Raw genomic sequence first — 57,671 nt, forward strand, 5'->3', positions numbered from 1 at the left:
TGAATTATCTAAATGTCACCTGATACTAAACCCTGATATAGAATATAAAAAAGGTAACCTAGAGAAATTATTCAATCATATCGTCGAAAATAAAGATATTGGCCTTATAGCTCCTAAAGTTTACTACCAAGATGGCTCTATTCAGTATTTGTGTAGAAAACTGCCTACTCCATTTGACTTTTTCGCTAAAAGATTGATTCCTAAATTATTATTACCTTTATTTCAGCAACAATTGGATGAATATGAGTTTAAGCATTTTAACTATGACAAAACTATCGAAATACCATTTATTTCTGGTTGCTTCATGCTAATTAGAACGGATGTATTCTCAAAAGTGGGACTCTTTGATGAAAATATTTTTATGTATACTGAAGACATAGATATTTCAAGAAGAATTGGAAAAGATTATAAAACCATTTTCTTCCCTGAGGCAGAAGTGTTTCATGGGTATGCCAGAGAATCAGCTAAAAATTGGAAGCTATTTATTATTTCTATAAAAAGTGCTATCTATTATTTTAACAAATGGGGGTGGTTTTGGGATAAAAATAGAGCAATCATTAATAATAAGGCTTTAAATCAGTTAAAATGAAATCACTCCATATTACAGGAACAACAGGGTTTGTAGGCTCTAATCTTATTGAATTCCTAAAAGATTATCCTATTAATCGTATCAATCTTCGTGAAGCACTGATTACTGATTTGACGGTTGATGATGGCGATGTCTATATCCATTTGGCAGGAAAAGCCCATGATTTGAAGAATGTTGATAATGCCGATGAATATTATGAAGTTAATTTTCAGAAAACAGTGTCTTTGTATAATGCTTTTTTGAAGTCTAAAGCTAGTAAATTTATTTTTATTAGCTCGGTTAAGGCTGTGGCAGACCAAGTCGAAGGTTTTTTGACTGAACAAATGAAGGCTAATCCAGCTACTCATTATGGCAAATCAAAGCTTATGGCCGAAGAATATATACAAAAACAGCCTCTACCTACTGATAAGGCCTATTATATTCTGAGGCCTTGTATGATTCATGGCCCTGGCAATAAAGGAAATCTTAATTTGCTATATCAGGTTGTAAAAAATAATATCCCTTATCCTTTGGCTAAATTTACCAATCAGAGGTCTTTCCTTAGCATTGATAACCTATGCTTTGTTATAGGTGAGCTTATTGTACGAAACGATATTCCATCGGGTATATATAACCTTGCCGATGATGAGCCTATTTCGACTAATCGACTCATCGAATTAATTAGTGAATCACTCGGTAAAAAGCCTAAACTGTGGAATATCAATCGCTCTGTAATTATCAAAATGGCTCAAATTGGCTCAATCTTGAAGTTGCCACTAACCACCGAACGGCTACAGAAACTTACAGAAAATTATTTGGTGAGTAATCAGAAAATCAAGAATGCTATTAACAAACCTCTGCCGATTACATCGCAAGAGGGAATTATAATGACTGTCCAATCTTTTCAAAAAACTAAATAACCTAAACAGTTCCAAGTTTTATCTCAATACTAATGCCCAATTTTACATTCCTTGTCCTTAGTTTTCTGTTTTTATTTTTAATTGAACTTCTTTATTTAAAAATAGCAGACCATTACAATATTATTGACAAACCCAACCAAAGAAGCTCGCACTCTCAAATAACGATTCGTGGTGGTGGTATCATTTTTTTTGTGGCAGCCTTAGTATATTGGGGGTATGCTATGCAGTACACCTATTTCTTTATAGGTTTGACCCTTGTGGCGTTGGTAAGCTTTATTGATGATATTATGACACTCCCCAATCGTTATAGGCTTCCATTTCAGTTTTTAGTCATCGTTTTAGCACTCATTCAGCTAGAAGTACCTCTAAATAATATCTTTGTTTGGGTAGGGCTTACTATTATAGGAGTTGGTTTTATTAATGCCTATAACTTTATGGATGGCATTAATGGTATTACAGGAGGTTACAGTCTTATAACCTTATTAACGCTTTGGTATATCAATATTTCGCAGACCCAATTCATTGAAAATGAGTTTCTTCTTTGTATTATTGCTAGCTTATTGGTATTCAACATTTTCAACTTCAGAAAAAAGGCATTATGCTTTGCTGGCGATATTGGAAGTATTTCGATAGCCTGTATTATTTTTTTCTTACTAATTAAATTAATTTTGATTCATCAAAACCCTTTATATATCCTACTTTTGTCTGTCTATGGTATCGACAGTGTTTTCACTATTATTCATAGACTTATATTACGGCAAAATATATTTGAAGCGCATCGCTTACATTTGTATCAAATTTTAGTCAATAACCTAAAAATACCTCATTTAGTCACTAGTATTATCTATATTGCTATTCAGGCGATTATCAATATTTTTGTTATTGCAACACAATCTGTAATAACCATATCGCCTTGGGTGTCTATTGGGGGTGTACTTACCATATTGGGAACAATTTATGTTATGATAAAAACCAAACTACTGAAAATCAGACCGTAAAATAAATATGATTTTATATTATTAGAAGAATTATTAACTTCGTGCATGGTAAATTAATTCATCACCTGAAAAAAAACAATCCATAGCCTATACTCTTTAATATATGTCAAAACCTTTACTCAGCAAATATTCCAATAAGTTTGTATCAAGATGGCTTATACTAGGAATAGACATTTGTATAACGCTTATATCCTTTGTTCTTGCCTATTTATTAAGGCATAACTTTAATGTATTAGCTATCAATTGGACATTAGCACAATATCATTTTTTATTTTTATTATATATCCGTCTAGGCAGTTTTTTCTTTTTCCGCTCATACACAGGCATTATTCGATACACTAGTATTGAGGATGCCATGACCATATTTAAAGTCATAACCTTGAGCACTGGTATTGCAGGGGGTATGTCTTTATTGGTTAGATATTGGGGCGATATAGATACTCCTTTTTATGTTCCCCTGTCTATTTTGGTGATTGAGTATTTCATTTGTATTTTCTTATTAATAACCTCACGATTTCTTGTTAAATCAGTGTATGACACACTAGTTGCAGATATAAACCCTCATATTGATGTTATCATTTATGGAGCAGGAACAACGGGGTTAATTACTAAAAATGTTTTGATGAACGATAAAACCAAAAATTATAACATTCTTGGTTTTATTGATGATAATGAGGCAAAATCCAATAAAACAATCGAGGGAGTAAGAGTATACACTCCTAACCATGCTCTCAACAAGCTTATTGATAATCAATCAAACACTGATGTAATTGTGGCTATCAATAACCTTTCTAACACTAAAAAAAGACAAATTAGTGACCTATTTTTAGAAAAAGGGATTATTGTAAAAACCTTACCTCCTGTCGATAAATGGGTTGGAGGTGAATTTGCGGTTAATCAATTACATAATATCAACATTGAGGATTTACTAAGTAGAGACCCCATTCAGATAGATAATCTTCAAATCAGCAAAGAAATTAATAGTAAGGTAATTCTCGTAACGGGAGCAGCAGGTTCTATTGGAAGTGAGATTATCCGACAATTACTGTCTTTTTTCCCTGCAAAAATCATTTTAGTAGATCAAGCAGAATCAGCATTATATGATCTAGAATTTGAAATTCGTAAGAAAATTCCTAACAATACACAAGTACAAGTTGTCATTGCTGATGTATCGGATAGCAACCGAATGAGACGAATATTCCATAGTGCCAAGCCTCATATTGTGTTTCATGCAGCAGCCTATAAGCATGTTCCTTTGATGGAAAACAACCCATACGAGGCCATACGCGTGAATGTACTAGGAACAAGAGTTATTGCAGACCTCTCTGCCGAATACCATGTTGATAAATTTATTATGGTATCGACAGACAAAGCTGTTAATCCAACAAATGTAATGGGGGCATCAAAGCGTTTAGCAGAAATGTATACCCAAAGTATGAATCATGTGTCGGGTATTCAAACCAAATTTATTGCCACAAGGTTTGGTAATGTACTAGGTTCAAATGGTTCAGTAATTCCACTTTTTAAAAAACAAATAGAAAGTGGTGGTCCTATAACGGTAACACACCCCGAAATTACTCGCTACTTTATGACAATCCCAGAGGCTTGTCAACTAGTTTTAGAAGCCGCTGCGATGGGTAATGGAGGAGAAGTTTTTGTATTTGATATGGGCGATTCAGTTAAGATTGTAGATTTAGCCAAGAAGATGATAGTACTTTCTGGTCTCAGGATTGACTACGATATTAAAATTGAATATTCAGGATTAAGACCTGGCGAAAAGCTATACGAAGAACTCCTTAATAATAATGAGAATACCCTACCAACTCATCATTCTAAAATAATGATAGCAAAGGTAGTAACACCGAGCTATACTCAGATGGAAATAGCCCTCGATGATTTAGCGTCTTCATTATACGAATGTTCTAGTAAAACGCTAGTTACCAAAATAAAGCATATTGTACCCGAATACATTAGTAATAACTCCATTTATGAAGAGTTAGACCGCAAAAAAATATAATAAAAACTCTAATAAAATTCTAAAATCAACACGAACATGAAAATACGTCTATTATTATCTGCAAGTTTATTAATAGGCTGTGCTATGAATCTTTCGGCACAGACCATTACAGCACCGACAGGTCAAAGCCTTATTATCGCCAACCCTGTAAATATTACAGGAGGTAGTGTCAATATCAAAGCCGATAGTGCTTATAAAATTGGAGGGAAAACAATATTAAGTATTAAAGGTTTTCAAAATATCTTTTTAGGTGATAGCTCAGGAGTTATCAATTCTGGTACTAATAATACATTTGTAGGCAAAAATGCTGGTGCAAAGAATACATCAGGAGCAAGCAATATGTTTCTAGGCTCATTTGCAGGATACAGAAATATATCAGGAGCAGCTAATACTTTTATCGGTGTAAGTGCTGGAGAGGGTAATACAACAGGAGGAAATAACCTATTCATGGGTACTGCTGCTGGAGCTGCAAATGGAGGAGGGAATCTTAATACATTCATTGGTGTTAATGCAGGACGATTTAATCAAAATGCCGATGGTAATGCATTTATTGGATTGTCTGCTGGATACAATAATACATCAGGGTACTACAATACAAGTATTGGAACCTATGCCGGTCAAGGTAACACATCTGGCTTCTTTAATACTTTTATTGGAGCAGGCTCAGGGAATAATATTACAACAGGAAGTTCTAATATATTTATAGGTTTTCAAGCAGGCACAACAGCTGGAACTGGAAATATTACCAACGCTGTTGCCATTGGTTCTAATGCTGTTGTAGGTGTTTCTAACGCCATCGTTTTAGGCAACAACGCAAGTGTTGGTATTGGTACAAGCGACCCTATTACCAACGGTGCTAAATTAGTGGTGGTAGGTGCTGGTAGTGGTGCAAATGTACTACAGTTAAGAAACCTTCCTAATAAAACTGTTACTACAGGGTTAAAACAATTATTTGCTGATGCAAGTGGCAATATCGTAACATTTAGCTCAACTACGTCACAATCAACTAATGCTGTGTCTGAAGGAACTAGTGTAATATCGTCTGATAACTGGCTACTAACTAAAAATGGTTTTTTGAAAAACAATAACCCTAAAGGAATTATCATTGGTGAAGGTATCGAAAGCCTTCCTAGTGGCTATAACTTATATGTTACAGAAGGTGTCTTAACAGAAAAAGTTAAAGTAGCTCTTAAAAACTCCGATGAATGGGCAGATTATGTCTTTGACAAAAAATATAACCGTATGACGTTGAGTCAAGTTGAGAAGTATATTCAACAAAACAAACACTTACCTAATGTTCCATCTGCTGCTGAAATGGTTGAAAACGGTAATGATTTGCATAAAACCGATATTAAATTATTGGAGAAAATAGAAGAATTAACACTTTATATGATTGAATTGAAAAAAGAAAACCAACAAATGAAAAAAGCTATCAAAGCTCTTACTAAACGTAAACGTTAGTCCTTTGTGATGCTTGGCCCATTTATTTTTCAATCTAAATCATCAAGAAAATGAAAAAAATCATTCGTTTACTTATCCTGTCGATTGTCACTATTCCTAGTGGGTACGTGATGGGACAAGAACAGAGTGTTGAACTAAAAGATGCTATATCTTACGGTAGCACCCAGCACATTCAAGCTGTCGAAAAAATACGAGCTAGTAATTTAGTCGAATCTAAGTCGAAAGTGCACTATGAGGCAGGGCAATCGGTAACAATGTTACCAGGTTTTTCAACTGAAAAAGGAACGGCATTTAAAGCTAGTATAGGAAAAGTAACACCCTCCGCTAATGCAGAATCTTTAGCTGTTAGTCTTAATGCTAGTCCAAATCCTTTTGCTGAAAGTACTGAAATCCAATTTTATCTTCCTCAAGCAGGTAAGGTTTCCTTATCGGTGAGTAATATCACGGGGATTGAGGTAACTCGCCTTATCGACGATGAATATAAAGAGGCAGGAATGCATAAAGTCAAATTTGAAGGAAATAATAAGGTATCGGGGGTTTATCTTTATACCTTGAAAACAGAACGATCTGTAATATCTAATAAAATGTCGAAATTTTAGATAAAATAAAAGCCCTTCATTTAGAAGGGCTTTTATTTTATCTAGTAGAATCTTTTTTTACTGGCTTAGGCTTTTTGAAAAGCCCATCCAACACTCCTTTCTTTTGCTCTTCTAACAGTTTTCTAGCTCGTTCCATAGCCTGTTTTTTTAGGCTATCGGCCGTTGTTTTAGCTCGTGCTTGAATATTATCTTGCTCGGTTTTTAACTTATCTTGTGCATTTTGTAATAATTTATCTTTCTCGGCCTTTAGTTTATCTTCTGCTTCTTGTTTTAGTTTATCAAGTTGTTCGGTTGCCTGAGCTCTTACGGCATCTATTTGAGTCTTGGCTTCTGTAGCCACGGCATCTTTCAAACTCTGTGCAGTACTACTTCCATTAAACTTTACAACAGGTATTTTGAGTGTTCCTCCTAATCCCAAATCAAACTTGATTCGGGGCGTATTTTGTAGAATTTTTCCTGTCCACTGGGTAAACACGTTGCTGAATGTTTCTCCAGCTTTTCCACTAGGTATATCAAATCCCAGCTTATAGTTCATCGACCCAGTAATACCATGTTGACCTTCTACCTTCAGGTTATAATCATTCCATTTTATCGTAAATGGTTTTATACTAAGTGTACCTTGATTAATCTGAATTTGCATCAATAGATTACTCAATTGTAAATCTTTTAACTGAGTTAGTTTTGTATTTTCAACTAGTTTTTCAATCAATGGATTATTGTTGATAGTAGCTTTTAATAGTTTTATTAATCCTGCCCCATTGATTGTTTGCATATTAGGCATCATATCTTGTCCAAGCTCACCATCCAACTTAAACTGGGTTGATACTTCGCCTAGCATATACTGAGCCACAGGCATTAGTGCCTTTACTACATTAAGGTTTTGATAGGCTTCGGTTAAATTGATTTTTTCTAAATTTAGACCAAAATCAAATTTGGGATGAGCAATATCTACAGGATTGTATGTCCCTGTGGTTACAAAATGTCCTCCTAAGGCATCAAATGACGTATTTTGTAATTTAACCATACCATTTTCTATTTTCAGGATACCTTTTGCTGACTTCATATTCATTTTGTCATACACAATCTGAGAAGCTTGAGCATTCACTGTAATATCCAGGTTTTGAGGAACTTCAACAACACTAAGGTTGGCTGGTTTTGCTTCCGAAGGTTGTTTGGCTTTTGGTTGGTCGCTCATCCATTCGTTGACTAAAAAGTTTTGAGAACTAATCTGTATATTCCCTTTGAGCTTATCGTTGCCTAAAGCATAACCAAGATAATTAGAGAAGCTACCTGTTGCTTGAAAATCGCTACTTCCTAAATAGCCGTTAGATTCTACCACCTGAATCGTACTTGGCGTAAAATTCATTTTAGCATGATTCACCTTGATTCCTTGTGGGTATTCTTTGGAAACATATTCAAACTGACTTAACTGAGCCCTACCCGATGTGGGTAAATTGCCATATCGCTTTGCTGTAACATCCGACATCTTACCTTTGGTATGAATATCTGCATCAACAATACCTTTTATAGTCATGCCTTTAAGCGGATATATTTTTGTAATTTTGGTTAAATCAACCTTACCTTTTGCTGCTATATCCCACGAATAGTTGTTGAAATCGTTGATAATTCCTTTGGCTACAAAAGGCTCATTTTCTAGTACAAAGTTGGCCTGATTAATATTGAGCAATGTAGAAGACAAAGCTCCATCTGTATTATTGAGTACGGCGCTCAGGTTGATTTGTTCTATGGGTTCTGGAAATTTACTTGATTTGATATAACCATTCCTCAACAATAATGCAGCCTTTGTAATAGGAAATTGCTTGGTTGATGAATCATAAGTACCCTTTGACTGCAAGTCAACACTAAAAGCTCCTTTCATATTGAGACCATCCATCGGGAAGAGCTGCGACAGCTCTTGCAAATCAAACTTTGCTTGTAATTCGGCTTCAACTTTTGCTGTTTTAATACCCTGAATCGATGCTTTTGCTTTGATTGGATTTTTGCCAAATATTAAATCAAATCTTTTTAAATTAATATTAGTATTTTCGAGCTGAGCGGTACCATTATTGATATTCAAATCAAGGTTTACATTTTTTACGCCTGCTGGCAAATTAGGATATTGGAATGCTCCTTGGTTGACTTGCAAATTCAAATTGAATGCTGGGTATGTTGTAGCACTGTATAAACCTTTGACATGGCCATCAAACTGGATATTCCCATTTGCCTCTAAGGTATTAAACTGATTTTGGTACAAACTTGGAATCAATGAAATAAGGTTTTTGAAGGCATTTTCAGGAGCTCCAAAGGTTAGTTCAATCCGATAGTCCTGATTAACTTGTGCGATAGTCCCTGCAAGGGTTAATAAAAAATCATTGATTCCTAATTTTGTATCCTGAAAGGTATAGCTCTTACGAGCCTGATTTACACCAATAAGCGACTGTAAGGTGATTTTTCTATTATTGAGATACTCTTTTCCTTGAAAGTACACATTTGCTTTCGTGATTTCGGTATTTGTTTCAAGGTCAAATAGCTCATTGGCTATTTCCCCGTGCCCATTATGATTGATAGCCGATAATTCTATCAAAGAATTATCTTGTAAATTGATATATTGCAAAGCTCCCTCCTGAATCTGCCAGCCTTTTATTTTTACTTCCATCTGCTGTTCAGATGCTTTTGAGGGTGTTGATGGTTGCTCTTCCTTCACCAAAATATCGTAATTCGCTTGTCCATTTTTAAGAACTTTTACAAAGATTTTGGGAGATACCAAATTGATATACTGAATTGTTGGCGTACTTTTCAACACACTTGAAAGGTCTATCGACATATCTAATGACTTTGCTTGTATCAGAGTATCTTGGGCAAAAGGAGCTTTACCAACAACACCAAAGTTGGTCAATGAAAGGGTTAGTGAAGGAAAACTTCTAAAAAAAGACAAGCCTAGGTCTTGATAATATACTTTGGCCTTAACCTTCTGAGCAATAGCACGATTGAGTTGTTGCTGAATAGTATCTTTAAAGAAAATAGGTACAGCCAAAGCAATAATGGCCAGTCCTAAAACAAAGACGATAATATAGAGGATTAACTTTTTCATAGAGAAATAAAAAAAGCATGTACTGAAATGCACATGCTTACAAATATATCAACGAAAAGTAGTTTAAGAAATTATCCGATTACCATCTTCTCGATTAAAAGTATAAAGATGTGGATAATTTTGATATGTACTTCCTGAATACGGTCGGCATAGCCAAAATGCGGTACTATGATTTCAACATCGGCCGTTCCTGCCAGTTTACCCCCATTTTTTCCTGATAATATTACCACCTTCATTCCTTTGGCCTTAGCAGCTTCTACAGCTCGAATAATATTGGCCGAATTACCACTTGTAGAAATACCCAACAGAACATCGCCTTCATTACCAAGCCCCTCTACAAAGCGAGAGAAAATATATTCAAAACCGTAATCATTACTTACACAAGAAATATGCGATACATCCGAAATAGCAATAGCTGGTAATGAACGGCGTTCGTTACGATAACGCCCCGATAATTCTTCTGCAAAGTGCATGGCATCGCAATGCGAGCCTCCATTTCCACAAGAAATAATTTTATGATTAGCTTTAATAGCATCTGCCATCAACGTTGCAGCAGCTTCTATCTGCTGAATGTTCTGTTCATCTGACAAAAAATTTTGTAGGACTAGCTGAGCCTCGTTGAGCTCTTGAGCAATGATATTTTTCAACACAGATTTTCTAATATTTAATGAATAATAATCTTGTTTTTGAATAAACAATCGACAAAGGTACAAAAAGACCTTGAAAGAAATCAACAAGATACCACAAGTCTTAATACTGTGGGTTGATTAGGGGTACTTCAACCAATGTGTGAATTATAAAACTTATTCTCAGAATTATGTAACACATTACTCCTTGATAACAAGCACCTTTGTAATACTTCAATTATTATAAATATACAAAATACGATGAATACGATAAGACACAATACTATTACAAAAAAACTTCTTGTTTACAGTTTGATTCTATTTTCTACAATAGCATTTAGTGCTTGTAGCAAGAAAATTACTTTTTTGACATCGGCGGTTGTTCCTGCTGCTCGTGGCGACATTAAGGTTACTAGAGATGGTAACAAAAATTATGTTATCCATATCAATATTGACGATTTAGCGGAAGTAAGTCGCCTAACACCTCCTAAACAGACTTATGTGGTTTGGATGGTAACCGACCAAAATTACACCAAAAACTTGGGGCAGGTAAACAGCAATTCCAAAATGCTATCATCACAGCTCAAAGCCTCTTTTGAAACCGTTTCTTCGTTTAAACCTATCAAAATATTTATTACTGCCGAAGATAATGCCAGTATTCAGTACCCTGGAAATGTCATTGTTCTGAGCACCGATAATTTCTAAAAAATCTATAGTCCTTACTTTTGATATATAAAGAATGCTTCAAAATTACACGAGAAGGAAGGTTCTTCTCGTGTAATTTTGCTAAAAGATATTATGAACAATGTTTAGCTTTTTTTCTTAGTAATCACCACCAGCACCACCGCCACCAAAGTCGCCACCACCAAAGCCGCCAAAGTCAAAACCTCCGCCCCCTCCACCAGATGAATTACCTCCACCATGCGAAATGATAATTGGGGGATACCAACCGCCACCGCCACGATAACCTCCAGAACCACCGCCACCACCTCGGCGTGATGCAAAGTATGAAATAACGATGATTATCAATACTAAAGCAATAATAACACCAATACCAGAACCATCTTCTTCCTGAGCATCAGCATCGAACTCGCCATTTGCCCTTTTAATCATTTCGGTAGTAGCTTCATCTAAACCCTGAAACCACAAACCTTCTTTGAAATTAGGAATGATAATAGTATTGATAATACGTTTACAAATTGCATCGGGAAGAGCCCCTTCAATACCACGGCCAGTTACAATGCGAATCTTACGGGTTTCGGTTGCCCATAATAGTACCACGCCATTATTTTTGTCTTTCGCCCCTACTCCCCACATTTTAGCAATTTTCATAGCATAATCGTAGGGGTCAGATTCGCCTGTGTTTTTAACAATAACAATGGCAATTTCGGTAGAAGTAGAATCACGATAGCCTCGAAGTTTTTGTTCTAAAGTACTCAATTCATTAGGTTTGAGTTTCATCACAAAATCATTGACCATTCGTGGCGGATTGGGCTGTGCTGGAATTTCCTGTGCCAAGCTCCTTGTAGCTATTGACACCAAGAAGAATACCAAAGCAATATATTGTTGGAACTTTCTCGACATGAGCAGATTAATAAAGACGTGATTAGATAAAGCCGATTGCAAACAACAAAAGCCTCTAAGGGTTATCCAAATGATATTTCATCGGATATTTCGTTGATATCGTCAGACTGATAAGGAAAATATTTTTTCAGAACATCGCCTGCTTTTTCTATGCCTGAGGCAAACCCTGCGGCATATTCACTCATAATAAAGTGCGACTGCATGATGTTACGAGTAGATACCCAAAAGTCGGGAGGTACAACATCATTGATACCTTTATCGCCTAAAATAGCAAATTTTCTATCGGTATAAGCCAAATAGAAAAGTACACCGTTGCGTTGTTGGGTTTTATGTAATTCTAATTGAGCAAAAACGGCTTTGGCCCTTTCAAGTGCATCACCAGCACAAAATTGCTCGATATGCACTTTTATTTCGCCCGAAGTTTGCTTTTCGGCAGCCCTGATTGCATCAACAATAATAGATTGTTGTTCTTCTGAAAGTAACATAACTTGAATGATAAAAGAAAAGACAGCTAGATGTAGTGAAAATAATCGAGGAGACTTTCTCACTATAACTAGCTGTCTTTTACTATTTTATTTAGAAAAATCTACCGATGGAGCTTTTTGTGCTGAAGCATCAGCTTCAAAATAACCCTTCTTCGAAAATCCAGAGAAGCTGGCAATCAAACTGTTTGGAAAAGTTACGATTTTGTTGTTGTATCCTTTCACAGTTCCATTAAAGCGGTCACGTTCTTCTTTGATTCTGTTTTCTGTACCTTCAAGTTGAGCTTGTAATTCAGAGAAATTTTCGGTTGCTCTTAATGTTGGATAGTTTTCGGCAACAGCCATCAAGCGCGACAATGCACCGCTCAATTGGCTTTGGGCTGCTTGAAACTTAGCCATATTTTCAGGAGTAAGGTCGCTTGCATCTAATTTGATTTGTGTAGCACTTGCACGAGCATTGATTACATCCGACAGTGTACTTTTTTCAAAATTGGCAACTCCTTGTACAGTTTTCACGAGGTTTGGAATCAGGTCTGCACGACGTTGGTAAGCTGTTTGTACATTCGCCCAAGAGGCTTCTACATCTTGCTCGCTAGTAGCCATTCCGTTTCTAACACCGATACCCCAGAAAATTAATAACGCTGCAACAACTAATGCAATGATTGTTCCTTTTGACATAGTTTTGGTAAATTTAAGTTAACTAGGCAACTCAATATAATGGTTAAAGCATAAGAGCGGTTGCCTATCGCTCTGTATATGTGGTCTTTTGCAAAGCTACGTATTATTTGACTCTTCAAGGTAAACTATTACTAAAGCTTTGCCAAATGTAATACCGTTTTTGGGGGCTTCTATCAAATACTTGGTGAATAAGCTTTTTCCTATTTGAATGGTTAGTTTTATCTGTGAGTTTGAAAAGCTATTTCTTTCGCCACTTATTGGCATCTACCAATGCCTTCGGAAAATCTACACCAATCTGTATCTGATAGCTTTGTTGTTCTTTTGCCGACAATACCGATACCCAATGTACTTTTTCGCTAGGTATATTTTTTAGTGCTGGTAGCCAAAACTTAACATATTCGCCTTGTGGGTCGTAGCGTTCGGCTTGAATAGCAATATTAAAATACCGATTTTCGCGTGGGTCGTTGCCTACACCCGCTACATAGTTCCAGTTGCCCCAATTTGAGCAAACATCGTAGTCTAGCAATTGGCTCTCAAACCAGCTAGCTCCCCATGTCCAGTCTATTTGTAAATCTTTTACCAAGAAACTTGCTACATTTTGCCTCCCTCGGTTCGACATAAAGCCTGTGTCCAACAATTCTTTCATATTGGCATCTATGAGTGGAATACCCGTTTCGCCTTGTTGCCATAACTCAAATACTCGCTTATTTTGGTGCTGTCTGAGCTGGCGATGCTGTTTGATACCCAATGGCGAAAATAGCTTATTTCCGTATTTTAACGCAACAAACCTAAAATAGTCTCGCCAGATAAGTTCAAAAATCAACCAATAAGTAGATTCATTTTTGGTGCGTTCATATTCATACGCTATTATTTGTTGGTAAATGTACCTTGGCGAAATACAACCAAGGCCAAGCCAAACCGAAAATTTTGAAGAATAGTCTAACCCGAGCATCCCATTTCGGGTTTCTTTGTATACTTTTAGTAAATCTTTTTCCCAAAAATAAGCTTGTAATCGAGCCTTCCCAGCATCTTCGCCTCCTTGGTATAACGTATTTTGGGGCGGAGTCATTGCCAATAAATCCGATAAATTTGGCATATCACCTATTTCTAAAAATGAAATAGTAGGCAATCTTATCGGAGTAGGAAAACACCCCCTAACAGTACTCATCTTTTCTACCTTGTGCCTAAACTGCGTAAAAACATCTGGAAGTTTGTCTATCTCAAAGGGCAGGTCGTCGATATGATAAAGCGTTGATGTCCAGAAAAATAACAACTTTTTATCTAAACTTTGTAATCTCTCTTCCAGAATTGTATCGATGGTAATTTCTTCAGAAGTAGCCTCCTCCGAGCAGTACACACTCGTTGCACTTAATGCTATAGCAAGCTGTGGAATAATTTCTTCGGGCTTACCGATTCGTATCAAAAGATTTGAGCCTATTTTTTGTAAATTATCACGCAAATTTTGAACAGATTCTATCAAAAACTGTATCCTAAATTTTCCTGTTTTTGAAAATCCTAAAGGAAGTTCTTCAAACTGACGTGGGTCAAATATATAGACTGGATATACTGGCTGTTGTTCTTGTGATGCCTTCCACAAGGGTTCGTGGTCGTGTACTCTTAGGTCGTTTCTGTACCAAACAATAATGCTCATTTTATGCTAGTTTTTTTAGGTATAACTAGCACCTGCCCACAAAGTTTGAGTTATTGATTAAGATTCCAGTTGTAATCTAAATAGCTCGGCTTGGTATCCAGATTCATTTTGGTAATAGCATATTGATTGATATAACTCTGTAGGGGCATTTTTTGGGTAAAATCGCTACCATACCATAAAAATATACTCGACAAACTAGCCCTATTAGTAGTGATAACATTTTTTTTGGGGTCATTGATAAAACGATAGGCTTGGTCATTAAGCTGTTTGTCCAATAATTCGGCCGTATAGGCTTCATTGCGTAATTGAGGACAAGAAACTGCTGCACAAACTAGTGCAAAATGAATACGAGGCTCGTCAAATTTCTTTCTAATAATACCATGTTCTATATCGTTGAGGTCAAATTTCTTTCCCGAAATAGTAATAAATTTAATATCCCACGGCGAATTCACGAATGGAATATTGAGCTTCACTATATCTTTGATACTCTTTAAGGGATAATATCGCAACACGAGTTGAATCGTAAAAGCATTATAAGCATTGAGCCAATAAGCAAGCTGTTCGGTATGTGTCCATGTTTTTTCATTTGGAGCATTCTTCGATAACATTTCTACATACTTGCTTAGGCCGACAGTGTCTTTTGCCCAAGCCTTGTAGTTAACTTGTCCATACGTATTGACGTATTTTTTGAGTAACATATTCCAAGCCTCATGACTTACAGGCGAAGCTGAAGACGTTGGTGCATTGGTATTGAAACAACCCGAAATCAATACAAACAATGATATTAATAGAAAGTGCATAACTCGCATTCGTTTTAGAATAAAAGATTATTGACAATATAAAACAACTTCCCAACGAAAAGCCCACCGCCATCTGATAGAAAATTTTTGAAAACCCGCTTTACGAACTACCTTTTCAAGGTCATTTTTTCTAAATGCCCGCCAGACAGACAATTTTGCATCGTTTTTTACCAAATATGACCTCAAAAATAGTTTTGTAATCCAAGCTATAGCATAATAAGCCAGCCAATGCCGGTGTATATCGTTGATAACCAAGGCGTATTTGGTTTGTGTTTTTAATTGTGAAAAAAGCTGAATCAGTTGTTCATCGGTAAAATGATGACAAAACAATGTCATGGTGACAATATCAAAATGATGTTTTTGAAAAGATTCAGAAAAGATATTCTCGTGCAGATAAGAGATATTGTAAAAATCTTGGGTACGTTTTTGGGCAAAATCTATCATAAAATCGTTGGCATCAATCCCAATAAAATCGGCATTTACTTGCTTTTTTTTGAACCACCGAGCCATTACCTTGAGCATATCGCCACCACCACACCCAATATCACCTACTTGCAGAGGCTGCCGTATCGACACCGTATTCAGTACTTGACTTAGGCCACTCACCGTAACTTGGTTTCCGCCCAAATAAGTATTAATCAGAGCTAGCTCTTCCAGATTCTGACGTAAGGCATCATTTTCCAATGTAAAATCATCTATTAACTCTTTTTCATAGCTGCGGTAAGACAAATCAGGCATATTGAGGTAGCTTGGGGTTTTGTAAAAATGATTTTGCTTGTTACCCTTTAACAACCTAACTTGTTGGAGGAAAGTTTACAACAACCTTAATAGTTATTCAAATATATCCACATGAATTTAGATTTAACGCATAAAAATGCCATTGTTTGTGGCAGTACACAAGGACTAGGCAAGGCTTCGGCTGTAGAATTGGCTCTATTAGGAGCTAACATAACATTGGTAGCTCGTAACGAAACATCTTTGCAAAATACGCTTTTGGATTTGGATACCAGCAAAGGCCAACAACACCAATATTTTGTAGCAGATTTTGCAAAACCCGACGAGCTAAAAGCAGCAGTAGAAGCTTATTTGGCACAAAACCCTACAGTTCATATTCTTGTTAATAATACAGGGGGGCCTGCTGGAGGTGCTATTTTAGATGCCAAACTGGAAGAGTTTACTCAGGCATTTTCTAATCATTTATTGTGTAATCATATTTTGGTTCAGGCTTGTGTACCTAGTATGAAAGCCAATGGTTTTGGTAGAATTATCAATATTATTTCAACATCTGTCAAACAGCCTATCAATGGGCTTGGGGTATCTAATACAACACGTGGAGCGGTAGCGTCGTGGGCCAAAACATTAGCCAATGAGGTGGGAGCATTTGGTATTACAGTCAACAATGTATTGCCTGGTTATACCAAAACAGCCCGTTTAGATTTTGTGGTAAAGGCTAGGGCAAAAATGGCAGAAACAAGCACCGAACAAATGGAAAAAATATTCCAATCCGATATTCCAGCGGGGCGTTTTGGCGAAGCTGAAGAATTTGGAGCTGCCGTGGCGTTTTTGTGTTCACCTGCGGCGGCTTATATCAATGGGGTTAATTTACCCGTGGATGGTGGCAGATTATCTTGTTTATAAACTACTGATGGCTTTTGCCAGTTTATTCTTTGTTCTCTTAGCCCCCCCCCTTTTACCTGCTAAGAGAACAACTACCTAGCAATCAGTTTTACATCCTAGTGCCATTTTTGATTAATCTGTCCAATGTATTGTCCTGCCTGTTGTTGAGCTATTATTTTTTGCAAAGTTGCACCTACGTTTGGATACATTTCCACAGTATCTAGCTGATCTACCGATAGCCATTCTATTGCCAAGGCACTTGTTTCGGCAGGATTTAATACAGGAATACCCTTCATGATATGAGCAGCAAATACACAATGCAATACATCTGTTTTTTGTTGAGGCAAAATCACTTCTCCCGATAGAAGCATTGGCCCTAGTTCTATGGTTATGCCTAGTTCTTCGATCAGTTCTCGCTTGAGGGTCTGGCTGAGGGTTTCGCCAGGGTCAACATTCCCTCCAGGAAGATTAAATACCCTTTCACCACCATATTCATAACGCATCAATAACACTTGATTATTTTCAATAATTGCAACGCTTGGCCGTACTTTCATAAGGTTCTAATAATTAGTTTGATAGCTTTTAGAAAAGAGATTGTAAGGAATTTTTTTCCACCAAAATGCTAAAAATAAAAGATTTTGGTAGGGGGAAAATAACATTGAATTGTCATTATCCCAACAAAGACCTAAAAAACTTCTCAATCAATCAAGCATTTTTATACGACATAACCTCTTTCAACTATTATGAATACTTTCCTAAAAACTATTGTTTCTAGCATTTTTCTAGGAATTCTGCTACTCTTTTCTAGCTGTTCTATCCATATCGACGAAGTAAACCCAAGTGGTTATGAAGTAGAACGAGATATTTTGGTACGTAATTTTGAAAGTATCAATATGGGTAATGCTTTTAAAGTACGTATTCGTGCTGGAAATGGCTTTAGTGTTATTGCTCGTGGCGATGAACGTGATTTAGACGAACTTGATGTTTATGTTCGGAATGGTACACTTTACGCCAAATATAACAATTACCGCAGCCGCCGATATTTGGTTACGTTCGATATCGTAATGCCCGACTTACGCTATGTCGACTTTTCGGGAGCAAGCACTTCCCAAATTACAGGCTTTGATCTACGCAACCTCGACATTAACCTTTCGGGGGCATCCAAATGTGATATAGATGCCGACGCACAGTTTTTTAATTTTGATTTATCAGGAGCATCTACCCTTAATATGATTGGGGATTCGCAAAAAATATCGGGAGAAATATCGGGTGCGTCAACCTTCAATGCTTTCCCATTCAGAAGCGAGGAAATGCTATTGTATATCTCTGGAGCAAGCAAAGCCCGTGTTATGGTTTCTAAATTCTTGAAAGTAGAGGCTTCGGGGGCAAGTGGTGTCTATTTTAGAGGCAATCCTGTAATCGAAAAACGCATATCGGGTGGTAGCTTCGTTGAGCGTGATTAAATAGTACCCGTAAACCCAATACAAGACATTTGCCCTCATTTTATAGGGCTTTACAACTTTATAATTCCTTCATTTGACAGTATAAATTTGTGACGATTGAAAAGAGGTGAGATTTTCTTGCCTCTTTTTTTGTATCAATCAATTGCTCGTCCTGATGAAATTATAGAAATTTGACCTCATTTTTACCATTTTCCCATACAATGACTACGATAAAAGAGATAACTCAATATATGGAGCAGCTAGCTCCTTTGTCTTTACAAGAAAACTACGACAATGCCGGCCTAATAGTAGGTAATCCTCATGAGCCTGTTAAAGGTATTTTGTGTACATTAGACTGCACCGAGGCAGTTGTAGCCGAAGCAGAAGCACAAGGCTGTAACTTGATTATTGCTCATCACCCTATTGTATTTAAGGGTTTGAAAAAGCTTAACGGAAAAAACTATGTAGAACGTGTGGTGATTGAGGCTATCAAAAACGATATTGCTATTTATGCTTCACATACCAACCTCGACCACGTTCGGGGCGGAGTCAATGACAAAATTGCGGCAATGCTAGGCTTAGAAAAGGTTAAAATCCTTTCCCCTAAAAAAAATATATTGAAAAAATTAGTCACTTTCGTGCCTATTGAACACGCCCAAGCTGTACTTATGGCCTTACATGAAGCTGGAGCAGGACAAATTGGCGACTACAAAAATTGTAGTTTTCGTACAGAAGGTATCGGTACATTCCGCCCAACAGCCCAAGCCAACCCTTTTATTGGAACACTTAACCAAGACGAAGAAGTACGAGAATTTCGGATAGAAGTAATTTTACAAGATTATCAAGAGCCTCAGATTTTGGCGGCCCTAAAAAAAGCTCATCCTTATGAAGAGGTTGCTTATTATTTGTCTATCTTAGAGAATGAAATAGCACAAGTTGGGGCAGGTGCAATTGGTAGATTAGGTGAAGAAATGGATGAAATCGCCTTTTTGAATTATCTCAAAGAAGCAATGTCTCTCCAAATAATTCGTCATACCCCCCTTTTAGGAAAAAAAATTAAAACAATTGCTGTTTGTGGTGGTGCAGGAAGTTTTCTTTTACAAGATGCTATTAGGCAAGGTGCAGACGTTTTTGTGACAGCCGATTACAAATATCATGAGTTTTTTGATGCCGAAAATAAGATTATTATCTGCGACATTGGACATTATGAGTCAGAAGTTTACACAAAGGAATTAATTATTAGTTATTTATCTGAAAAATTTAGTAATTTTGCGATTCTCAAAAGTCAGGTAAATACTAATCCTGTATCCTATTTTTGAACTGACGTTAGGAGTCGAGAGTTATATCAATATATACTTAACAAATAACGTTTAACGCATAACGAATAACGTATAACGAAAATGGCAGTAGTAGCAACCGAATCAACCATTGCTCAGAAATTAGAAGGACTTCTGAAACTTCAAACCATAGATTCATCCTTAGACACAATCAAAAAGATGCGTGGCGATTTGCCAGAGGAGGTTCGTGATTTGGAAGACGAAATCATAGGAATTGAAACTCGTATTGGCAAGTTCAACCGCGAGATTGCTTCTTTGGAAGAGGAAATTACCAAAAACCGAAATGCTAAGAAAGAGGCTGAAAAGCTTGTAAACAAATACAAAGAGCAGCAAATGAACGTGCGTAACAACCGTGAGTACGATGCTATCTCTAAAGAAATTGAATTACAACAGCTTGAAATGGAATTGGCAGACAAGCGTATGCGTGAATTCGAATTCAAGATTTTGAACAAGCGTGACGAAGTTTCGGAAACAGAAACTCGTTTGTTCCACCGCCAAAAAGACCTTGAAGCAAAACGTAAAGAATTGGACGTATTAATTGCTGAAAGCGAAGACGACGAACAAAAGTTGCTGAAAGAGCGTGAAAAAGCCGTGAAATTTGTAGAGGAACGTTTGTTGCGTCCTTACGACAAATTGAGAGGTAACTATGCCAATGGTTTGGCCGTTGTTTTGGTAAAACGTGGTGCTTGTGGTGGTTGTTTTAATGTTGTGCCTCCTCAACGTCAGGCCGATATTAAAGACCACAAAAGAATCATCGTTTGCGAACACTGTGGCCGTGTATTGGCTGGTGTTGAAGACGTTATTACAGCTTCAAAACGCTAATTCTTCTGAATGAAATTATAAAAGCCCATGACTTTCTTGAAGTTATGGGCTTTTTGATTGGTATCTCTACTTACTTTATGCTATCTCAGTCTATGAAAAATTTACTGGTTGTTTGGCTGTTTTTGTGGTTATGCTGGCCTACAATGGCCAACGATTTTGAGTGGAATAGCAGTATGCAAAAAGCCTATAGCCAAATCCTCAAAATGAAACTCTCTAGCGGACGGGCTATTTTAGATACCGATAAAAACAATAATGGCATAAAATACTATCTCCAAAGCTATGCCGACTTAGTACAATTATTGGTTACAGAAAATAAAGGTCTTTATCATGATTTTTTGACCGCCCAAGAAACAAGGCTAGAGGCCATCGACGCTCTCGACAAAAAATCGCCGTATCGGAAATTCTTACAAGCCGAAATCAAATTGCACTCGGCATTTGTCAAGCTCAAGTTTGGCCACGAAGTAAAAGGAAGCTGGGATATTATTAAGGCTTACAAACTGTTGGAAAGTAACCAAAAAGCATTTCCCAACTTTTTGCCTCAGCAAAAATCGTTAGGGCTTTTACATATTCTAATTGGATCGACCCCCGAAAGTTATCTTTGGGTAACTAATCTACTTGGTTTGCGAGGCAATATAAGCCAAGGGATTCATGAACTAAATAGTGCTACCAAAGATCCTATTTTCAAAGATGAATCGCTATTGATCCAGTATTTGGTCCATGCCTATATACTTACTTTTAATACCAATCAACTTTCTAGCTTTGAGGATTTTATCAGTAATCATCCCGACAACCTTCTTTTCTATTTTTTGGGCGTTACTACTTTTATGAAAGAAGGAAAAAGCGAAAATGCCAGTCAATTATTAAATCAGTGTGAAACACTAACCCAAAATACCGAATACATAGCCTTTCCTTTTCTGGATTACTTACAAGCTGAAATAGCCCTTCAAAAAGGCTTATATCCTACTGCAATTAAAGCATATCAGGTTTTTTTGCAACAATACAAGGGTTTTAACTTTGTGAAAGATAGCTATTACAAACTATTTTTGTGCTACTGGCTCTTGGGCGACGACAGCAAAGCCCGCCCCTACCTTGAAAAGGTACGCAATAATAGTACAGCTATTGTAGAGGCTGATAAATACGCTGGCCGTTTTGCAGAAAATTTTCTAGCTAATGACCCTAAAAAACCTATTTCACAAAAGGTTCTGATGAAAGCTCGTCTGGCTTTTGATGGAGGATTTTACGAAAAAGCTGACAATATCTTAGAGAAATACACCGAAAATAGCTTTGACCAACTCAGCGATAAAGCAGAGTTCAATTACCGTAAAGCACGGATTTTACAAAAAATTCATGAAGAAAATCAAGCGATTATATTTTTTGAAAGAGCCATTTCTCTTTCTGAAGATACTACTATTTCGTTTGGAGCCACTTCAAGCCTACAGTTAGGCTATATTTGGCTAGAAAAAGGTAACAAACTCAAGGCGAAGAAATATTTTGAGAAAGCCCTTTCTTATAAAAAGCATGAATACAAAAATTCGATAGATAACAAAGCCAAAGCAGCCTTGAACGAAAACTTCTAAAAAAATCGGCTGTGAAAACCCATTTCAGTTTCACAGCCGATTCATAAGTCAAGCATTATTTCAACATATTGAATAATGCTGTCAATTTATCTTTCAAATCTTTTCTATCTACAATAAAATCAAGGAATCCATGTTCAAGTACAAACTCGGCACTTTGAAAACCCTTTGGTAAATCCTTACCGATTGTTTCACGAATAACCCTAGGGCCAGCAAAACCAATCAAAGCACCGGGCTCAGAAATATTAAAATCGCCCAACATTGCATACGATGCCGTTACACCACCTGTAGTAGGGTCGGTAAGCAACGAAACGTAAGGAATTTTGGCCTCGGCCAACTGAGCAAGTTTGGCTGAAGTTTTGGCCATTTGCATCAATGAAAAGCCAGCCTCCATCATACGAGCACCACCCGATTTTGAAATCATCAAAAATGGTACTTTATTTTTCAAAGCATAATCAATAGCTCTAGCAATTTTTTCGCCTACAACCGAACCCATCGACCCACCAATAAACGAAAAGTCCATAGCTGCAATAACTACCTCTACGTCGTTCATTTTGCCATGAGCCGTTCTTACGGCATCTTTCAGGCCTGTTTTCTTTTCAGTAGCCTTGATTCTGTCTGGGTAGCGTTTGGTATCTTCAAAGTTGAGTGGGTCACCCGAAGACATATAAGCATCCATTTCTGTATAGCGAGACTGGTCGAATAGGAGTTCAAAGTACTCTTGCGAGCCAATCTTGTCATGATAATTACATGCTGAGCAAGTCCAAGCAAATAAGCGGTGCTCACGTGTGTGCATTACTTTTTTACATGACGGACATTGATACCAAAGCCCATCTGGGGCTTCACGTTTAGCTTCGGTTGGGGTAAGAATCCCCTTATCTTTTCTGGTAAACCAAGACATATTCTATGTTCAATTATCGGTTTTGTAGCTATTTTTAATAATTATTGGAGCTACCAAACACCTGTTTTTAGTGATAATGAATCGCAAAGATAAAACTTCCTTAATCCAGATGTTACAAAAATCTCAAATTTATATGATTATTTCTTCAAAACAACATCAAGATTACTGTACTTTTTGGCTATATTAGAGTGAAGTAAACCCTTAATTATCATCACACAAACCTTTTTTATCATCAATAATGAAAAAAATTGTACTTTCGGTAGCATTGCTATCGTGCACATGGTTGGCTTCTGCCCAAAATGTGGCTCTCAAAACCAAAGTTAGCCAAAAAGCTGAATCATTGGAGTCGAAGGTTGTTACTTGGCGACGTGATTTCCACCAAAACCCTGAATTGGGCAATAGAGAATTCAAAACGGCCGAAAAAATAGCTACTCATCTTCGTTCTTTAGGAATAGAAGTACAAACAGGCGTTGCCAAAACAGGTGTTGTAGGTATTTTGAAAGGGAGCAAGCCTGGCCCAGTAGTAGCCCTACGAGCCGATATGGATGCTTTACCTGTAAAAGAACGTGTCAATATTCCTTTTGCCTCTAAAGCTACAGGCGAATACAATGGCCAGCCCGTAAGTGTTATGCACGCTTGTGGACATGATTCGCACGTGGCTATTTTGATGGGAACTGCCGAAATTTTGGCTTCTATCAAAAACGATTTGAAAGGTACGGTAAAGTTTATTTTTCAACCTGCCGAAGAAGGTGCCCCTGAGGGCGAAGAAGGCGGAGCGGCTTTAATGGTAAAAGAAGGCGTACTCGAAAACCCTAAAGTAGATGCCATCTTTGGCTTACATATTAGTGCTCAGGCCGAAGTAGGCAAAATCCGCTATCGTCCTAAAGGTACAATGGCGGCTTCTGACTGGTTCAAAATCAAAGTGAAAGGTAAACAAGCTCATGGTGCTAGTCCTTGGCAAGGAATCGACCCTATCGTAACGGCTTCGCAAATTGTAATGGGCTTACAAACTATCGTTAGCCGTAACTCACCATTGAATGAGTCGGCGGCTGTAATTACAGTTGGACAAATTAATGCTGGGGTAAGAAGCAATATTATTCCTGAAGAATTAAATATGAATGGTACCATTCGAACTTTAGACACTCAGGTTCAGGATATGATTCATGAGCGTATGAAAGTTGTAGCAACCAATATTGCTGAAAGTGCTGGTGCTACAGCCGAAATCAGTATTACCAAAATGTGTCCTGTTACTTATAACGACCCATCGCTGACCGAGAAAATGCTACCTACACTAGAATCGGTAGCTGGAAAAAACAATGTAGCCTTAACTGCTGCAGCTACAGGTGCCGAAGATTTTTCTTTTTATCAGGAAAAAGTACCAGGCTTATTTTTCTTCTTGGGTGGAGCACCAAAGGGTAAAAAAGAATCTGAAACAGCTTCGCACCATACCCCAGATTTTTATATCGACGAAGGTGGATTTGTATTGGGAATGAAAGTTATGACCAATTTGACTCTTGACTATATGGAAATGAGTACTGCCAAAGCTAATAATACAGGTAAGTAAGTACAACTAGCCGTTGGACAGACATAAAATGGCCTAAAAATTTGAGCAAGAAACGCTTATTTTTAGGCCATTTTACTATTAAGCATTTACTTTTCTGACTATTCTATAAACCAAAGCTGGCCAAAATCTTTTGAGATATACCCCCAATACCTCAAACCACCCACCAATATATACTTCATTTTTTTGGGCTACAATCGCTTTTACAATACTTTTGGCACACTCTTCTGCCGACAAACCCTTTGCCTGATTATCGTCCATTTGTCCATGTTTAGAGCCATCGCCCGATAGGGCATTCAACGAAATAGCGGTTTTGATATAACCCGGGCAAATAACCGTTACCAAGATATTGTCCCGAAAAATTTCGGCTCGTAGCGAATCACAAAATGCTATTACAGCATGTTTGGTAGGGCCGTAGCCACTTCTTAGGGGTGTACCAATTTTGCCTGCAATACTACTAATAGCCACAAAATGCCCTTGTCGACGCTGTGTAAAATGAGGCAATAGTGCTTTGGTAAGAGCTACAATACTAAAGTAGTTGAGTTCCATTAAATCACGATATACGCTCAGTTGGGTATCTTTAATAAGCGAACGCTGCGATACTCCTGCATTTTGCACTACTATATCTATTTGCCCAAAATGATTAATCGCTGCTTGAACCTTGACAGCTAGCTGGTCTATCTCAAGCATATCCATTGGTAATACCAAGATATTTTCTGGTAATAACCCACACCGATTGGCCACTCGCTGTAATTCATTTTCGCGGCGAGCCGATAAAATAAGTTTGACATCGCTTTGGGCAAATTGATAAGCCAGAGCCTCGCCTATTCCAGACGAAGCTCCTGTTATCCAAATAACTTTATGTTGAAGATAGCCTGACATCTTGGTTTTGTCTAAAATAAAACAAATAGATTATTACAATAACGTTATTACCTATTTGTATGAACTTATTTAAGCCGTAATACCTACCAAATCTAGCATAAAAGCATATTCACGAGCTATTTCCTTAAAACGTTGGAAACGTCCAGATGCCCCGCCATGCCCTGTTGTCATATCGCAGTGAAGCAATAGGATATTATTATCTGTTTTCAAGGCTCGTAGCTTGGCAACCCACTTGGCTGGTTCCCAGTATTGTACTTGCGAGTCGTGCAAACCCGTTGTAACCAACATATTAGGATATGCTTTTGCCTCAATGTTGTCGTAAGGCGAATACGATTTCATGTATTCATAATACACTTGCTCTTGTGGGTTTCCCCACTCTTCCCATTCGCCTGTTGTTAATGGAATAGTTTCGTCGAGCATCGTTGTTACAACATCAACAAATGGCACACCAGCCAAAACACCTCGGTATAAATCTGGACGCATATTGGTTACAACACCCATCAATAATCCTCCTGCTGACCCACCATTGGCAAATAGTTTGTCGCTAGAAGTCCATTTCTCTTGAATAAGAAACTCTGATACATCGACAAAGTCGTTGAACGTATTCTGTTTTTTCAACATTTTTCCATCTTCATACCATTGGCGACCCATTTCTTGGCCTCCTCTGATATGTGCAATAGCAAAAGCAAATCCTCGATTGAGAAGACTTAAACGAGCTGCCGAGAAATAGGGGTCTATCGAATAGCCATACGAACCATAGGCATATTGCAACAAAGGCTGTGAACCGTCTTTTTGAAAACCTTTTTTGTACACAATCGACACAGGTACTTTTACACCGTCTCGGGCTGTTACAAAAAGTCTTTCTGTGGTATAATCTTCTTTATTGAATTCGCCTAAAACAGCCTGTTCTTTTTTGAGTGTTTTTTCCTGCGAATCCATATTATAATCAAAAACCGAGCTTGGGGTAGTTAATGAAGTATAATGAAAACGCAAGATATTAGTTTCAAAATCAGGATTATAGCCTGCTCCAGCCTCATAGGCAGGTTCGCCAAAATTGATATAGTGTTCTTGCTGAGTACTTTGGTTGATAATACGTATCTGCATCAAAGCATTGTTACGCTCGGTAAGCACCAAATGGTTTTTAAAGACATCCATACCGTCCAAATAAGTATCTTCACGGTGTGGAATAATTTCTTGCCAATTGGCTCTATCAGTTGTTTTTCCTTCTTCTACCTGCATCAATTTAAAATTGGTAGCTTCATCGGCGTTGGTTTTAATAAAAAACTTATCACCAAAATGCTCGATATAGTACTGAAGGCCATGTTCACGAGGGTAAAATACCTCGAATATTCCTGTAGGATTAGTAGCATTCAGCAAACGGTACTCAGAAGAAACGCCATTATGGTCGGACACCGAAATAAGGTATTTTTTAGATTTCATACGCCCTAGACCCATATAAAACTGCGGGTCGTTTTCGGTATATACCAGCACATCTTCGCTAATAGGCGTACCTAATGTATGACGATATACCTTTGAGGCCAACAACGTTTGTTGGTCACGGAGCAGATAAAAAATGGTTTGATTGTCGGCAGCCCAAGCATAAGCACCTCCTTCTGTATTCGGAATCTCGTCGGAATAGATTTCGCCTGTTGTTAGGTTTTTGAAATAAAGGGTATAATTTCTTCGGCTTACAGTATCAACGCCAAAAGCCATAATGGTTTCATTATCTGAGATTTCGTAACCACCAATATTAAAATACTCATGCCCTTTGGCCAAAGCGTTGCCATCTATCAGAACCTCTTCGGGGCTATCCATAGAACCACAACGACGACAATACAAGGGGTATTCGCCACCTTCTATATAACGGCTATAATAGTAATAGTTACCATCTTTATAAGGCACCGACTCGTCTTGTTCTTTCATTCGCCCTTTCATTTCTTGAAAAAGACTTTCCTGAAATACTTTTGTAGAAGCCATTACAGCCTCGGTATAGGCATTTTCGGCTTCGAGGTATTGTATTACTTCTGGGTTTTCACGATTGTTGAGCCAATAATAATTATCAATACGGGTGTCGCCGTGTAGCGTCATAATATGTGGCTTGATAGCCGCCACTGGAGTTTTTAAACTATCTAATTTCATTGGGATTGCTTTTTATACACCTAACTCTTCTATCCAAAGATAAATATTTCATTTGGGAAAAGTACTTTTAGACATCTATGTATTTATCAAGAAAAAGGGATTTGCCTAGGCTGAATGATTTTTGAGTTTTTGGCCTAATCATTGGCTAACCGCTTGGGATATGGCTATGATTTGTACCAAAATAATATCTATATTGACACTATTGAATACCGCAAGCAAACAGTTTTGCCCTATCAATCAAATGGTTTATACAACAGCAAAACAATGTTTTTCAATACCATTGCTCCTGAGTTGTATAAACCAGTCAATATTATTTTTGTCAAAAATCCTCTACAAAAGAAGCTTTCTTATATCAAAGCCCTTCCAAACGCTTGAGAAATTCCTCTTTGGTTGTTTTTTCTAGTTTGACGGCCACCTTCTGTCCTTCGGCTACTGTCAAATCTTGAAAATAACTATATACCTCTTTGCCTTCTGTTATGGCAAAGCAAACTACCTTGGCGTGTTCACCCACAGGTACTTCCAGCGATTTTCCATCATATACCTCTATAACTGATTTGATTCTATCAAAATACAGAAAAATATAAACCGCATCCAAGGAAGGCTCCTCGGAGGTAAATGTTATGTGTGTTCTAGGGGCTTTATCATTCAAAAACCTATCACAATTAATCCAGCCTATTTGAGTTGGAAAAACGATATAACTGCTTTTATCAATCACCAAACCGGTAGTCAAAGAATCGCGTCTTCCAATAAATGATTCACGAACCCTAATACTGTCAGCCAAAAGCCAGTTCACTGTTCCGTTAGCTTGTTGGTTGCCATAAAAAACGCTCATTTGCATGTCAGGGTTAGTAGCTGGCACCTGAATACTAAATTGGCTACTAGCATTCAGTTTGAGAGGTTTGCCATCTTTTGTGGCGATAATATTTACCTCTCCTCCTGTTACTAGCATCTTCCCGTTCGATACCGTAGGTTTGCGGTTCAGTATCATATCTTTGGGTGTATATAATTCCTGTATTTCTAGTTCGATAGGGTAATTAACCCATTGCCCATCAAGCAAGCTAAAATCATACACGCTTCCCCTAACCACTGTACCTTTGGCTGCCTGAAAATCGATATCGTAATTATTAATCGTTTTTTTGGTGGTAGTTGGGCTTACAAACTCAGGGATTTTTTCGGATGAAGCAATAAATTTTTGTTTTTCCACCACAGGAATTATGTCGTCTTTAGTCAAAACGTCATAACGCTCTTTTGAGCATCCCAATAAGGCAAGGCTTACAAAAATTGAAGTTATAGGAAGTAAATACTTTTTCATCTGGATAAGTGTTTATTAAAAATTCGGGCAACGTGTATTTTTATTTTTTTTTATATAGGCAGGACAAAACAACAGCCCTACTTCGCCATAACTTTCTTGCCAAAGAATATTATATTTTACTTCGGCAAAAAGCCTGACAGGATAATTACCAATAGCAGCTCCAATACCTACTTCGGGTAATATATTGTTTTGTTTTGAGTTGGCCTGTCGGGTTTCTACATAGTTGATCCAACGGTTGTACTCTGCCCCTGCTGCCAAATATACAGTAGGCTTTTCGGGTTCACCCCCCCTTTTAAAGCCTCCAAAACGTTGGTTTCCTTCAATAAGTAAAAAATGGACGTTTATCCCCCCATAAAACTCATGAATCGTATTGAAAGCGGGTGCGTATTTGAGCTGAGGTACCACGTACCAACGTGGAGCAATAGGCACTTGAGCCCTTAATCCAAACCCTAAACTATTGAGAGGAAAATTGTACATTCCCGAAATACCGAAGGCGATGCGGTCTTGAGAAAAAGCATTAAAACTAGAAAGAAATACAAGGAAAATTCCTGCAAAACACCAGAGGGATTTACTAGATGAAGAATACATTTAAAGTTGAATGGGTCAATTAATGCGATTGTATATAAGCTGTTTTAAAAAACAAAATTAACGATTTTCTACAATAAAACTAGATTAACTACACTTTTAACAATTTAGCCTATTCTTTACTACAAAAACCTAATTAACTGCTTTATTTGTTTGAATATCCATTCATTTTTCTCAACCAAACCCATAATATTAATTACAAACTCCCTGTATTAAGTAGTCTTTAACATTACCAAACACCTCTGTGTATTATGAAAAAACTATTAGTATTACAACTTGTTCTATTCTTTTTTTGTACAAAACCTCTATTGTCACAAAATATCGAATCTTATCAATTTATGGCTTTTGGGGCTTTGCCTACGTGGTCGGCTGTGGCAGTAGACTGGCAAACCAAGCCCAAACTGTACGTTTACGACCCCAAAGAAACCCGAGGCCATGCCGAGTTTGTCAACAAAAAACTTGGTCGCCTCATTACCTTCAAGCAGTTTAAGGAACTCGCTAGCACCTCGGCCCAAAGACAGTACCTGCCATTTTTTATTTATGATTTAAAGGACAAGCCCCTGATGGTTCAAGGCAAATCCTATACGTACGCAGTTCGTTTGGAAGACTACGAGTTTGACGATACCCCAAAAGCAATGGCCAATGAAGTAGAAAAACTTATGAAACTAATGCCAACACTTGCCAAACGATTCGGTAACGATGGGCTTGTTGTTATCAACTTACGCCCCAACGATGCTCTCAATATCAATGCCATTGGCTCTTTCCTAAAAGCAAAAAAGCTCGAAATGGTTAGTACTACCACACTAATCAAGCATATTGGCGGTACAAAATTCAAGATTCTGCATGAAGTTCCAGCCGTTGGTAAGCTAGTTTTGGTAAAAAGTGAAGCCGATGCTAACCAACTTACCGCACACGATATTGCAATTTTTCAATTCATGCCTAAGCGAATCCCTACTTTGGCAGGCATTATTACGCTCGAAGCCCAAACACCACTTTCGCATATCAATCTGTTGGCAATCAATCGTAATACCTTTAATATGTATTTGACCGATTGGAGTGTTTTGCCCGAACTAAAAAACAACTTGAACAAACTTGTTGAAATCAATCCAAAATTCCAGAAACTTACTATAAAGCCCGTTACACAAGAATATGCAACTAAGTTTTGGACAAAAAATAAACCTCCTCAACTCACTATACCAACCCCCAAGGCTACATTCGAGTCGGTAGTACCACTCAGTAAAACTTTCAAACAATATCAGCAAGTAGAGCTTATTGGGGCAAAAGCCAATAACTATGCTTTACTATATGAGTTGCTGGGCGACAAAATGGTACATCCAGCCTATGCTATTGGTTTTAAACCCTATCTGGATTTACTGGAACAAGGAGCAAATAAAGAAATTAATTTTTTCCTTAGTAAAAGAAAAACGCTCAGCACAGCCGAACGCCAACAGGCTTTAGCCAGAATTAGAGCTGTTATCGAAAAAAGTATTCCTAGTGCTACTACGATAGCCTCTTTACGCAATATCCTAAATACGCATTTTACAAATGGTCGTGTCAAGCTACGAAGCTCGACCAACTGCGAAGATTTGCCTCAGTTTAATGGTGCGGGTTTATACGAATCAAAAGGGTTTAATACCAAAGATAACGATGCCTTATTGGCCAAAAAAATCACGAAAGTGTACGCCTCGCTGTGGAACGATGTAGCTTTTGAAGAGAGAGAATACTTTGGTATCGACCACAAAAAAGTAGCAATGGCAATACTTATTAGCCCAGCGTTTATCGATGAATTTGCCAATGGCGTTATATTAGCAACAACTACGCCTAAAAGTGCCAATTTGTCGATATTAGTTAATGCACAAGTTGGTGAAAATGAAGTAACAAACCCTAAAAAGGGAGATATTCCAGAAGCGTTTGCGGTAGGAAAAACAACAATAGAAAAAGTACTAACGCCGTCGAATTTAGGTAAGGTATTTATTGGTAATACCGCTACACAAGCTTTGTTGAAATTATTGAGAGAAAGTACCGAAAAAATCCATAAGGCGTTGTCTCAACGCCAAATTAATCAAGGGGATAACCAAAAGTATAGTACCGATATTGAATTTAAGCTAGTCAAAGATACCAATAATCAGTATGGACTTTATTTCAAACAAGCCCGACTGTTAAGAAGCAATATTTTACCTGAATAAAGCATAGCTAGCCGTTGCAAGGCAACGGCTAGCTATTCAAGAGTTTTATAATACCGTTTTTATTTTCAATTCATCCATTTGTTTCTGGTCGATTGTTGATGGCGAATCTATCATTACATCTCTTCCTGAATTATTTTTAGGGAAAGCGATAAAGTCACGGATAGAATCTGAACCTCCAAACAACGAGCACAAACGGTCAAAGCCAAATGCCAAACCGCCATGTGGTGGAGCTCCATATTCAAAGGCATCCATCAAGAAACCAAACTGATGTTTTGCCTCTTCGTCTGAGAAGCCCAACACCTCAAACATTTTGGCTTGTAAATCTTTTTGGAAAATACGAATAGACCCCCCCCCTACTTCTACACCATTGATTACCATATCATAAGCATTTGCACGGATTTTGCCGTAATCGCCAGCTTCTAGGAATGGAATATCTTCTGGTTTTGGAGCTGTAAATGGGTGGTGCATCGCAAACCAGCGGTTATCTTCTTCGCCATATTCCAACAACGGGAAGTCAACTACCCAGTGTACCGAATACACCTCTGGGTTACGTAAGCCCAAACGGTTACCGATTTCTAAACGTAGTTCGTTAAGTTGTTTTCTTGGTTTGTCGCCATCGCCACAAAGAATCAACAACAAGTCGCCAGGTTCTGCTCCTGCGGTAGCTACCCATTGTTTCAAATCCTCCTCTGTATAGAATTTATCTACAGAAGATTTGATACTGCCATCGGCATTGTAACGTACATAAATCAAGCCTTTAGATCCAATTTGAGGGCGTTTTACAAAATCGGTTAATTCATCAACCTGCTTGCGGGTATATTCTGCACAACCTTTGGCATTGATACCTACAACAACCGACGATGCATCAAATACAGGGAAATTTTTGCCAGAAGTTAAATCTACAGACTCGCTTTTTAGTTCATAAAACTTCATTCCAAAGCGAATATCTGGTTTGTCAGAACCATAATATTTCATAGCATCGGCATAAGTCATACGAGGTACTTCGTTGAGTTCAATGCCTTTCAAGTTTTTGAACAACTGACGAACCAAGCCTTCAAACATTTGCAAAATATCTTCCTGTTCGATAAACGACATTTCGCAGTCAATTTGAGTAAACTCAGGCTGACGGTCGGCACGCAAATCTTCATCACGGAAACATTTTACAATCTGGAAATAACGGTCAAAGCCCGATACCATCAACAACTGCTTGAATGTTTGAGGAGACTGAGGCAAAGCATAAAACTCGCCAGGGTTCATACGAGAAGGCACAACAAAGTCACGAGCCCCTTCAGGCGTAGATTTAATCAAAACAGGGGTTTCTACTTCGATAAACCCTTGTCCGTCCAAGTAAGAACGTACTTCTTGAGCCATTTTATGACGCAAAATCAAGTTCTGACGAACAGGGTTACGACGCAAATCAAGGTAGCGGTATTTCATCCGAATATCATCGCCACCATCGGTTTCGTCTTCAATCAAAAATGGAGGTAATTTGGCAGGGTTAAGCACTGTTAGCTCTGCTACTTTTACTTCAATATCTCCAGTTGCGATTTTATCATTTTTAGAAAGACGTTCCACTACAGTTCCTGTTACAGAAACCACAAACTCACGCCCTAATGAACGAGCAGTATCAAGTGCTTCTTTTGAAGTTTTTCCTTCTTCTAGCATCAATTGTGTGATACCATAGCGGTCACGGAGGTCAATCCAAATCATTCCACCCTTGTCACGAGTACGTTGTACCCATCCACAAAGTGTAACGACTTCACTTACGTTAGCGATACGCAGTTCGCCATTATTGTGTGTTCTTAGCATAAGTTTTTTAGTACGGACGGCCTTGTCCGTCAATGTATTCTCTTAGTATTAACAAATACGGACAAGCCTGTCCGAGCTAAATAATTCGCAAAATTACAGAAATTGTTAGGTGTCACCCAAAAGATTTTGAAAACTATTTGATAGGTTTTAAGATTGTATTAGAAAAAATATAGTTCTTCGTTGTTTTTTGTAGACAAATCGGGGGAAATAAAGGCATTTTTTATGAAAAAAGTAGGCATCATTGGAGCAGGCATTGCGGGTATTGCATCGGCTATTCGTTTGGCCAACAAAGGGTATAGTGTAGAAGTATTTGAAGCCAACGAATATGCAGGAGGCAAATTAAGTAATTTTGAACAAAAGGGATTCCGTTTTGATGCTGGGCCATCGTTATTCACATTACCTCATTTGGTAGAAGAATTATTTACGTTGTCGGGAAAAAACCCTACCGATTTTTTTGATTATGAACGCCTCGATGTTATCTGCCATTATTTTTGGGAAGACGGCACTAGGCTCAAAGCTTTGGCACAACCCCAAGACTTTGCCCAAGAAATAGAACGTGTTATTGGTGTTCCAGCCCACAAGGTAACTCGTTTCTTGGCAGATAGTGCCTTCAAATACGACGTGCTAGATGGGCTTTTTCTACAAGACTCATTACATAAGCTTTCAACTTGGACTTCGGCAAAAGCCTTGCGTGGTTATCTTAACCTACCCAAATTAGGGATTTTTGGCACAATGAACGATGCCAACCAAAAGCAATTTCAACATCCAAAGCTTGTACAATTGTTTAACCGATATGCTACTTATAACGGCTCAGACCCTTATCAAACACCTGCTACGCTCAATATTATTCCACACCTAGAATATAATATTGGGGCATTTTTTCCTAGAAAAGGTATGGTCGATATTACCAATTCTTTGGTACAACTTGCCGAATCGCTAGGGGTTGTTTTTCATTATCAAACACCCGTTTTAGAAATCATTACCAGCAATCACCAAGTGTCGGGCATTCGGACAGCTCATTCAACCCTAGACTTTGATATAGTAGTATCTAATATGGATATTACCCCAACGTATCGAAAACTCCTGCCCAAAGCTCAGCATCCCGATAGGCTATTAGACCAGCCTAAGTCGAGTTCGGGCGTGATTTTTTACTGGGGTATCAATCAGCAATTTCCAGAACTAGATTTACACAATATCTTTTTTAGCGACAACTATCAAGAAGAGTTTAAGTGGATGTTCGACAAAAATGATATTTATCATGACCCTACCGTTTATATCAATATTACTTCTAAAAACAAGCCCAACGATGCCCCTTCTGGCTGCGAAAACTGGTTTGTACTCGTCAATGCCCCTGCTAATAATGGACAAGACTGGGATAACATCATTGATAAACTCCGTGAGAATATATTGCAGAAAATTAGCAGAATATTGAGCTGTGATATAAAAAAACACCTCGTTTGTGAAGCTATTTTAGACCCTAGGAGCATTGAAAGCAAAACTTCGTCTGCTCAGGGGGCATTGTATGGCAATTCGTCGAACAACAAGTATGCTGCTTTTTTGAGGCATGCCAACTTTTCATCAAAAATCAAAAATTTGTATTTTGTTGGTGGTAGTGTACATCCAGGAGGGGGTATCCCTTTGGCATTATCATCGGCCAAGATTATGGCCAAAGAACTTTAAGCATATCCTTTGAGTTGCTTGCGTAGCTAATGAAAGTTTCTGAACTTTGCCAAAATAATAACGACCGTATGTTGACATTGTAGTGCTGAGCGTATCAGCCCAAACATACAGCTTATCAACTTATAGCAATAGAACAATCATGATTCAACGTTTTCAAACTTTATTATTGGCGGTAGTAGTTATCGCAATGGCCACCGTAATAGGTACACCTATCTGGCAAAAAAGTAGTGCGGCTCTTAATCAAAAAGTAGTACTAACAGCTTCGGCATTGGAGCATTCGCAAGCCACAACGGTATTGAGCAGTCAAAGTAACATTTATATAGCCGTATTGGCAGGCATTGCGGCACTCGTAGCTATAGTTTCTATTTCACAGTATAAGAAAAGAGTATTACAGATGACCTTAGGAGCTATCAACTCAGCATTGATAGCTTTGGTATTGATCTTGAGCTTTTATCATATTTTTCAAATAGGTATTCCTATGTTCGAGCCAGAAAATCAGGGAGCATATTCAACAGGTTTTTATGCAGCAGCAGTAGGTTTATTAGCCAATATGATAGCCAACCGCTTTATTCGTCGCGACGAAACGTTGGTTCGTTCTGCCGATAGAATGCGATAGTCTATACAAGCGAGCGTGCATCTGCACGCTCGCTTGATTGAATCTATACTAATCCTTCTTTCAGCAAATCGTGTAAGTGAACAAAACCGAGTGGTTTGGCTTCGTCTACTACTACCAACGAAGTAATATTTTTGGATTGCATCACCTGCAAAGCTTCTGTGGCATAAGCATCGGCACGAATCGTTTTGGGCGAAACAGTCATAATATCTTTGGCCATCAACCCTGTTAGGGTATCATGTTTATTCAACATTCTTCGTACATCGCCATCGGTAATAATACCTAGAAGCACCCCATCGGCAGCCACTACAGCAGTAGCCCCCAATCTTTTTGAACTAATTTCGAGTATAGCATCCTTTACAGAGGTTGTATCATATACCAATGGCAGGTCGTGATTAGGATACAAATCCGATACTTTTAGGTACAATTTTTTGCCTAAAGCCCCTCCAGGGTGGTATTTGGCAAAATCGGTACTACTAAAGCCTCGGCATTCGAGCAAGCAAACGGCAAGGGCATCGCCCAAAGCCAAAGCAACCGTTGTACTGGTTGTAGGAGCTAAATTAAGCGTATCGGCTTCACGCTCGGCTAGGGCATGCAAAATATAATCTGCATTTTTACCTAGATAAGAATTTGGATTTGAAACCATTGCAATTAATTTTACACCAGTTCTTTTAATTAAAGGGACTAATACCTTAATTTCGGGTGTGTCGCCTGATTTGGAAATACACATTACCGTATCATTTGGTTGAACCATACCCAAGTCACCATGAATCGCATCGGCTGCGTGCATGAACAAAGCGGGCGTTCCCGTTGAATTAAGTGTTGCCACAATTTTCTGAGCAATAATAGCAGATTTGCCAATGCCTGTAATCACAAAGCGTCCTTGACTGCTAAGTAAGTGATTTACACAGGATTCAAAATTAGAATCTATTTTCTCAGTAATTTTTAGAATAGCTTCGGCTTCTTCCTGCAAAACTTTTTTTGCTGTTGATTGAATATTTTTTACTAATTTCAATTTTAGAAACGGTTTTAAATGACTGGTTTTGTATTAATTTTAGTGCAAAGATAAACTATTATATAAGTACAGTCTCACAACCACCAAATATCAATTTTTATCCATAACCTCAAATAAGTTTGAAGACAATGAGTGTTAGCCAAGAGACCACCAACTTGTTGAAGGAAAAATTAAAAGAAACCTTCGGATACAGCCAGTTCCGTGGCGAGCAAGAAGAGATTATTAAAAACACCCTAGCTGGCAAAAATACATTTGTAATTATGCCAACAGGGGCAGGCAAATCGCTATGCTACCAGTTGCCTGCTATAGCCACAGAAGGAACAGCTATCGTAATTTCGCCACTGATTGCATTAATGAAAAATCAGGTTGACCAAATGAACGCATTTGGCATTAATGCTCAATTTTTAAACTCGTCGCTCAACAAAGCTGAGATGACCAAGGTTAAAAATGATGTAATCAGTGGGCAGGTAAAATTGTTATACATTGCCCCTGAGTCGCTGACCAAGGAAGATAACCTAGCTTTTCTAAAACAAGCTAAAATCTCTTTTGTGGCCATTGACGAGGCTCACTGTATTTCTGAATGGGGGCATGATTTCCGTCCAGAGTATCGTCGTATTCGTAGCATTGTCGAAAGCCTCGACAATACGCTACCGATTATAGCCCTCACTGCCACTGCTACGCCAAAAGTGCAGCTAGATATTCAGAAAAATTTGAACATGGACGACGCTACCTTGTTCAAATCATCTTTTAATAGAAAAAACCTTTATTACGAAATCCGTGCAAAACGTGACGATATAGATAAGCAGATTATCAAGTATATCAAAGCCAACCACGGAAAAGCAGGTATTATTTATTGCCTAAGCCGCAAAAAGGTAGAAGAAGTTGCCGAGGTGCTTAATGTTAATGGTATCAAAGCCCTTCCGTATCATGCAGGTCTTGATGGCGATATTCGTATGGCTAATCAAGAAGCTTTCTTGAACGAAGAGGTGGAGGTAATGGTAGCCACTATTGCCTTTGGTATGGGTATCGACAAGCCTGATGTACGTTTTGTGATTCACTACGATGCACCGAAGTCGCTTGAAGGGTATTACCAAGAAACAGGTAGAGCCGGACGAGACGGCCTAGAGGGTACTTGTATTATGTTTTATGCCAAAGAAGATATCAATAAACTTGATAAATTCAACAAAGATAAAACTATCAACGAGCGCGATACCGCCCGAATGCTGCTCCACGAAATGGTATTCTATGCCACCTTGGGAACTTGCCGCCGTCGCCAATTAATGCACTATTTTGGCGAGTATGTTGACAAAGATTGTGGCTATTGCGATAATTGTAAAAAACCAACACCAAAATTCAAAGCCGAACAAGAGGTAGTCTTGGCTATCCAAGCAGCTATCATGACTGGCGAACGCTTTGATGTTCAGCACTTGGCCGATGTATTGTTGGGCAACAAAAATCAATATATCACTAGCTATGAACACCATAAACTTGATATTTTTGGCAAAGGGAAAGGTTTCTTCAAACTCCAAGCCGATGAAGATGAGGACGACGATGATGACGACGATGACGAAGTAGAATATACCGACGAAGAAGATGAGGATGGCAATCCGATTCCAAAACCGAAAGCTAAAAAAGCACCAAAACCTTCTAAAAAGAAAGCTCAACAACAACAAGAACCTGTAGAACAATGGCAATCTTTGATTCGTCAGATTACGGTGCTTGGCTTCTTGGAAAAAGATATCGAAAACTATGGTATTTTGAAAGTCTCGGAAAAAGGACACGCTTTCTTGAAAGATTCGTACCCTATTACGTTGTCGAAAGACCACGATTACGAACACGAACATATCGAAGACGAAGACGATAAAGAATCGCTTGGAGGTAGTGGTAGTGGCTCGTACGACGAAGCTTTGTTTGAATTACTCAAAAACCTTCGTAAAAAATTAGCAAAAGATAAAAACCTGCCTCCTTATGTAATCTTCCAAGACCCGTCATTAGAAGAAATGGCCACGACGTATCCAACTACCAAGGAAGATATGGCTCAAATCAATGGCGTAGGAATGGGCAAAGTAGTAAAATTTGGTCGCCCTTTTATCGACTTAATTAAAAAGTATGTAGAAGACAACGAAATTGAAACTGCTACCGAGGTTGTTGTAAAATCGACTGTCAATAAATCAAAAATCAAAATTCATATTATCCAGCAGGTAGATAGAAAAGTAGATTTGGATATTATTGCTGAACAAAAAGAACTAGCCATGGAAGATTTGATTGAAGAAATCGAACACATTTGCTATTCTGGAACCAAATTGAATCTTGATTACTATATTAATCAGGTAGTTGAGCCCGACAAACAAGAAGAAATTTACGATTATTTCATGACTGCCGATACCGATAACATAGCGGTAGCCTTAGATAAATGTGGTATTGATGACATTACAGAAGAAGAATTACGCTTGATGAGAATCAAATTCTTGAGCGAAGTAGCTAATTAATCAAATTTACTCGCTATCAATTCGTTATAAATTCCGCATAGGGCTTTTATCCTGTGTGATAGTGTCTTAATTTTGTACAATTATTGGTTAATCCTGTATTTTCTATTGTACCATATTCTAAATCATTACAAATAGCCGATTGCCCTAAGCTTGAGGCTATTTACTTTATAGATTACTCAAACTAAATGAACATACTTATTTTAGGCTCTGGCGGACGTGAACATGCTTTTGCATGGAAAATTGCCCAAAGCCCTCTTTGCGGAAAATTGTTTGTAGCCCCAGGTAATGCTGGAACGGCTTCAATTGCTACTAATATTGCTGTTGGCTACAATGATTTTGAAAAAATCGCAGAGGTTGTTTTAGAAAATAACATTAGCCTTGTAATTGTTGGCCCTGAAGAACCACTAGTAAAAGGTGTACGTGATTATTTTGCTGCTCGTACCGACTTACAGCATATTCTGATGGTTGGCCCAGATTCAAAAGGAGCAATGCTTGAAGGCTCAAAGGACTTTTCTAAAAACTTTATGGTCAAATATGGCGTTCCTACGGCAAAGTCTCAAACTTTCACCAAAGACACTATCCAAGAAGGCTTAGATTATTTGACTCATCAAAAACTTCCTATCGTACTAAAAGCTGACGGCCTTGCCGCTGGAAAAGGAGTAATTATTGCCCAAACCTTAGAAGAAGCTCAAGAAAGCCTTACCGAAATGCTTGTTGATGCCAAATTTGGCGATGCAAGTAGCAAAGTGGTTATCGAAGAGTTTTTGACGGGTATCGAATTGTCGGTATTTGTATTAACCGATGGCGAATCTTACAAAATTTTGCCTGAAGCCAAAGACTATAAGCGTATTGGCGAAGGTGATACTGGCCTCAATACAGGCGGTATGGGTGCTGTTTCGCCAGTGCCTTTTGCCACCGAAAAATTCATGCAGTCGGTAGAAGAAACCGTTGTAAAACCAACCTTAACGGGCCTACAAGCCGAAGGTATCAAATACAATGGATTTATTTTTATTGGTTTAATGAATCATGAAGGTGAACCTTACGTTATTGAATACAACGCACGTATGGGCGACCCTGAAACAGAGGTTGTTTTACCTCGTATAGAGTCAGATTTGTTGGCTCTTATGATTGCAACAGCAAAAGGCGAGCTAAGCCAAGCTGAACTTGTAGTAAGCAAACAACATGCCGTAACTACTGTAGTGGTGGCAGGTGGATACCCTGGCGACTACAAAAAAGGCGATGTAATTGTAGGTTACGAAAATATTGAAGATGCCATGCTATTCCATGCAGGAACTACTCTTGATGGCAATTTGGTAGTAACCAATGGTGGTAGAGTGTTGGCTCTTACAGGTATGTCGAATACATTAGAAAGAGCTATCCAAAAATCTCAAAAAGCAGCTAATAGCGTGCTTTTTGATGGAAAATATTATCGAAAAGATATTGGTTTGGATGTGCTCAGATATAGTTAGTTGCAATTTCTCCACTCGGACTTTCAAGACTGAAATGAAGATAATGGGAAAATTGTTTCACTGAGTTTTGAGCAATAGTACGCCCGAAGGGGCTGCTTTCTCTCATTCTCTCATTTACTCATTGAAGAAATATGGGATGCAAATCATGTTCCACAGGAAGCTGTGGTACTCGCAATAACAATGGTGCCGTAAGTGGCTGTAAGAATAATGGAGCTTGTGGTACGGGTGGGTGCAATAAAATGAATGTGTTCGACTGGCTGTCGAATATGGAAGTACCCGCTTTCAATAAATTTAATATCATTGAAGTAAAGTTTAAAGGAGGACGAAAAGAGTATTTTAAAAACGTTAACCAAGTTGAACTTTATGCTGGTGACCCCGTAATCGTAGATGTTCCTAATGGGCATCACCTTGGCTTTGTTTCGCTTCAGGGCGAATTAGTAAGGCTTCAGATGCTTAAAAAAGGTATCAAAGACGATGAAACAATGCGTGTGGTATACCGCAAAGCCAATGAAAAGGATCTGGAAAAACACGACCAAGCTATTGCTCGTGACCTTCCTACTATGTACCGTACTCGTGAAATTATCAAAGAATTAAAATTAGATATGAAATTGTCGGACGTAGAGTTTCAGTCAGATAATACAAAGGCTATATTTTACTATTCTTCCGATGATAGGGTCGACTTTCGTGAACTTATCAAGATTTTAGCTGGTGAGTTTAAGGTACGGGTAGAAATGAAACAAATATCGTTACGACAAGAAGCTGCTCGTGTTGGCGGTATAGGTGTTTGTGGACGAGAGTTGTGTTGTTCTACTTGGCTTACTGATTTTAAAAACGTAACCACTTCAGCTGCTCGTTACCAAAACCTTTCGCTTAATCCTGTTAAGCTTTCTGGACAATGTGGCCGCTTGAAATGTTGCCTAAATTACGAGCTAGAAACTTATATGGATGCTTTGAAGGATATTCCAAGCATTGAAAAGCCTCTACAAACAGTAAAAGGTGAAGCCTTGTTACAAAAAACTGATATTTTTAAAAGAGTAATGTGGTTTGGCTATCGTGGTGAAGAAAGTAACTGGATTCCTGTTACCGTCGATAAGGTAAAAGAGGTAATGGAACTGAACGAAAAAGGAATTATACCTCAGTCGCTCGATGTGCTTGAAATTACACCTCTTCTTTCCGACCTTGAAAAAGGTAGTGGCTCGCAGTTGAATGCTGACCTTGACAAAATGGACAAGAAATACAGCAATAACAAGAAAAAACCACAAAATAAAAACCACAAAGGCGAAAGAAACGACAATAAACCTGATAAAAAAGAGTTTAAACAAGAACGTAGAGACGTAAGACCTGAAAGGCACGATTCGGCCGATAAAAAAGATAAACCGTTTGTAGCTGCTGAAAGAAAAGAAAAAACGGATAGACCTCAGGGCAACCCTAGTCAGGGCAACCCTAATCAGCCTAATAGGACTAAAAATCAGGGTAATAAAAATCAGCAACAAACCAAAAATCAACAAGGAGGCCCTAAAAATCCTCAGGCTAATAATCAGCCAAAAAATAATAACACCCCGAATTCTAATGGAGGCCAGCAACCCAAAAATCAGCAAGCTCGCCCTCAAAATAACCATGGTGGAAACAGAAATAATGGCGGTAACAAACCCCAAAATTCGAGACCCCAGCAACAAAGGAATCAAAAAAATAACAACGATACCAATAGTAGCAAACCTCCTCAGGAATAAGTAACACTAACTGGAAAATCGTTTCCTCATAGTATTTAGGTGAACTCATAATAATAAAAGGAGAATGGTAGAGGAATCTAATTTCACAACCATCTCCTTTTTTAATGTTAAAATATCCCTCAACATTGAAGCCTTTATTTTCATTCATATCAGCCCTATTCATTGCGAGCATCTTGTTGGCTTGTGATACCAGTACGCTCCTGAAAGACAATTATGATATTCAAGATGCCAAATGGTTTATCAAGGATACACCCGAATTTAGCTTTGAAGTAACCGATACCTCAAGTAACTATAATGTATTTTATAATGTACGCAACAACCGCTCGTATCCTTACTACAACTTGTATCTTACCCATTACTTATACGATGCTTCGGGCAAGGTAATTCATCAAAAATTAGATGAACTAGTGCTGTTTGACCCTACCACTGGCAAAAAGTTGGGGGAAGGATTAGGGGATGTTTATGACCATAAAATTTTGGCTTTCAAAAATTTTACTTTCCCACATAAAGGCATTTATAAAATTCAAGTGAAACAATACATGCGTCAAAACCCGCTACAAGATATTATTAGTGTTGGTTTTACTATCGAAAAAACTGCTATTAAATAATTATCTTTAAAAAAGTTGTTAAATCGCAAATTTGTACCCAATTTAAACCATATACAGAGTAGTACTGCATTCGTGTAGTTGTTCAAATTTTACTCTTTATTGAGTGTTTTGAAACATTTATAAGAAAACCAATGCATAAATTTTTACCGCTTTTTCCGCTCAATTTAGTGGTTTTTCCTTTAGAAGACCTCAATTTGCATATTTTTGAACCTCGCTACAAAGCCCTAGTCAATGAAGTACTGGAGCATAACACTACTTTTGGTGTGCCTACTTTTATCGACGGTAAGCTCCCTGGGTTTGGAACAGAAGTCAAAATTATAGGTCTTTCAAAAAAGTATGACGATGGTAGAATGGACATCAAAACACAAGGAATACGTGTTTTTAGGATTCTTGACTTCCAAAACCCTATGGATAATCGCTTATATGCTGGCGGAGAAGTAGAAACCCTGAAAGATCCCGAAATTAGACCCTATGTAGCACCAAAGTTGCTTGAACAGGTTACTTTATTGTATAGATTACTAGACGAAGAACATAAATTTGATATTCTAAAACCTCAACCTTATTCATTTCAAATTGCTCATAAAATAGGCTTGGCGATAGAAAAAGAATACGAGCTACTCAAAATGCCTACCGAAACAGAAAGACAAGCTTATATTATGGCTCATTTAGACCGTGTTTTGCCTGTTTTGGAAGAACTAGAACGTACCAAAGAACGAATTAGAATGAATGGGCACTTTAAAAACCTTGACCCTCTCAACTTTTAAGCCTTATCATAACAACGATTTTATCTATTGCTACCCAATTTTGCTCAATTCACAAACTATCATCAAAGCATTAAAACTCGCTATTTAAGATGAAAAGATTGACACCCTCCGACCTTGTGGATAACCCGCAGTTTGTTTTGATTGACGCATTTCATATCGACGAAATGGGAGCATTTTTATTGCGTGAAATACAAACTAAGCCTCCAACCAATCAGCCTGCCTCTGGGTTATTAAAGTATATATTGGTTGGTATTATGCTTGTTTTGGGCTTAGGAATAGGTTATTGGATGGGTTCTTTTTTACCTCATGTTATTCATGACAGCAATACTGTTTTTCAACAAATAGGGCTAGGGCTTGTTGTATTTTTTGTACTGATTTTACCTCTTCACGAGCTTATACATGGTATTGTTTTCAAACTATTGAAAGCACCTAAAGTTGGCTTTGGCTGGACTTGGAAAGGAATGATGGCATACGCTTATGCTCAAAAATTTGTAATCAACCTTCAAGAATTAATTTGGGTTGCAATAATGCCTTTTACGATTATTACCAGTTTGCTTATTGTGCTACTATTGGTATTTCCTCATTATTTTTTTGCAATTGTGCTGCTATTATTGATTCATACATTTGGCTGTGTTGGCGATTTTATTTTGATAAAATATGCCATCAAAAATAAACACCGTGAGATTTATACTTTTGATGACATAGACGAAAAACAAGAATCTTACTTTTACGAGAAAATAGCCTAATAAGCCCTCAAAAACTGACTAACATATTCTTTGGTTTTGAGTACTTTTTTATGATACTCCAATTCTTTTATGGTCTTCTTGGTACGGTTCATTTCGGTAATAATACTAATATCCATTGTTTTCAAGTTGCCTTGCCCATATTGCCAAAAAGTACCCGCTTTTAGTGTATTCAGCTCGCTTTCTAATAATACAATTTGTTTGACTAATATCTTGTTATACCGTTTGAGCTGAGACTCCACAAATGTTTCTTCAGCTTCTTTTTCGCTCAACAAAGTCATGCGTAAACGCAATAGCTCGGACATATCATTTTGGGTATATGCGTTGGTGATTAAGTGCATAATTTTTGTTTTACGCTCCTTTTCAGCTTCGTCCTGCTCCAAGTCGGGATGAAACTCCTTTACCAATTCCATATAAATAGAACGAGCTGTTTTGTTGGTCAATTTGGGGAGTTCTGCGTCTATTTTTTCAAACAAATACGTTTCTTTCTCATTCCAAGTTTGTTCTTCAAACTCTTCCTCCTCCTCTTCATCAACGACAGTTTCTACAATTATCTCTTCTGTTTCTGGGATAATTTCACCAGTATATTTTTCATAAAGGCTTTGCAAATGTACCATTCCCGCCCCTGTGATTAATTGAAAAGCTAATCCAGCAATATACTTGGCTATTTTTTGTTGTTCTTCATCCGAAAAAAATGGGTCACCATAATGTTCGTCCAAAATCAAAAGAAGCTCGGCCAATTTATGATTATATTTTCGGTGAAGTGGGGCAATATCTTGTGTTAATTGAACTTCGACAGCCTTCACAAAATCTTTTGTAGTAATCAACTCATTTTTTAAATCTTCAAGCTTTTTGAGATTAGCAATAAATTGCTTTTGTAGCTTTGACGTTACTTTGTCGAACTGTTTACGGCTTACCAAGCCTTCATAACGTGTTATATGCGAGTGTATCATAAAATTAGAATAATAAAATAAAAACCAACCCTACTATTGTCCTATAGACCTAAGATAAAGTTTTATCTTTGTAAATCATCAAGCATAATTTACTATGACCGACCACCAAGGGCTTAAATTGGACACAGAATGTTCCAGATTTAGAGCAATCGTTGAAGAAAGATGTCCTCAATGCAGAAAGGCTAAAATGTTTCAATACCCGCTTTGGCGAGTAGATAAATTTGACAAAATGCACAACAATTGCCCCGTGTGTAATCTACGTTTTGAGGTAGAGCCAGGCTTTTGGTATGGTGCAATGTTTGTGAGCTATGGCTTTTCGGTATTACTTTTAGTGATTTTGGGTGTTATGATTTTTTATGTATTCAACGACCCTCCAATTATAGGCTATATTGTACCAATTACTGTAGTATCGCTACTGGCAGTACCTTTCAATTTTCGTATATCTCGCTCGGTATTTATTCATTTGTTTGGATTCATTAAATACCGCCCGCAGCCATAATAATAGCCTTCGGTGATGTACCGAAGGCTATCTTTTTATTGCTAACTATTCTACCTCCGAGGTATCCTTCTCCCCTACTTGTTGTCGCCACATGGCATAATACAACCCTTTTTTATCCAATAACATCGTATGTGATCCATACTCTACAATTTTGCCTTTTTCCAACACAAAAATATTATCGGCGTGCATAATCGTGCTAAGGCGGTGAGCAATCAAAATCGTTAGGTGTTCGCCTGCTACAGATATTTCTCGGATCGTTTCCGAAATTTCTTCTTCTGTTAGCGAATCTAGTGCCGATGTAGCTTCGTCAAAAATCAATAAGTTAGGATGACGCAACAAAGCTCTAGCAATACTTAGGCGTTGTTTTTCGCCCCCCGAAACCTTTACGCCACCTTCGCCAATTACGGTGTCGAGTCCTTTATCGGCTCTTGCTAAAAGATGCTCACAAGCTGCTTTCTTCAGTACAGCCAAACAATCTTGGTCTGTAGCATGGGGATTTACGAATAACAGATTTTCTCGAATTGTTCCTGAAAATAGTTGTGTATCTTGAGTAACAAAGCCTATTTTTTCACGAAGTTGGTCAAAATCAATCTCTTGGCCATCGTGGTCATTATAAAAAATCTGTCCTCCTTGAGGTTTGTACAAACCTACCAACAGCTTCACCAAGGTACTTTTACCAGAACCCGAAGGCCCCACAAAGGCAATAGTTTGTCCAACTTTAGTATCGAAAGTAACATTCCGAAGAGCATCTTTATGAGCTGATTGATGCCTGAAATTAACATCCCGAAACGACAAGGTATTGATACTGGTAATAGGATACGGATTGGCGGGTTTGACTTCAACAGGAATCTGAAATAACGATTCGTAGTTTTGTAAAGAAACCTGTGCTTCTCGGTATGTATTAATCACATTACCCATTTCTTGTAATGGGCCAAAAATAAAAAATGAGTAGATATTCAAAGAGAAAAACTGTCCAAGCGATATTTCATTTTTGTAAATCAGGTATATCATCACAAATATCAATAACACTCGTAATAGATTGACGCTTGTACCTTGAATAAACATCATACTTCGTACATATTTTACTTTTTTCAGCTCTAATCCCAAGATTTTTTGAGTAGTACTATTCAAGTGGTTGATTTCTTGTTGGGCCAATCCAAGCGACTTTACCAACTCAATATTACGAAGCGATTCGGTAGTAGACCCCGCCAAAGCTGTTGATTCACGTACAATCGACTGTTGAATATTCTTGACTTTTTTACTCAATAATGAGCTAATCCAACCAATTAGCGGGCCTATTACCAAAAATAGAGGTACGATTGTCCAGTGTACTGATACGGCATAAATCGTAACAAAAATCAAAGCCACCAAGCTTTGGAAAAAGATATTGATACCCGACGATATAAGTTTTTCAACATCGGTTCTTACCTTTTGTAGTTTACCGAGGGTTTCGCCCGAACGTTGGTCTTCAAAGGTTTCATAAGGTAATTCTAAAGAATGCTTGATACCGTCTGAATACAATTGTGCTCCAATTTTTTGAGTGATGGTACTGATGTAATAATCTTGAAAATTTTTGGCAACCCTCGATACAAACGCCACACCAACCGACGCCCCAAGTAAAGGAAGAATAGCTCCCAAAAAATCTTGGAATGTATGGTCTTTTTCATTGTATTTGGTAGCAACGTTGTCGATAATATGCCTAAAAATTAGGGGGTCGAGCAAAGAGAATACTTGGTTGATAATGGCTAAAAACAGTGCTAATAGTACCGTTAACTGATACCTTTTCAGGTAGGGTATGAGTATCTTCATGGTAGGTTAATCAATATGGAAAGATAAGCGACTTAATAATGATATAGTTGATAAACCCCAATGGCACAAAATTGGTTCTTGCTAAAAAAAAAGAGGCAAGGATTGGGTTCCCTTATGCCTCTATACAATAATTGGGTCGCTAACATCAGTTATTTTTCCTGAAATTAGCGACCCAATACCATAGATTATTACTTGACTAAAAACGCTTTAGTACCATTTCTGAGACAGTCTGCCCAATCGATAACGACGATGTAGCTGCTGGCGACGGAGCATTAAGGATATTGATAACTTTGGCATCTTCAATAATAGAAAAATCGTCGAGTAAGCCTCCGTTACGGTCGCAAGCCTGAGCACGTACACCTGCACCACCTTCTATCAAGTCGCTTTCTTGAATGTCGGGAATTAATTCTTGGAGTGCTTTGGTAAAGGCAGCTTTTGAGAAGCTCCTATACATTTCGCCCAAACCTGTTTCCCAATATTTCATAGCAACTTTCTGGAAGCCTGGCCAAGTTAAGGTTTCCCAAAGCTCTTTAGCATTAATATCCATTTTTTTGTATCCTTCTCTTCTGAATGCTAATACGGCGTTTGGGCCAGCCTCGATACCACCACGCATCATTCGGGTAAAGTGTACCCCCAAGAATGGGAAGTTAGGATCTGGTACAGGATAAATTAGATTTTTTACTAAATAATGTTTTTCAGGGCGAATCTTATAATATTCACCTCTAAAAGGTACAATACGTACATCTAAGGGGTTTTCCTGTGACATCTGAGCAACTTTGTCGGAATACAAGCCCCCGCAATTGATAACCAGTTTGGTTTCGTAAGTATTTCGGATAGTTTTTACGATAGACAAAGAATGCCCTTTGGTAATACCAGTTACTCGCTCGCCAAATAGCAATTCAGCCCCGAGAGTTCTGAGTTTTTCGGCATACTTTTCACAGACTACCTTATAATCAACAATCCCTGTTTGGGGAACCCACATACCTTCTACACTGGTAACATAAGGTTCGTATTCTTTTACTTCTTGCGAAGAAATTTTACGCAAGCCTTCCAAGCCATTTTGTTGGCCACGTACATAAAGGTTATCCAACAAAGGACGTTGAGCGTCGTTTGTGGCCACTACTACCTTGCCTGTTATTTCAAATGGAATATTTTCTTTTTGGCAAAAATCAATCAACATATTGTATCCTTTGATACAATTGGTAGCTTTTAATGAACCCGGCTTATAATACAATCCAGAGTGAATTACGCCCGAATTATTTCCTGTTTGATGTTTGGCTACTTCTGTTTCTTTTTCCAACACAAGCACCTTTAAATCAGGACGCTGTTCTTTGATTTTGAGAGCCGTGGCTAGTCCAACGATACCTCCACCAATTACGATAATATCTTGTTGCATTGTCAATTTCTTAGATTTGATAATAACTGACCGCAAAGATACAAAAAGACCCGTAAGGATTTGTTCTTACGGGTCTGTGATTCAAGAATTACGCTCGATTCCTTCTATTGTTTAGGAATCAATATAAACTTATCCGTTGCCGACTCACATTCGATGGCCGTTTCCGAAAATTGATTAATTGTATAGGTACTTGTTAATCCTGAATCGCTGGTAAGCTCAAGACTTGTTGCCATCTGAGCCAAACGCCATTTACCATTCATGGTATTGGTACCATTACTAATGCTGAAAGTACCGTCTTCTTTAAAGACATAAGTAATCCTGCTATATTCAGACTTAAGACCAATTCCATCTTTTTCTGAATAGATTACCGAAGATGTACCATTTGATTTGTTTTCATACAGGTAAAAACGCCATGTTTTTTGGACTAACAGTGCGTTGCGTTTTTGGGCTTGCTCAAGGGCTTCTTTTAATGATTCGTTGGGCGTAATACGGTCGTCACAGCTTTGTAAAGAGCCAATTGCCACAAATAGTAATAAGAATAATGCTTTTCTCATTGTCATTTTTTTTAATAAAATCAGCGTAATTATTTTTTATAATAGCAACCTAAGCGAGTAATAATTAAGCCTAAAATCTTGTTTCCTTATTAACGTAATTTAGTGATTTTGAGATACAATTTTCGTTAAATTTCATGAACTTCGTACAAAAATCAAACCATACTTATGAATACACTAAAATTTATACTATTGACAACAGGGTTGCTATTTGCCTCTTTCCAAAGTTTTTCGCAACAACCCAAAGAGCCTCCCAAACGATACCAGTTAAAAATCAGAGCTTATGATAAAGAAACCCAAGAAGACCTTACGGGTACTTATCTAAAACTGATTAATTTAACGAAGGGCAAACTTATCGACTCTACCGTTATCATGGACGGTTATGCCTCATTCATCTTAGAAAGGGGCTTTGACTACGATATTGTTGGGCAACGAACAAGGTACCTTACCAAGCGGTCGAATTTTAATGCGGCTTGCTATTTGCAAGACCCTCAAAAAGTATTTTGTATTTCGGGAATAGATATAGAAAACCTCAGCAAACTTCCTAATGGTACCGATTTGGTAGAAGGAGCTATTGGTTTGAAAAGGATTAAATTAAATGATGTTTTTAAGGTAGAAAACATTCATTATGATTTTAACAAAGCCCTAATTCGCCCTGATGCGGCCAAAGAACTTGACAAACTTGTTTTAATACTCAATGACAACCCCGACATTATGGTTGAGCTTGGCTCGCATACCGACAGCCGTTCGGGCGATGATTATAATTTAGTGCTATCGCAAAAACGTGCCGAAGCTGCTGTAGAGTATATTGTAACAAAAGGTAAGATTGCAAAATCTCGAATAGCTGCCAAAGGGTACGGTGAAACTCAGTTATTAAATAAATGCGATGATGGTATTAACTGCTCGGAGGCAGAACATGCCTTGAATCGTAGAACAGAAATTAAAATAACAGGATACAAAGTAAATGGTATTCCGATTGATATAAAAGGTCAGGAATGATTTTGTACAAAAAAGGCCATGTTGAGATTATCAACACGGCCTTTTTTGTATAAGAAGCAACTTTTAGAAGGCTATTGATACTGAATTGTCAACACCATTTCCTTTTTAAAAGTATTAAAGCGTTCTTTTCACTTCTTTCATTTCGTAACATTCGATAATATCACCTTCGATGATATCATTGAAGTTTTTGATAGAAAGACCACATTCGTATCCGAATTTAACTTCAGCAACATCATCTTTGAAACGTTTCAATGCAGAGATTTCACCTTCGTGAACCACCACAAAGTCGCGAAGTACGCGGATTTTGTTGTTACGTTTCACATTACCATCCAATACATAACATCCAGCGACAGTTCCAACCTTAGAGATTTTGAACACACTACGCACCTCGATATTAGCAGTAATAGATTCCTCGAATGTAGGAGCCAACATACCCTCCATTGCATCACGAATTTCGTCGATAGCTTGGTAGATAATTGAGTAGGTACGAATTTCGATTTGTTCTGTTTCGGCCAAACGACGAGCATTTGTACTTGGACGTACTTGGAATGCTACAATTACGGCATCGGCAGCAGAAGCCAACAATACATCGGATTCAGAAACCTGACCCACACCTTTGTGGATAATACGAACTTGCACCTCTTCAGTTGACAATTTCAATAAAGCATCAGACAAGGCTTCAACAGAACCATCTACGTCACCTTTCACAATAACGTTAAGTTCTTTGAATGTACCGATAGCCTTACGACGGCCAATTTCTTCGAGGGTAATATGTTTACGAGTACGAAGCGACTGTTCACGGATAATTTGCTCACGTTTATTGGCAATTTCACGGGCATCACGCTCATGTTCCATCACGTTGAGTTTATCACCCGCAGCAGGAGCACCACTCAAGCCCAATACTTGCACTGGAGTTGAAGGGCCAGCTTCTTTCAGTTTTTTACCACGGTAATCAAACATGGCTTTTACACGACCATGGTGAGCACCAGCAAGCATCATATCGCCCACATGTAATGTACCTGCCTGTACCAAGATATTGGCAACATACCCACGACCTTTGTCAAGAGACGCTTCAATAACAGAGCCAACAGCACGTTTATTAGCATTGGCTTTTAATTCTAGTAATTCAGCTTCAAGCAATACCTTTTCAAGCAATTCATTTACGCCAAGTCCTGATTTAGATGAAATTTCTTGTGTTTGATATTTACCACCCCATTCTTCAACCAACAAGTTTTTAGCAGCCAATTGTTCGCGGATACGGTCGGTATTGGCACCAGGCTTATCAATTTTAGAGAATGCAAATACAATAGGAACACCAGCAACCAAAGCGTGGTTAATAGCTTCTTCTGTTTGAGGCATCACGGCATCGTCAGCAGCAATTACGATAATAACAACGTCGGTGATTTTGGCACCCCTTGCACGCATGGCAGTAAAGGCTTCGTGACCAGGCGTATCTAGGAAGGTAATCTTACGACCATCTTCTTGTTTTACAGAGTAAGCACCAATGTGCTGAGTAATACCCCCTGCTTCACCAGCGGCTACTTTAGCACGACGAATATAGTCGAGCAATGAAGTTTTACCGTGGTCAACGTGCCCCATGATGGTTACGATAGGAGCTCTCAACTCAAGGCTTTCAGGAGCATCTTCTTCTTCTTGAAGAGCAGCTTCAACCTCTTCTTCGGCCGATACAAACTGTACCTCATAGCCAAATTCTTCAGCAATAATAGCGATTACATCGGCTTCAAGGCGTTGATTAATCGACACAAACATACCCAAGCTCATACAAGTCGAGATTACTTCATTTACAGAAGCATCCATCAAAGAAGCTAACTCGCTAGCCGAAATAAATTCGGTAACTTTAAGGATTTTTGCTTCTTCCTCTTCTTGGATTTGTCGTCTTTCTTCTCTTTCGGCACGCACTTTACGTTTTTCACGACGTTCTTTTGCACCAAAGTTTGATTTGTTCGACTGTCCTTGCAAACGAGCCATAGTGGCTTTGATTTGCTCTTGGATTTGCTTGTCAGAAACCTCTTCTTTTTCTTCTTTCTTCGGTTTCTTCTTGTTATTATTATTGTTGTTGTTATTGTTGGTATTGTTAGTATTACCACCAGTAGTATTCTGAGGTTTTTTAACATCACCAGGTTTGGCAGGCTCATCCTTTTTAGGACGAGGAGCACCTTTTTCGTTACGAATTTCAGCTTCAGTTACTTTTTCGGCTGGTTTGATTCGTTTACGTTTTTTCTTGTTCTTATTATTATTATTAGAACGAGATTGTTCTACAGGTAATTCTATTTTACCTAAAACCGTCAAGCCTTTTAAGGTTTCGCCTTTGGCTTCAATTAGCTCAATGGCTCTGTCAGTTGGAACCTCATCATAACGCTTCGGCTGTGGCTTAGGCTGTTGTGACTGTTGCACAGGATTTTGCGGTTTATTTTGGTTTGATTGATTATGATTAGGCTTATGGCCTTGATTATTATTCTGTTGGTTGCGCTGCTGATTATTCTGCTGATTTTGATTCTGCTGATTATGTTGCTGCGGCTTGTGCTGGTGCTGTGGTTGATTGTGGTGGTGCTGAACTTTCTGTTCTGCAGATTTTGGAGTTTCAACTTTGGCTTCCGGCTGTGGCTCGGGTTGTTTTTTCACTTCAACAACAGGTTTTGCTTCCTCAACTATGGTTGGTTGCGGTTGGGATTCTACGATAACTTTACTTTCAACAACTACCTCCTGCTTAGGAGTCTCCTCTAGCTTTGTAGGTGCTACCACCAAAGGCTCAGCTTTTACTTCTGCTTTGGGTTCTTCTACCTTTGGTTGCTCTACCTTCGGTGGTTCAACCGCAGGAACTGGAGTAACCTCTATTTTAGCGTCAGGAACGATTACTGGTTCCGTTTTCGGCTCTTCAACTTTAACACTTTCAACTTTAGGCTCTTCCACCTTTGGCTCAGTTGGTACGGCCACAGGTTTAGGAGGCACAGGCATTCCTTTGGCATCTAGTTCTATCTTTCCTAATACTTTGAAAGACACTTCAGCTCTAGCTACAATTTTTTCTGGTTCTGGAGCAACAACCTCTTTGGGTTTTTCTTCTGCCTTTGCTGTCACAGCAGACGCATCGTTTGAACCGCCACGGAAATACAAAGGCATATCATCGTCCTGTTTTTTAGGCGTTGTAACCGTTGTTTCTACTACTGGCTTTTGTACCGCTGGGGCTGGTGTGGCAGGTTGCATGTTATCCAACAAGCTATCGTTACGGTACTCTTTGGCCAATAATTTGAGCTGTTCAAAATTCAATTTGGTGTTTGGGTTGTTATCAACCTTATGACCTTTGGCAGAGAGATATTGAACAATGGTTGAGATTCCCACGTTAATCTGCTTTGCCACCAGGCTCAAACGCATCATTTTATCTTCTGCCATACTTTTGTTTAAATCCTTTTCTATAATAATTCTTGATTAATGTTATGAATGTGTTTCCTTTTAATGCCAAGTTGATACAATCAATACTTGGTCTGAACTGAATGATAGAATAGTTTTATAATTGAGTAAATGATATTTGCTGTAAGTATTTTTCAAAAGCCCTCTTGCAATGATAACAATCAAGCGTTCCAAAAGATTTACCTATCTATAATTTTGCAACTATTCTATCATCCTATCATTCACTCAATCAATATTATTCAAACTCAGAACGTAAAATTGATAATACTTCGTTCACCGTTTCTTCTTCTAGTTCTGTACGACGAACGAGTTCCTCACTACTAAGTTTAAGCACCTGCTTGGCTGTATCTAAACCAATACGGTGTAATTCTTCCAAAATCCAGTCTTCGATTTCATCTGAGAATTCTGTCAAATCCACATCTTCATCGTCCACTTCTTCTTGCTTAATATCACGGTAAACGTCCAATTCATAGCCTACTAATTTACCAGCAAGCTTGATATTCTGACCACCTTTACCAATAGCCAACGACACTTGGTCGGGCTGAAGATATACAGCAATACGCTTTCTTTCTTTATCAATCACCATCGAGCTTACTTTGGCAGGGCTTAAAGCACGAGCCACCAATAGTTCGAGGTTTTCGGTATAATTAATTACGTCGATATTTTCGTTCTGTAATTCACGAACAATCCCATGAATACGAGAACCTTTCATCCCCACGCAAGCTCCTACTGGGTCGATACGGTCATCATAAGATTCTACAGCAACTTTGGCACGTTCGCCTGGTTCACGTACAATTTTACGAATCATGATTTGACCATCATAAATTTCAGGTATTTCCTGCTCAAACAATCTTTCCAAGAAAACAGGAGACGTACGAGAAAGAATAATTTTGGGAGTACCATTATTCATTTCTACACGGTGAATTACCGCTCTTACTGGCTCGCCTTTCTTGAAGCGGTCTTTAGAAATCATTTCGGCTTTTGGCAAAATAAGTTCATTTTTTTCGCCATCTGCAATGATTAACTCTTTGCCTACAATCTGATATACATCGCCGCTTACCATTTCTCCTACCAAATCCTTGTACTTATCGAAAAGGCCTTCTTTTTCAAGGTCTTTTACTTTCTGTATCAAGGTTTGACGTGCCGTCTGAACAATACGACGACCAAAATCCTCCAACTTGATAAGTTCGGCTACCTCTTCACCGATTTCAAAATCGGGTTGGATTCGGCGAGCTTCGGCCAAAGGTATTTTGTCATAATCCCAAATATCTTCTGAGTTGTCATCGACAATCTCACGGGTACGCCACATTTCTAAGTCCCCGCTTTCAGGGTTGATGATTACGTCGAAGTTGGCATCCGTTCCGTATTTTTTACGAATCATTGTACGAAATACCTCTTCCAACACTTTAATCATCGTCGGGCGGTCAACGTTTTTTTCTTTGGCAAAATCCGCAAACGACGCTATTAACTCTGCACTATTCATCTTTTCATAATTTTCAATGACTGACTGGTTTTACTAACACACCAATACATTCATTATTTAAACGATATCTGTACTTTTGCTTTATCAATATTTGTAAATGGTATCAATACTGGCTCGACTACTTCCCCTTTTTTGGGCTTCTTCTTGAGTTCTTCCAAGAAAATAATTCCGTCTTCTTTTACCTCTTCCAATGTCCCTACTTTTTCTCCGCCTTCTTTCAAATGAATTTTGAGCGAACGACCAACATTTTTTACATATTGGCGAATCAGTGTTAAGGGCTGATCGATACCTGGCGATGAAACTTCCAAATTATAAGCCGACGTAATCAGCTCTAAGGTTTCGATTTCGTTGGCCAATCGACGGCTAATTTTGGCACATTCTTCAATTTTTATTCCTTCATCGGAATCAAGAAGAATAGTAATATTGGTACGAGTTTTTAGCTCATGTACTTGGATATCAACCACAAAGAAAGTATCGTTCTCTAAATGGGGTTCAAGCAAGGCTATAATTTTATCTTTTAACATACTTGTTCTGAAGCCACGAGGAAAGAAAAAGAAAGAAGAAGAAATGTAAGAAAAACCACAGAATCGTTATTCCACCTGCCTCTTTTGTCTTTCACCTGAATATGAAATACAAACAAAAAAGAGGGATTTCAAACCCCTCTTCCTTTAAATTCTGCTACAAAATTAGTATTTTTTTTATCAAAAAGCAAACGTATTTAGAATTTTCGCAGGAATTATCCTAGGTAATTACCTGAAAACTAAAGCCGTGTCGTTCAAAACCCAATGATTCATAAAAAGCATGGGCTTCGGTACGCCTTTGATTGCTCGAAAGCACCAGTTTATAACAGCCTGATTCTTGGCAAATGGCCATCGCAAACTGCATCATGGCTTTGCCAATGCCCTTTCCTTGCTGGTCGACTTGCACGGCTACGTCTTCGACTATCCCTGAGGGTGTACCTTGATGTGCCAGATTGTCCATAATCAATAAAGCAAATGTTCCTACTATTTGCGATGCCTCCTCGGCAACATATACTCGGTAATTAGGGTAGGATTGCATTTTATGAAATAGCTTTTCGGCTTGGGGCAATGACAAAACATTTCCTTTGTCGAGGACATCGGCATAAAGCTGTAAAACAGCCACTAAATCAGTAGTTTGTGCTTGGCGTATGTGCATATTTTAGGTAGATTTTTAGATTACTAAAATAGCCATAAACTTGCAATTACACTAGCTCTGAAACATGAAAAAAGAATAGTTACCTTTGGAAAATTATATTTTATTGTCTCTGTATTAAGGGATTCGGTAAAATACTCTTGATTAATAATCGTTAACTCAATTGCGTTGATTACCTTTGCGGTCTTAAAATTATCACAGGAATATTTTGAAATAATGCAACTCTCAAAAATCACACAGATATCCTTTATAGTATTTATATCGTTGATATCCACATTTTATAATGCTACAGTTAGTTTAGCTCAAAAAAATAAGCACGTTACGCCACCATCAGCCGATCAGTTCCCGACTCCGCCCGATGCCGAAAATCGCCTTTTTTATATTCAGCGTAGCTCCAATACCAACACTATCTTGTACGATGCTAATATACTAGAAGACAACAAGTTGGACACCAAAAGCCCTGTGCATGCTTACTGGATTCGTTATACAGAAGGTGGCAAAAAGCAGGAACTAAGCAATATCCAACGCACCTTGGCGTATGGCTTGCATACCAATCCTATCAAGGGTGAGCCAAATGCTTATGAAGGGCATTTTTTGGCTTATCGTAAAAGAAAGTTTATTGTAAAAAT

At 38.1% G+C, this 57,671-nt stretch carries 49 protein-coding genes (2 of these 49 only partly in view); 25 read left to right on the top strand and 24 right to left on the bottom strand.

Translation table 11 applies throughout. The features are described from left to right. The 6 genes from FLEMA_RS70295 to FLEMA_RS76165 form a co-directional block, all read left to right on the top strand. On the top strand, positions 1–589 hold the 3' portion of the coding sequence (locus FLEMA_RS70295) for a glycosyltransferase family 2 protein (RefSeq protein ID WP_044172031.1). Its footprint begins 251 nt before the window's first position; 589 of the gene's 840 nt are visible here — the last part of the coding sequence; the start codon falls outside the window, past its left edge; it ends in the stop codon at positions 587–589. Then, on the top strand, positions 586–1,488 hold the full coding sequence (locus FLEMA_RS70300) for an NAD-dependent epimerase/dehydratase family protein (RefSeq protein ID WP_044172033.1): 903 nt from the start codon (positions 586–588) through the stop codon (positions 1,486–1,488). Before FLEMA_RS70295 ends, FLEMA_RS70300 begins: the two co-directional genes overlap by 4 nt. A 32-nt stretch (positions 1,489–1,520) precedes the next feature. Then, positions 1,521–2,486 carry an MraY family glycosyltransferase gene (locus tag FLEMA_RS70305; protein ID WP_044172035.1) on the top strand — a complete coding sequence of 322 codons (966 nt, stop codon included), beginning with the start codon at positions 1,521–1,523 and terminating at the stop codon, positions 2,484–2,486. 103 nt (positions 2,487–2,589) lie between these two features. Beyond that, positions 2,590–4,503 carry a polysaccharide biosynthesis protein gene (locus FLEMA_RS70310; protein WP_044172037.1) on the top strand — a complete coding sequence of 638 codons (1,914 nt, stop codon included), beginning with the start codon at positions 2,590–2,592 and terminating at the stop codon, positions 4,501–4,503. Between the two features lie 36 nt (positions 4,504–4,539). Then, complete coding sequence (locus tag FLEMA_RS70315; protein WP_144080116.1) at positions 4,540–5,964, top strand: autotransporter outer membrane beta-barrel domain-containing protein; 1,425 nt, start codon at positions 4,540–4,542, stop codon at positions 5,962–5,964. A gap of 50 nt (positions 5,965–6,014) precedes the next feature. Beyond that, positions 6,015–6,563 (top strand): 3-coathanger stack domain-containing protein, encoded by a 549-nt coding sequence (locus FLEMA_RS76165; RefSeq protein WP_052354127.1) that lies wholly within the window; start codon positions 6,015–6,017, stop codon positions 6,561–6,563. A 37-nt stretch (positions 6,564–6,600) separates the two neighbouring features. On the opposite strand, the gene FLEMA_RS0127855 is transcribed toward FLEMA_RS76165, so the two are convergent. After that, a complete protein-coding gene (locus tag FLEMA_RS0127855) occupies positions 6,601–9,654 on the bottom strand; it encodes an AsmA family protein (RefSeq protein ID WP_044172038.1) in 3,054 nt (1,017 codons plus the stop codon). A gap of 71 nt (positions 9,655–9,725) precedes the next feature. Then, positions 9,726–10,301, bottom strand: coding sequence for a D-sedoheptulose 7-phosphate isomerase (lpcA, locus tag FLEMA_RS0127860; RefSeq protein ID WP_026996234.1), 576 nt, complete (start codon positions 10,299–10,301; stop codon positions 9,726–9,728). 240 nt (positions 10,302–10,541) lie between these two features. Here lpcA and FLEMA_RS70325 point away from each other — a divergent pair, with 240 nt between their 5' ends. Then, positions 10,542–10,985, top strand: a complete 444-nt coding sequence (locus FLEMA_RS70325; protein WP_044172040.1) for a hypothetical protein — start codon at positions 10,542–10,544, stop codon at positions 10,983–10,985. Between the two features lie 117 nt (positions 10,986–11,102). On the opposite strand, the gene FLEMA_RS0127885 is transcribed toward FLEMA_RS70325, so the two are convergent. The 6 genes from FLEMA_RS0127885 to FLEMA_RS0127915 all read right to left on the bottom strand — a co-directional run bounded on the left by FLEMA_RS0127885 (position 11,103) and on the right by FLEMA_RS0127915 (position 16,213). Continuing rightward, a complete protein-coding gene (locus FLEMA_RS0127885) occupies positions 11,103–11,864 on the bottom strand; it encodes a TPM domain-containing protein (protein ID WP_044172041.1) in 762 nt (253 codons plus the stop codon). A 62-nt stretch (positions 11,865–11,926) separates the two neighbouring features. Then, on the bottom strand, positions 11,927–12,349 hold the full coding sequence (locus FLEMA_RS0127890) for a TPM domain-containing protein (protein ID WP_044172042.1): 423 nt from the start codon (positions 12,347–12,349) through the stop codon (positions 11,927–11,929). 87 nt (positions 12,350–12,436) lie between these two features. After that, entirely contained in the window at positions 12,437–13,024 is a 588-nt protein-coding gene (locus FLEMA_RS0127895; protein ID WP_026996238.1) for a LemA family protein, read from the bottom strand. A 238-nt stretch (positions 13,025–13,262) separates the two neighbouring features. Further along, positions 13,263–14,675 carry a DASH family cryptochrome gene (locus FLEMA_RS0127905; protein ID WP_026996239.1) on the bottom strand — a complete coding sequence of 471 codons (1,413 nt, stop codon included), beginning with the start codon at positions 14,673–14,675 and terminating at the stop codon, positions 13,263–13,265. 50 nt (positions 14,676–14,725) lie between these two features. Then, positions 14,726–15,475, bottom strand: coding sequence for a DUF547 domain-containing protein (locus tag FLEMA_RS0127910; RefSeq protein ID WP_044172043.1), 750 nt, complete (start codon positions 15,473–15,475; stop codon positions 14,726–14,728). A gap of 27 nt (positions 15,476–15,502) precedes the next feature. After that, positions 15,503–16,213, bottom strand: a complete 711-nt coding sequence (locus tag FLEMA_RS0127915; protein WP_026996241.1) for a methyltransferase domain-containing protein — start codon at positions 16,211–16,213, stop codon at positions 15,503–15,505. A gap of 111 nt (positions 16,214–16,324) precedes the next feature. On the opposite strand from FLEMA_RS0127915, the gene FLEMA_RS70330 reads away from it, so the two are divergent. Next, on the top strand, positions 16,325–17,113 hold the full coding sequence (locus FLEMA_RS70330; RefSeq protein ID WP_044172044.1) for an SDR family oxidoreductase: 789 nt from the start codon (positions 16,325–16,327) through the stop codon (positions 17,111–17,113). Positions 17,114–17,208: 95 nt separating this feature from the next. On the opposite strand, the gene FLEMA_RS0127945 is transcribed toward FLEMA_RS70330, so the two are convergent. Then, positions 17,209–17,646: an NUDIX domain-containing protein gene (locus tag FLEMA_RS0127945; RefSeq protein ID WP_026996243.1), complete on the bottom strand. Its 438-nt coding sequence runs from the start codon at positions 17,644–17,646 to the stop codon at positions 17,209–17,211. Between the two features lie 189 nt (positions 17,647–17,835). On the opposite strand from FLEMA_RS0127945, the gene FLEMA_RS70335 reads away from it, so the two are divergent. The 4 genes from FLEMA_RS70335 to FLEMA_RS70350 all read left to right on the top strand — a co-directional run bounded on the left by FLEMA_RS70335 (position 17,836) and on the right by FLEMA_RS70350 (position 22,270). Then, on the top strand, positions 17,836–18,555 hold the full coding sequence (locus FLEMA_RS70335; RefSeq protein ID WP_044172046.1) for a GIN domain-containing protein: 720 nt from the start codon (positions 17,836–17,838) through the stop codon (positions 18,553–18,555). 200 nt (positions 18,556–18,755) lie between these two features. Continuing rightward, entirely contained in the window at positions 18,756–19,853 is a 1,098-nt protein-coding gene (locus FLEMA_RS70340) for a Nif3-like dinuclear metal center hexameric protein (protein ID WP_044172047.1), read from the top strand. An 81-nt stretch (positions 19,854–19,934) separates the two neighbouring features. Continuing rightward, positions 19,935–20,693 carry a zinc ribbon domain-containing protein gene (locus FLEMA_RS70345; RefSeq protein ID WP_044172049.1) on the top strand — a complete coding sequence of 253 codons (759 nt, stop codon included), beginning with the start codon at positions 19,935–19,937 and terminating at the stop codon, positions 20,691–20,693. 92 nt (positions 20,694–20,785) lie between these two features. Further along, positions 20,786–22,270 carry a tetratricopeptide repeat protein gene (locus FLEMA_RS70350; RefSeq protein WP_044174813.1) on the top strand — a complete coding sequence of 495 codons (1,485 nt, stop codon included), beginning with the start codon at positions 20,786–20,788 and terminating at the stop codon, positions 22,268–22,270. A 55-nt stretch (positions 22,271–22,325) separates the two neighbouring features. On the opposite strand, the gene accD is transcribed toward FLEMA_RS70350, so the two are convergent. After that, entirely contained in the window at positions 22,326–23,168 is an 843-nt protein-coding gene (gene accD / locus FLEMA_RS0128045) for an acetyl-CoA carboxylase, carboxyltransferase subunit beta (RefSeq protein WP_026996248.1), read from the bottom strand. 238 nt (positions 23,169–23,406) lie between these two features. On the opposite strand from accD, the gene FLEMA_RS70355 reads away from it, so the two are divergent. Beyond that, the gene (locus FLEMA_RS70355) at positions 23,407–24,732 is read left to right on the top strand and encodes an amidohydrolase (protein ID WP_044172051.1); all 1,326 of its coding nucleotides are present in this window, start codon (positions 23,407–23,409) and stop codon (positions 24,730–24,732) included. Between the two features lie 78 nt (positions 24,733–24,810). Here the strand turns inward: FLEMA_RS70355 and FLEMA_RS0128095 are convergent, their stop codons facing one another. From FLEMA_RS0128095 to FLEMA_RS0128125, 4 genes are all read right to left on the bottom strand, one after another. After that, a complete protein-coding gene (locus FLEMA_RS0128095) occupies positions 24,811–25,611 on the bottom strand; it encodes an SDR family oxidoreductase (protein ID WP_026996251.1) in 801 nt (266 codons plus the stop codon). Positions 25,612–25,680: 69 nt separating this feature from the next. Further along, positions 25,681–27,750, bottom strand: a complete 2,070-nt coding sequence (locus tag FLEMA_RS0128100) for a S9 family peptidase (RefSeq protein WP_026997846.1) — start codon at positions 27,748–27,750, stop codon at positions 25,681–25,683. Positions 27,751–28,102: 352 nt separating this feature from the next. Beyond that, complete coding sequence (locus tag FLEMA_RS0128120; protein WP_026996252.1) at positions 28,103–29,062, bottom strand: class I SAM-dependent methyltransferase; 960 nt, start codon at positions 29,060–29,062, stop codon at positions 28,103–28,105. A 15-nt stretch (positions 29,063–29,077) separates the two neighbouring features. Next, a complete protein-coding gene (locus FLEMA_RS0128125; RefSeq protein ID WP_026996253.1) occupies positions 29,078–29,650 on the bottom strand; it encodes a hypothetical protein in 573 nt (190 codons plus the stop codon). Between the two features lie 248 nt (positions 29,651–29,898). On the opposite strand from FLEMA_RS0128125, the gene FLEMA_RS70365 reads away from it, so the two are divergent. After that, a complete protein-coding gene (locus tag FLEMA_RS70365; protein WP_044172055.1) occupies positions 29,899–31,833 on the top strand; it encodes a PEP/pyruvate-binding domain-containing protein in 1,935 nt (644 codons plus the stop codon). Between the two features lie 45 nt (positions 31,834–31,878). Here the strand turns inward: FLEMA_RS70365 and aspS are convergent, their stop codons facing one another. Further along, complete coding sequence (gene aspS, locus FLEMA_RS0128170; RefSeq protein ID WP_026996258.1) at positions 31,879–33,642, bottom strand: aspartate--tRNA ligase; 1,764 nt, start codon at positions 33,640–33,642, stop codon at positions 31,879–31,881. 222 nt (positions 33,643–33,864) lie between these two features. Between aspS and crtD the strand changes: the two genes are divergently transcribed. Together crtD and FLEMA_RS70375 are read left to right on the top strand one after the other, a co-directional pair. Continuing rightward, a complete protein-coding gene (gene crtD, locus FLEMA_RS70370) occupies positions 33,865–35,322 on the top strand; it encodes a 1-hydroxycarotenoid 3,4-desaturase CrtD (RefSeq protein ID WP_044174815.1) in 1,458 nt (485 codons plus the stop codon). Positions 35,323–35,461: 139 nt separating this feature from the next. Then, a complete protein-coding gene (locus FLEMA_RS70375) occupies positions 35,462–35,938 on the top strand; it encodes a DUF4293 domain-containing protein (RefSeq protein WP_044172056.1) in 477 nt (158 codons plus the stop codon). A gap of 43 nt (positions 35,939–35,981) precedes the next feature. On the opposite strand, the gene FLEMA_RS0128240 is transcribed toward FLEMA_RS70375, so the two are convergent. Further along, a complete protein-coding gene (locus FLEMA_RS0128240) occupies positions 35,982–36,950 on the bottom strand; it encodes a KpsF/GutQ family sugar-phosphate isomerase (protein ID WP_026997847.1) in 969 nt (322 codons plus the stop codon). Positions 36,951–37,078: 128 nt separating this feature from the next. Between FLEMA_RS0128240 and FLEMA_RS70380 the strand changes: the two genes are divergently transcribed. The 6 genes from FLEMA_RS70380 to FLEMA_RS76170 all read left to right on the top strand — a co-directional run bounded on the left by FLEMA_RS70380 (position 37,079) and on the right by FLEMA_RS76170 (position 44,756). After that, complete coding sequence (locus FLEMA_RS70380; RefSeq protein WP_044172057.1) at positions 37,079–39,439, top strand: RecQ family ATP-dependent DNA helicase; 2,361 nt, start codon at positions 37,079–37,081, stop codon at positions 39,437–39,439. A gap of 185 nt (positions 39,440–39,624) precedes the next feature. Further along, positions 39,625–40,908, top strand: coding sequence for a phosphoribosylamine--glycine ligase (gene purD, locus FLEMA_RS70385; protein WP_044172059.1), 1,284 nt, complete (start codon positions 39,625–39,627; stop codon positions 40,906–40,908). A 131-nt stretch (positions 40,909–41,039) separates the two neighbouring features. Next, positions 41,040–42,638, top strand: coding sequence for a regulatory iron-sulfur-containing complex subunit RicT (locus FLEMA_RS70390; protein WP_044172060.1), 1,599 nt, complete (start codon positions 41,040–41,042; stop codon positions 42,636–42,638). Between the two features lie 104 nt (positions 42,639–42,742). Beyond that, complete coding sequence (locus tag FLEMA_RS70395) at positions 42,743–43,246, top strand: gliding motility lipoprotein GldH (protein ID WP_044172061.1); 504 nt, start codon at positions 42,743–42,745, stop codon at positions 43,244–43,246. Positions 43,247–43,377: 131 nt separating this feature from the next. Further along, positions 43,378–44,010 (top strand): LON peptidase substrate-binding domain-containing protein, encoded by a 633-nt coding sequence (locus FLEMA_RS70400; RefSeq protein WP_044172063.1) that lies wholly within the window; start codon positions 43,378–43,380, stop codon positions 44,008–44,010. Positions 44,011–44,099: 89 nt separating this feature from the next. Next, a complete protein-coding gene (locus FLEMA_RS76170) occupies positions 44,100–44,756 on the top strand; it encodes a DUF3267 domain-containing protein (protein ID WP_052354129.1) in 657 nt (218 codons plus the stop codon). Here FLEMA_RS76170 and FLEMA_RS76175 read toward each other — a convergent pair. Continuing rightward, entirely contained in the window at positions 44,753–45,706 is a 954-nt protein-coding gene (locus tag FLEMA_RS76175; protein WP_026996267.1) for a hypothetical protein, read from the bottom strand. The two genes, FLEMA_RS76170 and FLEMA_RS76175, sit on opposite strands and share 4 nt — an antisense overlap. Before the next feature lie 94 nt (positions 45,707–45,800). On the opposite strand from FLEMA_RS76175, the gene FLEMA_RS70415 reads away from it, so the two are divergent. Beyond that, positions 45,801–46,205 carry a DUF983 domain-containing protein gene (locus FLEMA_RS70415; protein WP_044172064.1) on the top strand — a complete coding sequence of 135 codons (405 nt, stop codon included), beginning with the start codon at positions 45,801–45,803 and terminating at the stop codon, positions 46,203–46,205. A 45-nt stretch (positions 46,206–46,250) separates the two neighbouring features. Here FLEMA_RS70415 and FLEMA_RS0128450 read toward each other — a convergent pair whose 3' ends face one another. The 3 genes from FLEMA_RS0128450 to FLEMA_RS70420 all read right to left on the bottom strand — a co-directional run bounded on the left by FLEMA_RS0128450 (position 46,251) and on the right by FLEMA_RS70420 (position 49,964). After that, on the bottom strand, positions 46,251–48,014 hold the full coding sequence (locus FLEMA_RS0128450) for an ABC transporter ATP-binding protein (protein WP_026996270.1): 1,764 nt from the start codon (positions 48,012–48,014) through the stop codon (positions 46,251–46,253). 196 nt (positions 48,015–48,210) lie between these two features. After that, the gene (gene lhgD, locus FLEMA_RS0128460; protein ID WP_026996271.1) at positions 48,211–49,410 is read right to left on the bottom strand and encodes an L-2-hydroxyglutarate dehydrogenase; all 1,200 of its coding nucleotides are present in this window, start codon (positions 49,408–49,410) and stop codon (positions 48,211–48,213) included. 104 nt (positions 49,411–49,514) lie between these two features. Then, complete coding sequence (locus tag FLEMA_RS70420) at positions 49,515–49,964, bottom strand: hypothetical protein (protein WP_044172065.1); 450 nt, start codon at positions 49,962–49,964, stop codon at positions 49,515–49,517. Between the two features lie 165 nt (positions 49,965–50,129). Between FLEMA_RS70420 and FLEMA_RS70425 the strand changes: the two genes are divergently transcribed. Then, positions 50,130–50,960, top strand: a complete 831-nt coding sequence (locus FLEMA_RS70425; RefSeq protein WP_044172066.1) for an OmpA family protein — start codon at positions 50,130–50,132, stop codon at positions 50,958–50,960. 114 nt (positions 50,961–51,074) lie between these two features. On the opposite strand, the gene infB is transcribed toward FLEMA_RS70425, so the two are convergent. The 4 genes from infB to FLEMA_RS0128555 form a co-directional block, all read right to left on the bottom strand. Continuing rightward, a complete protein-coding gene (infB, locus tag FLEMA_RS0128515) occupies positions 51,075–54,368 on the bottom strand; it encodes a translation initiation factor IF-2 (protein ID WP_026997848.1) in 3,294 nt (1,097 codons plus the stop codon). 253 nt (positions 54,369–54,621) lie between these two features. Next, positions 54,622–55,869: a transcription termination factor NusA gene (nusA, locus tag FLEMA_RS0128535; protein ID WP_026997849.1), complete on the bottom strand. Its 1,248-nt coding sequence runs from the start codon at positions 55,867–55,869 to the stop codon at positions 54,622–54,624. Positions 55,870–55,922: 53 nt separating this feature from the next. Further along, entirely contained in the window at positions 55,923–56,393 is a 471-nt protein-coding gene (gene rimP, locus FLEMA_RS0128540; RefSeq protein WP_044172068.1) for a ribosome maturation factor RimP, read from the bottom strand. A gap of 217 nt (positions 56,394–56,610) precedes the next feature. Next, complete coding sequence (locus FLEMA_RS0128555) at positions 56,611–57,045, bottom strand: GNAT family N-acetyltransferase (protein ID WP_026996273.1); 435 nt, start codon at positions 57,043–57,045, stop codon at positions 56,611–56,613. 261 nt (positions 57,046–57,306) lie between these two features. Here FLEMA_RS0128555 and FLEMA_RS70430 point away from each other — a divergent pair, with 261 nt between their 5' ends. Next, positions 57,307–57,671, top strand: the 5' portion of a protein-coding gene (locus FLEMA_RS70430; protein WP_159102696.1) for a DUF4833 domain-containing protein. Its footprint extends 175 nt past the window's final position; only the first 365 of its 540 coding nucleotides appear in the window; its start codon is at positions 57,307–57,309; the stop codon falls past the right edge of the window.

Origin of the sequence: Flectobacillus major DSM 103, assembly GCF_000427405.1 — a bacterium.
GTDB classification, from domain to species: Bacteria; Bacteroidota; Bacteroidia; order Cytophagales; family Spirosomataceae; genus Flectobacillus; species Flectobacillus major.

Coding starts and splice junctions, on each gene's coding strand:
- FLEMA_RS70325 (WP_044172040.1), top strand. CDS start 10,542: ATGAATACGATAAGACACAATACTATTACAAAAAAACTTCTTGTTTAC.
- FLEMA_RS70380 (WP_044172057.1), top strand. CDS start 37,079: ATGAGTGTTAGCCAAGAGACCACCAACTTGTTGAAGGAAAAATTAAAA.
- FLEMA_RS70335 (WP_044172046.1), top strand. CDS start 17,836: ATGAATACTTTCCTAAAAACTATTGTTTCTAGCATTTTTCTAGGAATT.
- infB (WP_026997848.1), bottom strand. CDS start 54,368: ATGGCAGAAGATAAAATGATGCGTTTGAGCCTGGTGGCAAAGCAGATT.
- FLEMA_RS70415 (WP_044172064.1), top strand. CDS start 45,801: ATGACCGACCACCAAGGGCTTAAATTGGACACAGAATGTTCCAGATTT.
- FLEMA_RS70350 (WP_044174813.1), top strand. CDS start 20,786: ATGAAAAATTTACTGGTTGTTTGGCTGTTTTTGTGGTTATGCTGGCCT.
- FLEMA_RS70400 (WP_044172063.1), top strand. CDS start 43,378: ATGCATAAATTTTTACCGCTTTTTCCGCTCAATTTAGTGGTTTTTCCT.
- FLEMA_RS70330 (WP_044172044.1), top strand. CDS start 16,325: ATGAATTTAGATTTAACGCATAAAAATGCCATTGTTTGTGGCAGTACA.
- FLEMA_RS76175 (WP_026996267.1), bottom strand. CDS start 45,706: ATGATACACTCGCATATAACACGTTATGAAGGCTTGGTAAGCCGTAAA.
- FLEMA_RS76170 (WP_052354129.1), top strand. CDS start 44,100: ATGAAAAGATTGACACCCTCCGACCTTGTGGATAACCCGCAGTTTGTT.
- FLEMA_RS70395 (WP_044172061.1), top strand. CDS start 42,743: ATGTTAAAATATCCCTCAACATTGAAGCCTTTATTTTCATTCATATCA.
- FLEMA_RS0127945 (WP_026996243.1), bottom strand. CDS start 17,646: ATGAAAGTACGGCCAAGCGTTGCAATTATTGAAAATAATCAAGTGTTA.
- FLEMA_RS76165 (WP_052354127.1), top strand. CDS start 6,015: ATGAAAAAAATCATTCGTTTACTTATCCTGTCGATTGTCACTATTCCT.
- FLEMA_RS70310 (WP_044172037.1), top strand. CDS start 2,590: ATGTCAAAACCTTTACTCAGCAAATATTCCAATAAGTTTGTATCAAGA.
- FLEMA_RS70375 (WP_044172056.1), top strand. CDS start 35,462: ATGATTCAACGTTTTCAAACTTTATTATTGGCGGTAGTAGTTATCGCA.
- purD (WP_044172059.1), top strand. CDS start 39,625: ATGAACATACTTATTTTAGGCTCTGGCGGACGTGAACATGCTTTTGCA.
- FLEMA_RS70425 (WP_044172066.1), top strand. CDS start 50,130: ATGAATACACTAAAATTTATACTATTGACAACAGGGTTGCTATTTGCC.
- FLEMA_RS0128125 (WP_026996253.1), bottom strand. CDS start 29,650: ATGTATTCTTCATCTAGTAAATCCCTCTGGTGTTTTGCAGGAATTTTC.
- crtD (WP_044174815.1), top strand. CDS start 33,865: ATGAAAAAAGTAGGCATCATTGGAGCAGGCATTGCGGGTATTGCATCG.
- lhgD (WP_026996271.1), bottom strand. CDS start 49,410: ATGCAACAAGATATTATCGTAATTGGTGGAGGTATCGTTGGACTAGCC.
- FLEMA_RS0127905 (WP_026996239.1), bottom strand. CDS start 14,675: ATGAGCATTATTGTTTGGTACAGAAACGACCTAAGAGTACACGACCAC.
- FLEMA_RS0128120 (WP_026996252.1), bottom strand. CDS start 29,062: ATGAAAAAGTATTTACTTCCTATAACTTCAATTTTTGTAAGCCTTGCC.
- FLEMA_RS0127915 (WP_026996241.1), bottom strand. CDS start 16,213: ATGCCTGATTTGTCTTACCGCAGCTATGAAAAAGAGTTAATAGATGAT.
- FLEMA_RS70305 (WP_044172035.1), top strand. CDS start 1,521: ATGCCCAATTTTACATTCCTTGTCCTTAGTTTTCTGTTTTTATTTTTA.
- FLEMA_RS70315 (WP_144080116.1), top strand. CDS start 4,540: ATGAAAATACGTCTATTATTATCTGCAAGTTTATTAATAGGCTGTGCT.
- FLEMA_RS70340 (WP_044172047.1), top strand. CDS start 18,756: ATGACTACGATAAAAGAGATAACTCAATATATGGAGCAGCTAGCTCCT.
- rimP (WP_044172068.1), bottom strand. CDS start 56,393: ATGTTAAAAGATAAAATTATAGCCTTGCTTGAACCCCATTTAGAGAAC.
- nusA (WP_026997849.1), bottom strand. CDS start 55,869: ATGAATAGTGCAGAGTTAATAGCGTCGTTTGCGGATTTTGCCAAAGAA.
- FLEMA_RS70355 (WP_044172051.1), top strand. CDS start 23,407: ATGAAAAAAATTGTACTTTCGGTAGCATTGCTATCGTGCACATGGTTG.
- FLEMA_RS70300 (WP_044172033.1), top strand. CDS start 586: ATGAAATCACTCCATATTACAGGAACAACAGGGTTTGTAGGCTCTAAT.
- accD (WP_026996248.1), bottom strand. CDS start 23,168: ATGTCTTGGTTTACCAGAAAAGATAAGGGGATTCTTACCCCAACCGAA.
- FLEMA_RS0127855 (WP_044172038.1), bottom strand. CDS start 9,654: ATGAAAAAGTTAATCCTCTATATTATCGTCTTTGTTTTAGGACTGGCC.
- FLEMA_RS0127885 (WP_044172041.1), bottom strand. CDS start 11,864: ATGTCGAGAAAGTTCCAACAATATATTGCTTTGGTATTCTTCTTGGTG.
- FLEMA_RS0128100 (WP_026997846.1), bottom strand. CDS start 27,750: ATGAAATTAGATAGTTTAAAAACTCCAGTGGCGGCTATCAAGCCACAT.
- FLEMA_RS70420 (WP_044172065.1), bottom strand. CDS start 49,964: ATGAGAAAAGCATTATTCTTATTACTATTTGTGGCAATTGGCTCTTTA.
- FLEMA_RS70345 (WP_044172049.1), top strand. CDS start 19,935: ATGGCAGTAGTAGCAACCGAATCAACCATTGCTCAGAAATTAGAAGGA.
- FLEMA_RS0127910 (WP_044172043.1), bottom strand. CDS start 15,475: ATGCACTTTCTATTAATATCATTGTTTGTATTGATTTCGGGTTGTTTC.
- FLEMA_RS0128095 (WP_026996251.1), bottom strand. CDS start 25,611: ATGTCAGGCTATCTTCAACATAAAGTTATTTGGATAACAGGAGCTTCG.
- FLEMA_RS0128555 (WP_026996273.1), bottom strand. CDS start 57,045: ATGCACATACGCCAAGCACAAACTACTGATTTAGTGGCTGTTTTACAG.
- FLEMA_RS70365 (WP_044172055.1), top strand. CDS start 29,899: ATGAAAAAACTATTAGTATTACAACTTGTTCTATTCTTTTTTTGTACA.
- FLEMA_RS0127890 (WP_044172042.1), bottom strand. CDS start 12,349: ATGTTACTTTCAGAAGAACAACAATCTATTATTGTTGATGCAATCAGG.
- FLEMA_RS70390 (WP_044172060.1), top strand. CDS start 41,040: ATGGGATGCAAATCATGTTCCACAGGAAGCTGTGGTACTCGCAATAAC.
- FLEMA_RS0127895 (WP_026996238.1), bottom strand. CDS start 13,024: ATGTCAAAAGGAACAATCATTGCATTAGTTGTTGCAGCGTTATTAATT.
- FLEMA_RS0128450 (WP_026996270.1), bottom strand. CDS start 48,014: ATGAAGATACTCATACCCTACCTGAAAAGGTATCAGTTAACGGTACTA.
- aspS (WP_026996258.1), bottom strand. CDS start 33,642: ATGCTAAGAACACACAATAATGGCGAACTGCGTATCGCTAACGTAAGT.